General features: G+C 70.2%; 49 protein-coding genes and 3 pseudogenes. 20 read left to right on the plus strand and 32 right to left on the minus strand.

Features of this window, described 5'->3' with window-relative positions:
• A partial coding sequence (locus tag ACZ67Q_RS29760) for a G1 family glutamic endopeptidase (protein WP_471188342.1) occupies window positions 1-1,388 on the minus strand: 1,388 nt, incomplete at its 3' end.
• 1,292 nt (window positions 1,389-2,680) lie between these two features.
• On the minus strand, window positions 2,681-3,136 hold the full coding sequence (locus ACZ67Q_RS29765; protein WP_471188345.1) for a cupin domain-containing protein: 456 nt from the start codon (window positions 3,134-3,136) through the stop codon (window positions 2,681-2,683).
• A 341-nt stretch (window positions 3,137-3,477) separates the two neighbouring features.
• On the opposite strand from ACZ67Q_RS29765, the gene ACZ67Q_RS29770 reads away from it, so the two are divergent.
• Window positions 3,478-3,801: a hypothetical protein gene (locus ACZ67Q_RS29770; protein WP_471188348.1), complete on the plus strand. Its 324-nt coding sequence runs from the start codon at window positions 3,478-3,480 to the stop codon at window positions 3,799-3,801.
• Between the two features lie 101 nt (window positions 3,802-3,902).
• Here the strand turns inward: ACZ67Q_RS29770 and ACZ67Q_RS29775 are convergent, their stop codons facing one another.
• The 4 genes from ACZ67Q_RS29775 to ACZ67Q_RS29790 form a co-directional block, all read right to left on the minus strand.
• The gene (locus ACZ67Q_RS29775; protein WP_471188351.1) at window positions 3,903-4,733 is read right to left on the minus strand and encodes an MBL fold metallo-hydrolase; all 831 of its coding nucleotides are present in this window, start codon (window positions 4,731-4,733) and stop codon (window positions 3,903-3,905) included.
• Window positions 4,726-5,607 (minus strand): NAD-dependent epimerase/dehydratase family protein, encoded by an 882-nt coding sequence (locus tag ACZ67Q_RS29780; protein WP_471188353.1) that lies wholly within the window; start codon window positions 5,605-5,607, stop codon window positions 4,726-4,728. Before ACZ67Q_RS29780 ends, ACZ67Q_RS29775 begins: the two co-directional genes overlap by 8 nt.
• An 84-nt stretch (window positions 5,608-5,691) precedes the next feature.
• The gene (locus tag ACZ67Q_RS29785) at window positions 5,692-6,720 is read right to left on the minus strand and encodes an AraC-like ligand-binding domain-containing protein (protein ID WP_471188356.1); all 1,029 of its coding nucleotides are present in this window, start codon (window positions 6,718-6,720) and stop codon (window positions 5,692-5,694) included.
• A 34-nt stretch (window positions 6,721-6,754) separates the two neighbouring features.
• Entirely contained in the window at window positions 6,755-7,180 is a 426-nt protein-coding gene (locus ACZ67Q_RS29790) for a nuclear transport factor 2 family protein (protein ID WP_471188358.1), read from the minus strand.
• Window positions 7,181-7,216: 36 nt separating this feature from the next.
• Here ACZ67Q_RS29790 and ACZ67Q_RS29795 point away from each other — a divergent pair, with 36 nt between their 5' ends.
• A complete protein-coding gene (locus ACZ67Q_RS29795) occupies window positions 7,217-7,459 on the plus strand; it encodes a hypothetical protein (protein WP_471188361.1) in 243 nt (80 codons plus the stop codon).
• Between the two features lie 457 nt (window positions 7,460-7,916).
• On the opposite strand, the gene ACZ67Q_RS29800 is transcribed toward ACZ67Q_RS29795, so the two are convergent.
• Window positions 7,917-8,228 (minus strand): WhiB family transcriptional regulator, encoded by a 312-nt coding sequence (locus tag ACZ67Q_RS29800; protein WP_471188363.1) that lies wholly within the window; start codon window positions 8,226-8,228, stop codon window positions 7,917-7,919.
• 696 nt (window positions 8,229-8,924) lie between these two features.
• Window positions 8,925-9,440, minus strand: a complete 516-nt coding sequence (locus ACZ67Q_RS29805; RefSeq protein ID WP_471188365.1) for a hypothetical protein — start codon at window positions 9,438-9,440, stop codon at window positions 8,925-8,927.
• A gap of 373 nt (window positions 9,441-9,813) precedes the next feature.
• Between ACZ67Q_RS29805 and ACZ67Q_RS29810 the strand changes: the two genes are divergently transcribed.
• Window positions 9,814-10,053 (plus strand): hypothetical protein, encoded by a 240-nt coding sequence (locus tag ACZ67Q_RS29810; RefSeq protein WP_471188367.1) that lies wholly within the window; start codon window positions 9,814-9,816, stop codon window positions 10,051-10,053.
• A 57-nt stretch (window positions 10,054-10,110) separates the two neighbouring features.
• On the opposite strand, the gene ACZ67Q_RS29815 is transcribed toward ACZ67Q_RS29810, so the two are convergent.
• Window positions 10,111-10,596, minus strand: a complete 486-nt coding sequence (locus ACZ67Q_RS29815) for a hypothetical protein (RefSeq protein ID WP_471188369.1) — start codon at window positions 10,594-10,596, stop codon at window positions 10,111-10,113.
• A 263-nt stretch (window positions 10,597-10,859) separates the two neighbouring features.
• Here ACZ67Q_RS29815 and ligA point away from each other — a divergent pair, with 263 nt between their 5' ends.
• Together ligA and ACZ67Q_RS29825 are read left to right on the plus strand one after the other, a co-directional pair.
• Complete coding sequence (gene ligA / locus ACZ67Q_RS29820) at window positions 10,860-12,971, plus strand: NAD-dependent DNA ligase LigA (protein WP_471188372.1); 2,112 nt, start codon at window positions 10,860-10,862, stop codon at window positions 12,969-12,971.
• 75 nt (window positions 12,972-13,046) lie between these two features.
• Window positions 13,047-13,568, plus strand: coding sequence for an SMI1/KNR4 family protein (locus ACZ67Q_RS29825; RefSeq protein WP_471188374.1), 522 nt, complete (start codon window positions 13,047-13,049; stop codon window positions 13,566-13,568).
• Window positions 13,569-13,704: 136 nt separating this feature from the next.
• On the opposite strand, the gene ACZ67Q_RS29830 is transcribed toward ACZ67Q_RS29825, so the two are convergent.
• Window positions 13,705-14,142: a hypothetical protein gene (locus ACZ67Q_RS29830; RefSeq protein ID WP_471188377.1), complete on the minus strand. Its 438-nt coding sequence runs from the start codon at window positions 14,140-14,142 to the stop codon at window positions 13,705-13,707.
• A gap of 71 nt (window positions 14,143-14,213) precedes the next feature.
• Between ACZ67Q_RS29830 and ACZ67Q_RS29835 the strand changes: the two genes are divergently transcribed.
• From ACZ67Q_RS29835 to ACZ67Q_RS29845, 3 genes are all read left to right on the plus strand, one after another.
• Entirely contained in the window at window positions 14,214-14,936 is a 723-nt protein-coding gene (locus ACZ67Q_RS29835) for a helix-turn-helix transcriptional regulator (protein WP_471188379.1), read from the plus strand.
• 67 nt (window positions 14,937-15,003) lie between these two features.
• Window positions 15,004-15,672 (plus strand): GTP cyclohydrolase I FolE, encoded by a 669-nt coding sequence (gene folE / locus ACZ67Q_RS29840; RefSeq protein WP_471188381.1) that lies wholly within the window; start codon window positions 15,004-15,006, stop codon window positions 15,670-15,672.
• Between the two features lie 188 nt (window positions 15,673-15,860).
• A complete protein-coding gene (locus tag ACZ67Q_RS29845) occupies window positions 15,861-16,499 on the plus strand; it encodes an NADPH-dependent F420 reductase (RefSeq protein ID WP_471188384.1) in 639 nt (212 codons plus the stop codon).
• 123 nt (window positions 16,500-16,622) lie between these two features.
• Here the strand turns inward: ACZ67Q_RS29845 and ACZ67Q_RS29850 are convergent, their stop codons facing one another.
• Window positions 16,623-18,845 (minus strand): helix-turn-helix domain-containing protein, encoded by a 2,223-nt coding sequence (locus ACZ67Q_RS29850; RefSeq protein WP_471188386.1) that lies wholly within the window; start codon window positions 18,843-18,845, stop codon window positions 16,623-16,625.
• Between the two features lie 316 nt (window positions 18,846-19,161).
• Between ACZ67Q_RS29850 and ACZ67Q_RS29855 the strand changes: the two genes are divergently transcribed.
• Window positions 19,162-20,199, plus strand: a complete 1,038-nt coding sequence (locus ACZ67Q_RS29855; protein ID WP_471188388.1) for a C40 family peptidase — start codon at window positions 19,162-19,164, stop codon at window positions 20,197-20,199.
• Between the two features lie 194 nt (window positions 20,200-20,393).
• On the opposite strand, the gene ACZ67Q_RS29860 is transcribed toward ACZ67Q_RS29855, so the two are convergent.
• Window positions 20,394-21,236, minus strand: a complete 843-nt coding sequence (locus ACZ67Q_RS29860) for a hypothetical protein (RefSeq protein ID WP_471188391.1) — start codon at window positions 21,234-21,236, stop codon at window positions 20,394-20,396.
• Between the two features lie 338 nt (window positions 21,237-21,574).
• On the minus strand, window positions 21,575-22,414 hold the full coding sequence (locus tag ACZ67Q_RS29865) for a patatin-like phospholipase family protein (protein WP_471188394.1): 840 nt from the start codon (window positions 22,412-22,414) through the stop codon (window positions 21,575-21,577).
• Window positions 22,415-22,551: 137 nt separating this feature from the next.
• On the opposite strand from ACZ67Q_RS29865, the gene ACZ67Q_RS29870 reads away from it, so the two are divergent.
• Window positions 22,552-23,208: a TetR/AcrR family transcriptional regulator gene (locus tag ACZ67Q_RS29870; RefSeq protein ID WP_471188397.1), complete on the plus strand. Its 657-nt coding sequence runs from the start codon at window positions 22,552-22,554 to the stop codon at window positions 23,206-23,208.
• A gap of 288 nt (window positions 23,209-23,496) precedes the next feature.
• Here ACZ67Q_RS29870 and ACZ67Q_RS29875 read toward each other — a convergent pair whose 3' ends face one another.
• Together ACZ67Q_RS29875 and ACZ67Q_RS29880 are read right to left on the minus strand one after the other, a co-directional pair.
• Window positions 23,497-23,667 carry a hydrophobic protein gene (locus ACZ67Q_RS29875; protein WP_121790737.1) on the minus strand — a complete coding sequence of 57 codons (171 nt, stop codon included), beginning with the start codon at window positions 23,665-23,667 and terminating at the stop codon, window positions 23,497-23,499.
• Between the two features lie 693 nt (window positions 23,668-24,360).
• On the minus strand, window positions 24,361-24,603 hold the full coding sequence (locus ACZ67Q_RS29880; RefSeq protein ID WP_471188400.1) for a hypothetical protein: 243 nt from the start codon (window positions 24,601-24,603) through the stop codon (window positions 24,361-24,363).
• A 226-nt stretch (window positions 24,604-24,829) separates the two neighbouring features.
• Between ACZ67Q_RS29880 and ACZ67Q_RS29885 the strand changes: the two genes are divergently transcribed.
• Window positions 24,830-25,504: a GAF domain-containing protein gene (locus tag ACZ67Q_RS29885; RefSeq protein ID WP_471188631.1), complete on the plus strand. Its 675-nt coding sequence runs from the start codon at window positions 24,830-24,832 to the stop codon at window positions 25,502-25,504.
• 71 nt (window positions 25,505-25,575) lie between these two features.
• Here the strand turns inward: ACZ67Q_RS29885 and ACZ67Q_RS29890 are convergent.
• The 5 genes and pseudogenes from ACZ67Q_RS29890 to ACZ67Q_RS29910 all read right to left on the minus strand — a co-directional run.
• A pseudogene (locus ACZ67Q_RS29890) lies at window positions 25,576-26,307 on the minus strand (alpha/beta hydrolase); the annotation flags it as partial.
• A 162-nt stretch (window positions 26,308-26,469) separates the two neighbouring features.
• Complete coding sequence (locus tag ACZ67Q_RS29895; RefSeq protein ID WP_471188402.1) at window positions 26,470-26,880, minus strand: hypothetical protein; 411 nt, start codon at window positions 26,878-26,880, stop codon at window positions 26,470-26,472.
• Window positions 26,881-26,962: 82 nt separating this feature from the next.
• Window positions 26,963-27,538: a hypothetical protein gene (locus ACZ67Q_RS29900; RefSeq protein WP_471188405.1), complete on the minus strand. Its 576-nt coding sequence runs from the start codon at window positions 27,536-27,538 to the stop codon at window positions 26,963-26,965.
• Window positions 27,539-27,836: 298 nt separating this feature from the next.
• Window positions 27,837-29,144, minus strand: coding sequence for an SUKH-4 family immunity protein (locus tag ACZ67Q_RS29905; protein WP_471188407.1), 1,308 nt, complete (start codon window positions 29,142-29,144; stop codon window positions 27,837-27,839).
• Window positions 29,145-29,289: 145 nt separating this feature from the next.
• Window positions 29,290-30,717: a non-reducing end alpha-L-arabinofuranosidase family hydrolase gene (locus ACZ67Q_RS29910; RefSeq protein ID WP_471188409.1), complete on the minus strand. Its 1,428-nt coding sequence runs from the start codon at window positions 30,715-30,717 to the stop codon at window positions 29,290-29,292.
• Window positions 30,718-31,433: 716 nt separating this feature from the next.
• On the opposite strand from ACZ67Q_RS29910, the gene ACZ67Q_RS29915 reads away from it, so the two are divergent.
• The 3 genes from ACZ67Q_RS29915 (at window position 31,434) to ACZ67Q_RS29925 (ending at window position 34,256) form a co-directional block, all read left to right on the plus strand.
• Window positions 31,434-32,864 carry an endo-1,4-beta-xylanase gene (locus tag ACZ67Q_RS29915; RefSeq protein ID WP_471188413.1) on the plus strand — a complete coding sequence of 477 codons (1,431 nt, stop codon included), beginning with the start codon at window positions 31,434-31,436 and terminating at the stop codon, window positions 32,862-32,864.
• A gap of 616 nt (window positions 32,865-33,480) precedes the next feature.
• The gene (locus ACZ67Q_RS29920; protein WP_471188416.1) at window positions 33,481-33,732 is read left to right on the plus strand and encodes a hypothetical protein; all 252 of its coding nucleotides are present in this window, start codon (window positions 33,481-33,483) and stop codon (window positions 33,730-33,732) included.
• A gap of 2 nt (window positions 33,733-33,734) precedes the next feature.
• Window positions 33,735-34,256 carry a hypothetical protein gene (locus tag ACZ67Q_RS29925; protein WP_471188418.1) on the plus strand — a complete coding sequence of 174 codons (522 nt, stop codon included), beginning with the start codon at window positions 33,735-33,737 and terminating at the stop codon, window positions 34,254-34,256.
• A gap of 73 nt (window positions 34,257-34,329) precedes the next feature.
• On the opposite strand, the pseudogene ACZ67Q_RS29930 reads toward ACZ67Q_RS29925, so the two are convergent.
• The 3 genes and pseudogenes from ACZ67Q_RS29930 to ACZ67Q_RS29940 form a co-directional block, all read right to left on the minus strand.
• Window positions 34,330-35,100, minus strand: a pseudogene (locus ACZ67Q_RS29930) (class I SAM-dependent methyltransferase).
• A 41-nt stretch (window positions 35,101-35,141) separates the two neighbouring features.
• On the minus strand, window positions 35,142-35,603 hold the full coding sequence (locus tag ACZ67Q_RS29935) for a hypothetical protein (RefSeq protein WP_471188421.1): 462 nt from the start codon (window positions 35,601-35,603) through the stop codon (window positions 35,142-35,144).
• Window positions 35,604-35,652: 49 nt separating this feature from the next.
• The gene (locus ACZ67Q_RS29940; protein WP_471188425.1) at window positions 35,653-36,363 is read right to left on the minus strand and encodes a 3-keto-5-aminohexanoate cleavage protein; all 711 of its coding nucleotides are present in this window, start codon (window positions 36,361-36,363) and stop codon (window positions 35,653-35,655) included.
• Window positions 36,364-36,563: 200 nt separating this feature from the next.
• Between ACZ67Q_RS29940 and ACZ67Q_RS29945 the strand changes: the two genes are divergently transcribed.
• Window positions 36,564-36,953 (plus strand): peptidoglycan-binding domain-containing protein, encoded by a 390-nt coding sequence (locus ACZ67Q_RS29945; protein ID WP_471188427.1) that lies wholly within the window; start codon window positions 36,564-36,566, stop codon window positions 36,951-36,953.
• A 714-nt stretch (window positions 36,954-37,667) separates the two neighbouring features.
• Here ACZ67Q_RS29945 and ACZ67Q_RS29950 read toward each other — a convergent pair.
• Window positions 37,668-38,699, minus strand: a complete 1,032-nt coding sequence (locus ACZ67Q_RS29950) for a medium chain dehydrogenase/reductase family protein (protein WP_471188429.1) — start codon at window positions 38,697-38,699, stop codon at window positions 37,668-37,670.
• A 174-nt stretch (window positions 38,700-38,873) separates the two neighbouring features.
• Here ACZ67Q_RS29950 and ACZ67Q_RS29955 point away from each other — a divergent pair, with 174 nt between their 5' ends.
• Complete coding sequence (locus tag ACZ67Q_RS29955; protein WP_471188431.1) at window positions 38,874-39,539, plus strand: TetR/AcrR family transcriptional regulator; 666 nt, start codon at window positions 38,874-38,876, stop codon at window positions 39,537-39,539.
• Window positions 39,540-39,774: 235 nt separating this feature from the next.
• Here ACZ67Q_RS29955 and ACZ67Q_RS29960 read toward each other — a convergent pair whose 3' ends face one another.
• The 6 genes and pseudogenes from ACZ67Q_RS29960 to ACZ67Q_RS29985 all read right to left on the minus strand — a co-directional run bounded on the left by ACZ67Q_RS29960 (window position 39,775) and on the right by ACZ67Q_RS29985 (window position 50,138).
• The gene (locus ACZ67Q_RS29960) at window positions 39,775-40,440 is read right to left on the minus strand and encodes a DUF817 family protein (RefSeq protein ID WP_471188433.1); all 666 of its coding nucleotides are present in this window, start codon (window positions 40,438-40,440) and stop codon (window positions 39,775-39,777) included.
• Window positions 40,383-40,820 (minus strand): annotated as a pseudogene (locus tag ACZ67Q_RS29965) (hypothetical protein); the annotation flags it as partial. The pseudogene ACZ67Q_RS29965 and the gene ACZ67Q_RS29960, both read right to left, overlap by 58 nt.
• Window positions 40,821-41,099: 279 nt before the next feature.
• Window positions 41,100-41,606, minus strand: a complete 507-nt coding sequence (locus ACZ67Q_RS29970) for a hypothetical protein (RefSeq protein WP_471188436.1) — start codon at window positions 41,604-41,606, stop codon at window positions 41,100-41,102.
• A 9-nt stretch (window positions 41,607-41,615) separates the two neighbouring features.
• A complete protein-coding gene (locus ACZ67Q_RS29975; RefSeq protein ID WP_471188634.1) occupies window positions 41,616-47,792 on the minus strand; it encodes a DNRLRE domain-containing protein in 6,177 nt (2,058 codons plus the stop codon).
• 1,111 nt (window positions 47,793-48,903) lie between these two features.
• A complete protein-coding gene (locus ACZ67Q_RS29980) occupies window positions 48,904-49,803 on the minus strand; it encodes a YihY/virulence factor BrkB family protein (RefSeq protein ID WP_471188438.1) in 900 nt (299 codons plus the stop codon).
• 149 nt (window positions 49,804-49,952) lie between these two features.
• Window positions 49,953-50,138 (minus strand): CsbD family protein, encoded by a 186-nt coding sequence (locus ACZ67Q_RS29985; RefSeq protein WP_471188441.1) that lies wholly within the window; start codon window positions 50,136-50,138, stop codon window positions 49,953-49,955.
• 615 nt (window positions 50,139-50,753) lie between these two features.
• Between ACZ67Q_RS29985 and ACZ67Q_RS29990 the strand changes: the two genes are divergently transcribed.
• Together ACZ67Q_RS29990 and ACZ67Q_RS29995 are read left to right on the plus strand one after the other, a co-directional pair.
• Window positions 50,754-52,049 (plus strand): globin domain-containing protein, encoded by a 1,296-nt coding sequence (locus tag ACZ67Q_RS29990; RefSeq protein WP_471188443.1) that lies wholly within the window; start codon window positions 50,754-50,756, stop codon window positions 52,047-52,049.
• Window positions 52,046-52,717, plus strand: a complete 672-nt coding sequence (locus ACZ67Q_RS29995) for a pyridoxamine 5'-phosphate oxidase family protein (protein WP_471188445.1) — start codon at window positions 52,046-52,048, stop codon at window positions 52,715-52,717. Before ACZ67Q_RS29990 ends, ACZ67Q_RS29995 begins: the two co-directional genes overlap by 4 nt.
• A 269-nt stretch (window positions 52,718-52,986) precedes the next feature.
• Here ACZ67Q_RS29995 and ACZ67Q_RS30000 read toward each other — a convergent pair whose 3' ends face one another.
• Both ACZ67Q_RS30000 and ACZ67Q_RS30005 read right to left on the minus strand, forming a co-directional pair.
• The gene (locus ACZ67Q_RS30000) at window positions 52,987-53,277 is read right to left on the minus strand and encodes a hypothetical protein (RefSeq protein ID WP_471188448.1); all 291 of its coding nucleotides are present in this window, start codon (window positions 53,275-53,277) and stop codon (window positions 52,987-52,989) included.
• Between the two features lie 165 nt (window positions 53,278-53,442).
• A complete protein-coding gene (locus tag ACZ67Q_RS30005) occupies window positions 53,443-54,612 on the minus strand; it encodes an MFS transporter (protein ID WP_471188450.1) in 1,170 nt (389 codons plus the stop codon).
• 324 nt (window positions 54,613-54,936) lie between these two features.
• Here ACZ67Q_RS30005 and ACZ67Q_RS30010 point away from each other — a divergent pair, with 324 nt between their 5' ends.
• Window positions 54,937-55,773: a helix-turn-helix domain-containing protein gene (locus ACZ67Q_RS30010; RefSeq protein ID WP_471188453.1), complete on the plus strand. Its 837-nt coding sequence runs from the start codon at window positions 54,937-54,939 to the stop codon at window positions 55,771-55,773.
• 368 nt (window positions 55,774-56,141) lie between these two features.
• On the plus strand, window positions 56,142-56,672 hold the full coding sequence (locus ACZ67Q_RS30015) for a hypothetical protein (RefSeq protein ID WP_471188455.1): 531 nt from the start codon (window positions 56,142-56,144) through the stop codon (window positions 56,670-56,672).
• The last annotated feature ends 50 nt before the right edge of the window (window positions 56,673-56,722 follow it).

Genomic DNA, 56,722 nt, shown 5'->3' on the forward strand with positions numbered 1-56,722 from the left:
TGACCGTTCTGCGGGTCACCCCACCCATCATGGTCGTTCCAATACGTCGTCCACACCCGGTTGTCGAACCCGATCACAAACACATCGAGATTCCCAGAAGCGCGCGAGACCGCCGCCAACTGCTGCGTCGTACGGTCGAACACCGCCCCACCCGGCAGCGGGAAGAAATGACCGTTCTGCGGGTCACCCCACCCATCATGGTCGTTCCAATACGTCGTCCACACCCGGTTGTCGAACCCGATCACAAACACATCGAGATTCCCAGGGGCACGCGAGACCGCCGCCAACTGCTGCGTCGTATGGTCGAACACCGCCCCACCCGGCAGCGGGAACCACTCTCTGCTCCATCCGTCGTGGTCGTTCCAGTACGTGGTCCACACGCGGTTGTCGAACCCGATCACGAACAGATCGAGGTTTCCGGGGGCGCGGGAGACCGCCGCGATCTGCTGCTTGGTGTGATCGAACACCGCCGATCCGGGCAGTGGGAAGAAGCCCGCGTCCACGTAATTCACTGTGAGCGAGTCGGTTGCCAGCGTGACGCTCGTCAAAGACCTTCCGAACGATGTGATGTTGGTGGTGTCACCAGCGCTGGGATCAGCGGCGACGGTCCCGCTCGGATCTGAGCCGAAGGCCGTCGAGAAGTTGACCGGGCTGAATCTGGGCAGGGACGTGCCGGGCTCGCCCGTGTTCGGCGCCTCGACGATCCACTCCAGGCTGTTGCCGCTGAAGGACGCGCCGGGCGGAGCGGCGAGTTGGATGTTGAAGTAACGCCCCCGATCGACATTGCCGAACATCACGTAGCCTTGACCATTCTGGTAGGCCACTCTTGCGAACACCTCATCGCCGGGTTCGATGGGCATGTTCTCGATGTTCGTCTGGTAGATGTAGCCGGGCGACCCGTTGGTCTTCGGTGCGAACCACTCGTACCAAGCGACATAAGTTGCCGAGCCGTTACCGTCGACAGATTGCTGCACGCCTGCCTGGAGGACGTCGTTGGAGCCGTACGTGCCGTCGATGCCCACCCACGAGGAAGAGTCCCAGCCGCCGTCGGTCCCGGCCGGGGTCGAGGGAATGGTCACCGTCGGTACCCGCCATATAGCCACGGCGGTGTCCCACGTCCCTGCGATGGTGCTGCCGGCCCAATTGTTCGTAGTGTATGCGGTGTCCGCGACCCGCTCGCGCGGCGACAACTCATGCGTAACGCCCTCCTGTGGCGCGAGGCGCGGCACTATGCGCGCGTCATCCGGCCAGTCCCGGTCGAGCAGGCGCCGACGCATCGCGGCGACGCGCGTGTCTGCGCTGTCCAGCTGCCCGAGCAATTCGCTCGCGATGGCTTCCCCGCGGTTCAGCGGCTTGTCCGCGTGCTCCGGGAAACTTTGGATCGCCATTACTCCTGGAAGGTTCGTCTCTGCGAGCCTGTAGGAACTACCGACGGCTTGGGACATGGTTTCCTCCAAGAGCGGAGCCAGGGTCCATCAGGGGTGGTACGGCAGGATGATGAGCGCGGACCATCGAGTGCAGAGGTTTCCGCTGCATACCCGCGCCGGCCCAGGGGGTGCCGGATTACACAGCACGGCGTGTACGGGCCTTGCCGTCAGTTTGCGCCCCTGCAGTCGCCTCTACCTCACCAGCATCGGAGGCGGCGGAAGGGCTTGTCACAAGAAGCCGGTCGCCTGCTGCGACCGTAATGATCGTACGCAGTCTGGTCGCGGGAAGAGGTTTCATTTTGTACCGCCCTCCCTCACCTGAGCGGTGTGGCCGGTACGCTATTCCCGCCACTTCAATTGTCCCGCCGGCATGACTCCTCCGCGACTTGTACGCTGCCGGAGACACCGGTTGACCAGGCAATATTCAACCACCCGAACTCAACGGCCGCGGCTGCACTCCAGCACACGGTCGCTCGCCAGGAGGTCCCTTTCTCCTGCAAGGCCGGTAAGTATGCGCCGGATGGCCGGTACGTCTACCACGATGGATACGCCGGCCCCTGCTGAGGGCACGATCCAGCGGCACTGGCCGGCACACCCCGCCGCGCCCCGGCACACCTGCGGCGACCGCCTGAGCAGCTGCCGGATCGGCGATCCTCGCGTGCAGCAAGGCCGTCAGGACTGCGGCGTAACCACCTACCACGACGTCCTCACTGCCCAGGCATATGAAGTTCAGGACGCCGGCGGCGGGGCCGCTGCTTCGGACGGGTGATGGGCCTGCTGGACGGAAGGGCCGCCCTGATCACCGGGGGGACCGACATCCGGCCGATCCGGCAATGCCTCAGCGGTTGTTCGCAGATTGGTGCCACCGGTAGTGGCGGGCGACGCGCACGCGGTCGCAGCACGCCGCGCCCCCGCGCGTCGGTCGGCGAGCACAGAGGAGGCTGTTGCCTGGACTTCGACGGCTGAGGTATCGAAGCGAGAGTCCCGCTGCAGTTCGCATCATCGCCACCGTTGGCGACGCGCAGACGCCCACCGACGGACGACTACGCGGCGCATCGACGAAGTCCTCGGTACCGAGCAGCGCGCCAGCAGCTCGCTGACGGATCTGTCCGTACTACGAGGGAACAGGGATCCACGACGCCAACGCGGCCGAAGTCGCCGGGGGCCGGGAAACGTCGAGGGGACCCACGTAGCGCTTCGCATGTACGGCTCAACGAGCGGCTTGCAAGAGCCTGGTGACAGCGGTCAGGCGGTCAGTCATCGCCACTGTGAAGTGTGAAATCGGACCATGTGAATCCGGGCGCCACCACACAGGTGGCCAGGACCGCTACACCTCCCTCCAGCTCAGCGCGCTGCCAGCGGCCCGCGGGCACAGTGGTCCACAGAGTCTGGCCCGCCGCATGGTCCGGCCCCAGAACACTTCGTACGCCGTCATCGTCGTCAGGGTGCGCTGCATGGGTGAGCAGCAGAGGGCTACCGCTGTGCCACAGCCACAGTTCGTCACTGGCGACCCGGTGCCAACGGGAGCGCTCACCTGGAGCCAGCAGGTAGTGGATCGCGGTGGCGGCCGGGCGCGGTCCCCGGGCGGTGGCCAACTCCTCACCCGCCGTCCACAGCCGGCGGTACCAGCCACCTTCGGGGTGTGGTTCCAATCCGAGCTCGCCAGCCAACAGCGGCTTGTCGGGCTCACGCGTGCTCTCGCCACCCACGGTCTTCTCCTCTCCTTGCAACCGAGTACCCGCCCGTCAGGGACGGGACAGCACCGAGGCGGTCGTCGCTGCGGCGGACCAGCAGCGCCCGCGCGATTCCGGCACTGCTTCGATCCGGGCTCCGCCTTCGAGGACCTTCCCCGCCAGGCCTGGTGCGCACGAAGGCATGGAGCTCCGCCCGTTCCTGTGCTGTGGACGAGGGCGTGGGACTGGTTCGGGCGGGTGACGTAGATCGTGGCAGGGGCCTGCGACCATCAGGCATGGCACCGCGAACGCATGGAGCAGCGGCGCCCCGGGCACCCGACTCGCCAGGTCAGCCACGTCGAGAGCCAGGAGACCCGATGATCCGCAATGCCGTGACCTGCGACCGTGAGAACTGCCTCGCTCTGTACCTGGCGCCCGAGGAGCCGCAAAACGCTCAGTTCGAGGACGTGATCCGGCAAGCCGGGTGGGCCGTGCGGCCGGCGGCCGCGGTCCTGCCCGACCACCACGCCGGGCCCGACACACTCGCGCATCTCTGCCCCGCCTGCGCGGCCGGGCGCGGCCCCGTCCTCGAACGCGGAAAATGCCCCACCTGCGCCGGTTCGACCGAAGACCTGGACGCCGGGTCCACCTGCCACTACTGCCGGAAGGTCGCCCCTCACCTGGCCGACGAATGGTGCTGACCCAGGCGCTGTGCGAACCGCCCGGCCGCGAGCAGGTGTCCCATCCAGCGCCTGATGGTGGTGCACGAGGTGCTCATGATGTCAGGGGTGATCGGAGGTGGTCATGAGTCGCTCTGTGGCGCCAGCCCCTCTTCGAAGCGCAGGTAGCGGTCGACCGACCGTGCCAGGATCTCGTTGCCGTCGGCGGTGACGACGCGGTCCCACCAGGCGCCGTAGATCCGGTCGAAGCGGTACCCGGCCAGCAGTTTGCCGGCGGCGCGGACGGCGTCGGGGCGCTCGGGGATGTGGTTGGCGTAGCTGTACATGATGGTGACCCAGCGGCGGTCCGGGCAGACGTTGACGACATCGCCGGTGAACAGTGCGCCCGGGCCCGCCTTCCAGTGCATGACGGTGCTGCCCGGGAAGTGCACGCCCGGGTTGATCAGTGTCAGCTCGTCGGTCAGCCGGTGCGTCAGCCCGCTCCAGAAGTGCAGGGCGGGGTCGGGGCGGCCGACCCAGCGGCGGTCCCCCTCGTGGAGGTATACGGGGGCGTCGAAGGCGTGCGCCCAGTCGACCATGGCGGAGTAGAAGTGGGGGTGGCTGACGGCGATCGCGGTGATGCCGCCCAGCTGCCGTACTTCGCGGATCATCGCGTCGTCGAGGTAGGGCACGCAGTCCCACAGCACGTTGCCGGCGGCCGTGCGCAGCAGCAGGGCGCGCTGGCCGATGGCGAACTCGGGGGTGCATCCGATCCCGAGGACGTCCGGGCCCTGCTCCTCGAAGCGGCCCTGGTGGCCGTCGGCGCGTAGTTCGGCGATGCTGGTCCACTGCTGGCCGTCGTGTCCGACGTACTGGCGCTCGTCCAGGCAGACCGGGCAGTCGGGGCGCGGGGCGGCGTACTGCGTGCCGCAGGTGCGGCAGACGGGCAGCGTCGAACCGTTGAGGTCAGCCACGGTCGCCCCCGGTCGGCTCGGTCAGCTCGGTCAGAACGTGCGGGCGGCTGGGCCGCCAGCCGAGTTCGGTGACAGCACGCTGGCCGGACACCACCTGGTTCAGGCCCAGGGCCTCGGCGAACGGGCCGCCCACGGCCTCGGCAGCCTGCTCCAGCGGCCAGGGCTCTGCCCGGCCGTTGCCGCCCGCGGCGACGTCGGCGGCCGCGGCCAGCGCCGCGACCGGCACCGCCTCGTGCGCCACGCCGTGCAGCACGCTGCCCGCATCGGCCTTGGTCACTGCCAGCACGAACAGTTCGGCGAGGTCGTCCACGTGCACCATCGGCCAGCGGGTCGCCGCCGAGCCGACGTAACGGCCGGCGCCGTGCTCGCGCGCCCAGCCGGTCATCAGCCCCGGAATGCCGCCGCCCCGGCCGTACACGATGCCGGGCCGCACGACGACGGCTCGCACGTCGTCGCCGCCCGCGGCCAGCACCCGCTGCTCGATCCGCGGGCGGTAGCCGACGATGGCGATCGCGTTCGTAGACGCGTCCTCGTCGACCGCCGTGTCGCCGGTGGCGCCGAGCACCCACACACCGCTGGTGTACACGAAGGCCCGTCCGGTGCCGCGCAGCCGCTCGATCAGCGCGTCCACGGACGCCGCGTCCACCGCCTCGTCGCCGGTCGGCGTGGCAAGGTTCACCACAGCGTCGATGTCGTCGGTGACGGCCGCCCGCAACGAGGCGGGGTCGGCCAGATCGCCCGTGAGTGCCGTCGCCCCGGCGGGCAGTCGGCTCGTGTCCTTCACGAGATGGACCACCTGGTGGCCCTCCGCCTCGAGCCGCCGCACCACGGCCGACCCGATGTAGCCGGTGGAACCCAGCACGAGTACCTTCACGCCCACTCCCCTTTGATCCTCGACGAGTTCGATCCTCGACAAGCTGAAGCGGGTGCTTGCCCGCCTCACCGACGACAAGAGAATCTACGGCCGCCTGGTCAGCGACGGTCGTCGAAGCGTGCAGGATCCGTCGACTCCGCGTGCAGAGCCGGGGCCCAGCGCGTGGCGGCGGTACTCCGCGGGGGTGAGGCCATAGGCCTGGCGGAAGGCGCGGCCGAAGACGGTGGCGTTGGACAGACCCCAGCGGACGGCGATCTCCTGGACGGGTATCGCGCACAGCTCCGGCCGGGCCAAGTCGGCGCGGCAGCGCTCGAGTCGGCGGGTACGGATGAGGGCGGCGACGCCCTCGGGCTCGTCCCGGAACAGGGCGTAGAGGCTTCGCAGCGAGATCTTGTGGTGGTCGGCGACAGCTCGGGGGGTGAGTTCCGGGTCACCCAGGTTGCGTTCGATGAAGACCTTGGCCCGCTCCAGTAGAGCACGGGCGCGGATCTCGGGTGGAGCGCCCTCGATGGTGCCGAGCTGCTCGGACAGGTAGGCCGTGGCCATGTCGAGAGCCACCCGCCCGAGCGTCGGAAGTTCTTCGCTCCGGCAGTCCGGGCCGTTGTCGCGCAGGCTCGTCAGGAAGTCGGCCAACACGGCGCCGAGGCCGGTCCGGGGAAGCCGGCGGGCGACGAGGTGGTCGGCGCGCCCGGTTCTCAGGGGCAGCTCCGTTCTCGGGATCTGGAGAACGATCACGCGGATCGGTCCGCCGTCGCGGTCGGTGTCGCACTCCAACGGGGCCGAGGTGTTGGTGACGATGAAGCCGTCGGCGACCAGGCCGGAGTCCCGGCCGAGCTGGCAGGCCTTCATCGCGTTCCCCTGGACCAGCGCGAGTTGGTACTGCTCGGGGTCGCCCCGCCTGATGTGCGCCGGGGTACGGCGCGACCACACCGGCGAGAACTCGAGCGTCGAGATCGTGAGCGCGCCCAGCTCGATCGCCCCGATGGCGGCGTGGAAGTCGCCCGCCCGATCGGTGTTGATCGCCACGGGCATCAGGTCCGTGGACACCGTCTCGGTGAACCAGTCGAACCTGTCGGCCACCGGCACCTCACGGCCGGACGCACGTATCCACATTCGATCCCCCTGAACTCACGGACATGTTGATGACTCATCCGGTGCGGTCTTCGTGAACTCTGACGTTAATGGGCCTGAAGGTCTCCTGCTCGCCCAGTAGGGCTGGCCCGCCGTCTGCGGTATCACCGTCTGCGGTACGCCGGCCAGCGTGGCCGTCGTCGCGGTGCCCACGCCCTTTGCTGTCCGCGGGTCGCGGTCCCGGTCCTGGTGCGTGGCTCGTGGTCTTGCCGTAACCGAGGGACTCGACGATCAGCCCATCACGTACGAGCACGAGAGTCACGCCGCGGATGGAGTCGCCCGGTCCGTCGCCGAAGCGGTACCGCCAGCGGACCGTCGCCCGTTCACCGGTGATGACCACGGCCTCCGGGTCGAACCGGCCCGTGCGGTCCTCGGCGACGAGCCTGACGACGGCACGTATGTCCTCCTGCGGAACGGGGACACCGGCGACCAGCGGCTTCATGAAGGTTCTCCCCCTGTGGGCGTGCGGGCTCCCGGGATGACGATCACCTGGGCACCCGGCAGCGGTTTCGGCCCGCACCTGGTGATCACAGGCGAGATCGTCCACCCCTTCCCGTCGCACGTCACCCGCTACTGGTCCACGTCGTCCCCCCTGCGCTTCGTTCCCCTCCCCGACATGGGGACCCTCCCCTTCGCCCTGGTGTGGCGCAGGGACGCCGAGAATGACCTCATCCGTGCCCTGGCCCAGACGGTCCGCGATCTCGGCGCCGTGCGGTCGTGACGACGGCCGCGCTGTTCCTTGGCGGGGACCCGTGCCATGGCACAGGGGTCGCCGAACGACTGGTTCGGTTGACCGAGGACACCGGACACCGTACCGAGGCCCGACTCCGCAAGCGACGCGAGAGCATGTGGCTACGGCTTGCCGCCATCCCGAGTTCGAAGATCACCAGCCGACCTGCGCCGGTGACGCGGGAGGCGGTCGCAGTGACCTCCGGGGCCGGTGGTCGACGCAGGAGGACCGGCTCCTCCCGCGGCGGGTCACGGGCGTTCAGCCGGGCTGCCACGGCCCCGTGGGGAGACCCCGGACAAGGCGTCGGCGACGAGCCTCGTCCGCCGGGGCTCCTGCGCGGTCGTCCTGCGATCTGCGGACGGCACGGCCTGCGTTCCTCTGGCGGGGAGGTGCCGGTGCCGCCAGGAGCACTCGGCGAGCGACGTGCCGGCATGACTCCTGTGCCGGGTCAACCGGCCTGGGCGGTGGGCAGGCGACCCGACCGGGGTTGTTGTTCGAACTCGGTGCGGGCCGTCTCCAGCAGGCGCCGCCACGAGGTGACAGTCGGTCTTCGGCGTAGCAGCGCTCGCCGTTCGCGTTCGGTCATCCCGCCCCAGACACCGTGATCGATGCGGGCGTCCAGTGCGTAGGCGAGGCACTCGGTGCGCACGGGGCAGCCCGTGCACAGTGCCTTGGCCCTGTGCTGCGCCGCTCCGTCGGCGAACAACTCGTCAGGATCGGCGTCCTTGCACGCCGCGCGCTCATTCCAACCGCTGTCCATGATCACAACCATGCCCGCCCACTCCCCTTGTACGCCCCGCGCTCTCCGCACCGCGGAGCACCAGTGACGGGAAGGTACGCCGTGATCGCATATGACATAAGAGCGGGCCGGCACCAGGCCACCTTTTCGAGTGACAACCCTTGCCGCACAGGACGCGGCGTACTAGGGCCTGTTTCCAGAAGTGGATCAAGGTCCGTCGTGATCCACTCGTGGGGCGTGGAGATCCGACGAGCAGGCAATGGGCCAGGCTGGAACGGCTGTTGCCCGTAGGCAAGAAGCCGGGGCGGCCTCCGGTCTGGTCCAAGCAGCAGCTGATCAACGGCATACGCCGGCGGACGCGGACCGGCGCGCCCTGACGTGACGTCCCTGCACGCTACGGCGAGTGGGAGACCGTCCGCGGCCTCTTTCGCCGCCGGCAGCGCGACGGCACCTGGAGTCGGATCCTCGCCCAGCCGCAGGCCGAGGCCGACGCGAAGGGTCTGACCGCCTGGGACGTGAGCGTGGACTCCACGGTTGCGCAAGCGCATCAGCACGTTGCTGGGGCCCGCAAAAGGGAGTTCTGCAGCGGGACAAACCCGGCACAGTCGCGCCACCGGGCGGTGGCCACGAGGTACGACAAGCCGGCCGTCCGCTACGAGGCCATGGGGCCACGAGGCCACAGTCACCATCGCCGGCATCAACGAGTGGTTGTGATCGCTACGACGATCCGCGACTTGCTGGATCGGAGTGCGACCCTCCGACCCAGAAGGTCAGCGCCTTCCGTCCGCCTCCCAGCGACCGCCGCATCGCATTGACCAGTCGCACCTGCGCCAGAGCCACCTCCGCGCTGGCCTCCCGGAACTCCTCTTCGCCGAGTGGCGTACGGACCGGATCGGCCTCCCGCGCGACGCGGTCCAAAAAGCGGTCGACCGCCTGCCCAAAGCTGTCGACCTCCCCCGCAATCTCTGCGGGAGCGATCAAGCTGACCCGCGTCAGTACGGCGCTCCACTCGGCCCAGTCGTAGTCCCAGCCGCGATGGTCGGCGTGTGCTCGCTTGATCACCATGGTGAACCTGGCGTAGTGGCTCAGGAGTTCTTGGTAAGCCACCAGCTGCTGATCCCGCGACCACTGATGGTCCTGGCCCCGTCTGGTGACGATCCCGCCCACCAGCACTCCGACGGTCGCCGAGGCCGCTCCGGCAATGGTCGTGATCAGCGCTTCCAGCAAAGCCACCCCAGCCCCCGTGCCCAGCAACCTGCGTTCGATCCACCGGAACGTAGCACTGGTGCATCTTGGCGCGTCAGACCATGCGATGGCCTCGTCGCGGGCGATGACATCGGTGGCCGGCCGACGCTTTTGAAAGACGCCCTGGTGGAGGCGCGAGCGTACCGGCGGACCCCTTCGGCCCGTACGCTGCGATCATGGATGACCCCGTCTTCACCGCCCGCGAACTGGTCCGGGACCGGTTTCCCGCCGCCCGGGCGGCCTTCCTTGGGCCGCGGGGCCGCCGCCGCTCTCGGACCGTGAGCGTGACTACCAGCGCTATGTCCTGACCGACCTGCTCGATGACCTGAGAGGCTGCACGGACCCTGCGGAGCGGGTGTACTTGGTCTCGCACATGCTGCGGCGCGCCTCCGAACTGGTCCTCCTGGTCGGCGGCCACTGGCTCGGCGGAGGCAAATGGTTGTCGAGGCGGCTGGCTGCGGCCGACGCCGGGGTGCACCGCGCGTTGTCCGAAGCTGCCGCGCAGGCGATCGCCGGGGATGCGGAGACGTTCGCCGCGGCCGTGGCCGAGGTGTTGGACCTGGCCGGCGGCCCGCTGTGGGAGGGGTATGCCGTCCGATGAGTCGGTGGGGCGATCACGCCGGTGTGGTCGTCGGCAGCAGCTCCCCGCGCCCAGAGCTTACGATCCGGAGCGCAATCCCAGAGCACTGTGCTCCACCACACCCGCGGGAAGATCGCGCTTTCCCGAGGCCCTGGTGGTCAACTCGACCAGGCCGGCACGGAGTTCGGCGGCGGGCTCACCCAGGACGATCGCGCTGATGACCAACTCGATCATCAGACAGTCGTACTCGTCGTCCCTGCTCCGATAGCGCTCCCGATCGGCCTCGACCACAGCAGAGGCGATCCTCCTCCCACGGTCAGCCGCGGGTGCGAAGGACACCTCATAGACGCCGTGACCGGTCCAACTCCGGTGCATGAAAAGGACATCGCCTTCGACGAAGACATTCCACTTCTCATCCATGTCCCGGGCCCGATACCCGCGCTGGATCCGGTCCCAGTCCTCATCAGTCCAGACACGATCCGGCAACTGGGACAACGGCCGGGGCGTGCTGATCGGGTGGAGGCGCCGGAACGACTCTCGGGTGAGCGGGGCATCGGCAGTCATGACGCGATCCTACGGAAGCATTACCGTGTGGTGCTGCGGGACTGGCTGCCCACCGCGCTGGCCCTGGCCGCTGACAACGCTCGCCAGGTCGGTCTCCACGCCATCACGCCGACCCCGGACGGCGGAGGAGACCAGGTCCTCCCGGACGGCGACACCTTCCACGACAGTGTCGGCACTGCGCGCCCTCGCCCCCTCCCCCTCGCCGTCGTTCTTCCGTCCCGCTGCCTCGGGCGTTGTCAGTGGTGGCAGGCAGGATGACGGGTATGACAACACCTGCAGCTGTGATCACGGATGCCGCCGCTTACGCGCAGGCGGTCGAGGACGCGGTGAAGGCGTCGGCCGCCTACTACGCGGGTGGGACGTCTGCCCTGGACGATGACGCCTATGACCGGCTGGTGCGAGGCATCGCCGCGTGGGAGGCCGACCATCCTGATCAGGTGCTGCCCGACTCTCCGACGGGGAAGGTCGCCGGCGGCGCTGGGCAGGGCGACGTCCCGCACTCGGTGGCGATGCTGAGTCTGGACAACGTGTTCTCGCCGGAGGAGTTCACCGCCTGGACCGCCTCACTGGCCCGGCGCATCGGCCACGAGGTCGAGCGGTACAGCGTCGAGCCGAAGCTGGACGGGCTCGCGGTCGCCGCCCGCTACGTCGGCGGCCGTCTGAGACAGCTGATCACACGCGGCGACGGGACGGCCGGGGAGGACGTCTCGCACGCGATCGGCACGACAGAGGGCCTGCCGGACCGACTCGCCGAACCGGTCACCGTCGAGGTGCGCGGCGAAGTCCTCATGACCACGACGCAGTTCGAGCACGCCAACGAGGTGCGCACGGCGCACGGCGGGCAGCCGTTCGCCAACCCGCGCGGCGCCGCGGCGGGCACCCTGCGCGCCAAGGAACGCGCCTACACGGTGCCGATGACGTTCTTCGGCTACGGCCTGCTGCCCCTGCCCGACACCGAGACGGCGCTCGCCGCGCGGCTGGGCGAACTCGCCCACAGCGACCTCATGGTTCAGGCCGCCGCCTACGGGGTGAACACCACCGCCACCACCGCGGTACCCGGCGCCACCGCCGACACCGCCGAGCAGGTGCTGGCCCGGGTGCAGGAGATCGCCGCACTGCGGGCCGAGCTGCCGTTCGGGATCGACGGGATCGTCATCAAGGCCGACCTGGCCGCCGACCAGCAGACGGCGGGATCGGGTTCACGCGCTCCGCGCTGGGCGATCGCCTACAAGCTGCCGGCCGTCGAGAAGATCACCCAGCTGCTCGCAGTGGAGTGGAACGTGGGCCGCACCGGCATCATCGCCCCGCGTGCCGTCCTGGAACCGGTCGAGATCGACGGCGCCACCATCACCTATGCCACCCTCCACAACCCGGCCGACATCACCCGCCGCGACCTGCGCCTGGGCGACCACGTCATGGTGCACCGGGCCGGCGACGTCATCCCCCGTATCGAAGCGCCCGTCGCCCACCTGCGCACCGGCAACGAACAGCCCATCGCCTTCCCCGAGGCGTGTCCGCGCTGCGGGGCCGGCATCGACACCAGCGAGCAGCGCTGGCGCTGCGAGAACGGCCGCAACTGCCACCTGGTGGCCGCCCTGTCCTACGCGGCCGGCCGCGACCAGCTCGACATCGAGGGCCTCGGTCACACACGCGTCGTCCAGCTCGTCGACGCCGGCCTCGTCGCCGATCTCGCCGACCTGTTCACCCTGACCCGCGAGCAGCTGATGAGCCTGGAGCGGATGGGCGCAACCAGCACCGACAACCTCCTTGCCGCCATCACCGCGGCCAAGGGCCAGCCGCTGTCGCGGGTGCTGTGCGCGCTCGGGGTCCGCGGCACCGGCCGCTCCATGTCCCGCCGTATCGCCCGGCACTTCGCGACCATGGACAACATCCGCGCCGCGGACGCGGACGCGATGCAGCAGGTCGAGGGGATCGGCTCCGAGAAGGCGCCCTCGATCGTCGCCGAGCTCGCGGAACTCGCCCCGCTGATCGACAAACTCGCCGCGGCCGGGGTGAACATGACAGAACCCGGCGCCACCCCACCCACCTCGTCCGGCGGCGACCACGACGAGGACGTGGAGCGTGCGGGTGGGCCGCTGGCCGGGATGACCGTGGTCGTCACCGGCGCGATGACCGGCCCCCTGGGGAAGCTCAGCCGCAACCAGATGAACGAGCTCATCGAACAGGCCGGCGGCCGCTCCTCCTCCAGCGTCTCCAAGAAGACCGCCCTCGTCGTCGCGGGAGACGGCGCGGGGTCCAAGCGAGCCAAGGCCGAAGATCTCGGTATCCGTCTGGCCACCCCGGACGAATTCGCCACCCTGGTCGCCGACTACCTCGACCAGAGCTGTCCGGCTGATCATGCACCTGAGCTCTGATATCGAACTGTCCTCGTCCAGTGTCGTGCCCATGCCTCATGCAGTGTCGTGTGTCGATGAACCGAGGGGGACGACATGACCGAGGACGAACTGCTCGCGGTGATCAGGAAGCAGACGCCCGCCGGCAATCTCGCACCGGTCGCCGCGCCCACCGTGATCGCCGCCGTCGAGGCGGAGGTCGGTCATCCGATGCCGCCGTTCCTGCGCAGGCTCTACACCGAGGTCTCCGACGGCGGTTTCGGCATCGACGGCTGGGAGTGCGCCTCACTGAGCCCGCTTCCCGACCACTGTTTCTGCGACGGCGAGGACATCCTCGAGCTCTACCGCAGTTTCACCGCCGCCGAAGACCCGGACGAGGAGACCGTTCCGCCAGGCATCGTTCCGATCATGGACCGCGGCTGCGCGATGTGGACCCTTGTCGACTTCCGCACGCCCGACGGCCGCATCTGGGTCTGGGACGGGAACGAGTGCTGCCGCAGGCTCTTTCCCACCACCCTCACGTCTGTTCGCGACTACTTCGCGGAGGGCATCGCGGGCCGCCTGGACGGCCCCAGCCCACTGGACAGCCAGTTGGTACGGGAGCCCTGCCGGCACTGAGGATGGGGCGGGCCGGTGTCTCGAACTCCGGGCGTGCGCGCCATGCTCCGCGACGTGCCGCGCCGCGGCGATGGCCCGCCGGCTCCCGGTCGGGCCGCACCGCGGCGGACCTGGCGGTCAGGGCTCCTGTACGGCTTCAGTCCGCTCGCCGCGTGCCGTGGTAGTGCTGGGCGAGTCGGGCGAGGGCGACCGCGGCGAGCAGCAGCCCGAAATCGCGCAGCGCGATGTCGTAGTAGTCCGGGATGGTCAGCAGGTTGACGATGATGCCGGCCAGCCATCCGGCCACCAGCCAGCCTCCGAACCGGGGTGCGACGGCCACGGCGATGCCGGCCACGATCTCGATGACACCGACGGCGTACATGGCGGCTTGGGCGCTGCCCGGAACGATGCCGTTGATCCACGGAGCGAGGTAGGCGGGCCAGTCGACCAGCAGATTGGCGAACTTGTCCAGCCCGAACAGGATCGGCGCCACAGTGAACCCGGTGCGCAGGATGACAAACGCCTGGTAGCCGGGATCGGTGAGCACAGCCCGCCGACGGGCGGCGGAGGTAGGGGTTGCGGTTGCGGACGACATTGTCGGCTCCCTCCGTGGACTGTATCGACAACTTTTACTGACTATAGAAGCGCAGAATGCTTCTTTAATCAATGGCTATGGGTTTTACACTGGGGTGTGTGGACAGCCCGCAGGAAGCACCTCATCCCGTCTCCGCCGTCGCTGCTCTGGACGAGCCGACCCGCAGGAGGCTCTACGAACACGTCGTGCGTCAGCCGAGCCCGGTCAGCCGGGACGAAGCGGCCGAGGCCCTTGGCCTGGCCCGGCAGACCGCGGCCTTCCACCTGGACCGCCTGGCTGCGGAATCACTGCTGGACGTCGTCTACGAACGGCGTAGTGGACGTACGGGGCCGGGAGCGGGCAGGCCGGCCAAGCTCTACAAGCGCTCCACCAAGCAGGTCACCGTCAGCCTGCCGGAGCGCCACTACGAACTGGCCGGTCGGCTCCTCGCGCAGGCCCTGGAGGAATCGGAGGCAACCGGCGAGCCGGTGCGCAGCGTGCTGCACCGCAAGGCCCACGAACTGGGCACGCAGCTGGCCGGCCGGCACCGCACGGGCGTGTTCGACCTGCTGGAGCGCTACGGATTCGAGCCCCGCCATGACGGCGATGCCGTCGTACTGGGCAACTGTCCCTTCCACGCCCTGGCCCGCGAACACACCCAGACCGTGTGCGGCATGAACCTCCACCTGCTCGAGGGCGTGATCCAAGGGCTCGACGAGGGCGGCTTCCAAGCGCGCCTCGCGCCCAGCCAGGGGCACTGCTGCGTCCGCCTCGAGCCGTCCTGCCACTCGCCCGCGGCACCGGACCCTTCCTGATGGCACCAGCCACTTCCTGATGCCCACCGCCGCCTGCAAGGCGTCCCCCGCACCAAAGGAGTACTTCATGGACCTCGCTGCACCCGTCACCCCTGACACGCCCACCGGTTCCGCTCGCATCCCCACACCTGAGACGTCGATACCCTCCAGAGCCCCGCTGCGCGTCGTGCACGACACCGGCGGCATCGACCTGGGCGAGGCCGAACGCGCCGCCGCCCGGTTCCTGCAAGCGCTCGGCCTCGACACCGATACCGAGAGCCTGCAGGGCACCCCCGGCCGCATGGCCCGCGCCTACGCCGAACTGTTCAGCCCCCGCCCCTTCGACCTGACGACCTTCCCCAACGACGAGGGCTACGACGAACTCGTGCTGGCACGCAGCATCCCGGTCCGCTCGGTGTGCGAACACCACCTGCTGCCCTTTGTCGGCACCGCTCACGTCGGTTACCTGCCCGGACACCGCATCCTCGGTCTGTCCAAACTGGCCCGCGTCGTCGAGTACTTCGCCTACCGCCCCCAGGTCCAGGAACGCCTGACGAAACAGGTGGCCGACTGGCTGCAGGCCCATCTGGAGCCCAAGGGCGTCGGGGTCGTGATCGAAGCCGAACACACGTGCATGACCCTCCGCGGCGTCCAGGCCACCGGCTCGAGCACCCTCACCTCGACGCTGCTGGGCACACTTCGCCACGACGCCCGCACCCGAGCCGAGTTCCTCTCCCTCACCGGCCTGACCACCTGACGCTGTCGGACGCAAGGGTGACGCGGGGACCTCCGGCGCATACAAGCGGCGTATCCAGGGATAGGCATGCAGCTGCGCCAGGCGGTGACGGGATGGGCCATGCGGGCCTCGGCCCGACCTCTGCTCGCCGCCCGGACGGACGGCCCGGGGCACTGCCGCTCACCTCAGCCCGATCGGAAGGCAGCAACGTGCAGATCAACATCGTGGGTCCCGGCTCCATGGGCCGAGCGATCGCCGCCCGCGCACTCGCGGGCGGCCACAGCGTGTGCCTCGTCCACCCCGACCCCGACCGCGGCCGAGCGGCAGCCGCCGAGCTCGAGCTGCGCTTCCCGGACGGCGAGACCGACTCGGCCACTGCGGCTCAGGCAGCCGACATGACCGTGCTGGCCCTGCCCTACGCCGCAACGCTGGAAGTCGCCGGAACCGCCCGTGCCACGCTCTCCGGACAGGTCGTGGTGGACATCTGCAATCCAGTCGACTTCGCCACCATGGACTCGCGGGTCACGCCCGCCGACACCTCGGCGGGCGAGCAGGTCCAGCAGATCCTCGGCCCGGACGCGAAGGTCGTCAAGGCGTTCAACACCGTGTTCGCCGGGCTGCTCACGACGGGTGAAGGCCACGGCTTCCCGCTCGACGTACTGATCGCCGGCGACGACTCCCCCGCCAAGGCCAAGGTCGCGGAGCTGATCTCCTCCGGCGCGATGCGGCCCCTGGACGTCGGTCCACTGCGCCGCGCCCGGGAGCTCGAGGCGTTGGGTTTCCTGCACATCTCCGTCCAGCAGCCCTTGGAGCTGAACTGGCAGAGCGCCGTCAAGATCCTCCCCTGAGCGAGCCGGACGGGCCGGTGCGCCGGCTCCTCCCCGGTCAGCCGAAAGCCGGACGGAGGCCGGGCGGGTCGCCGCACAGATCGGCCGGCGTCCCGACCGGCCGCGCCGGGGGCCGCCAAGGCTTCACGCCCGCGTCGTCAGGCGCGCCACCGCCGCGTCGTAGCGTGCGGGCAGTCCCGCGTCCGCCGACACCCGCAGCAGTACGCCGAGCGCCCGTACCGCGCCGTCGTCGTAGCCGGAAGTCTCCCCCTGCCGGGCGGCCAGCTCGAGTTGCTCGATGCCCTCGGCCTCGTACCCGAGGCCCAGCAGCGCCTCTCCCTTGACCATGAGCAGCAGGATCCGGGGCACGTCGGCCGTGCCCGATCGATCCTCGAAAGCCAGGGCCTCGGTCGCCGTGTCGAGGGCCTGGCGCCATTTTCCGGCGTCGGCCCGATGGCGGGCGAGGTGCTGCATGGCCAGTCTCTCGATGGTGCGGTCGTCGGCCTTGCGCGCCAACTCCACGGCCCGCTCGCATCCTTGCGCGGCCTCGTCGAGGCCGCCGAGTGCCGCTTGTGCGACGCCGAGAACGATCAGGGCGTTGGCCTCGGCCACCGCGTCGCCCGCCCGCGATGCGAGCCGGGACGCGGCCCCCAGGTGAGTCAGCGCCTCGGCGATGCGCCCTTCCTCGATCAGCACCCAGCCGAGCACGTTCAAAACCCGTGACTCGCCGTGCTGATCGGCATCGGCCCGTGCCGCCTCCAGTGCGGTCTCCAGGAGCGGCACCCAGCCGTCCCGCACGCGCCACACGATCAGCGGCCACAGCGTCAGGACGGTCCGCCAGGTCCGCTCGTGCAGTCCGGCGGCGTGCGCCGCGGCCACCGCCAGCGTCAGGTCGTCCCTCTCGGCCGCGTACCAGGCCACGGCGGCGGACCGATCAGCGAACTCCCGCACGGCGGCAGGCGGCAGGTGGTCCGCCGGCAGGGGGAAGCAGTCCTCGTTGCCGGGCTCGGCGGCCGCCACGGCCGCGAGGCCCGTGGCGATGTAGTGGTCGAGCACGCGCTTGAGTCCATCGGGCCCGGCGTCGAGGCTGCGTGCGTAGAGCCGCACGAGATCGTGCATCGTCCAGCGGCCGGACGCCGTCTCCGTGACGAGGTGCGCGACGGCCAGCCGCTCCAGGGAGGTCTCGGCGGTCGACGGGTCCGTATCCGCCAGGGCGGCCGCCGCGTACCGGTCGATGTGCGTACCTGGGTGGCAGCCCAGGTACGCGAACTGGCGGGAGACCTGCCACGGGAGCTGTTGCAGGGTCACGCGCAGTGCCGCGCGTACGCCGGTGTCCTCGACGTCCAGCAGACTCAGCCGGCGCGTCTCGTCGGACAGCTCGGTGGCCATCGCGCCCAGCGACCATCCGGGCCGTTGCGCCAGCCGGGCGGCTGCCACCCGCAGCGCGAGGGGCAGCCCGCCGCACAGCTCGGCCAGCCGTCGCGCAGCCACCGGCTCCGCGTGCACCCGTTCCGGGCCGAGTACTTCGGCGAGGAGCATGACGCCGTCCTGCGGCCCGAGTACGTCCACGGCAACCGGCCTGGCGGTGTCGGTGACGATCAGCCCCGGCAGCCGGTGTCTGCTGGTGACGACGGTGACACAGCGGCGGCCGCCTGGAAGGAGCGGCCTGACCTGCTCGGAGTCCCGCGCGTTGTCGAGTACCACGAGGAGCCGGCGGTCGGCAGCGAGCGACCGGAACAGCGCGGCCGCGCTGTTCGCCGTCTCCGGTATCCGGGCATGCGGCACACCGAGCGCGAGCAGGAACTCGCGCAGCACCTCCATGAGGGCAGGCTCGCCCGTGTCGCCGAAGCCCCGCAGGTCGGCGTAGAGCCGCCCGTCGGGGAATTCGGCGAAGCCGTGGTGGGCCCAGTGCAGCACGAGGGCCGTCTTGCCGACTCCGGCGGGGCCGACGACCAGACAGACGGGCGCCTCGCCTACGGCGGCTCGGGACAGAGCGTCGAGCTCCGCCGCCCGCCCGTGAAAGCCGCGCGGAGCGCGAGGCAGCAGATCGGGCGCACCGGTCTGCGCAACAGCGTTCTCTGCGGCGGAAGGTGGCGGGACCTCGTTCGTGGGGGCCCGGCGGGGACGGCCGAGGCTCGCGGTGTACTCCAGCTCCCGGGCACCGGCCACGTCCAGGCCCAGGGCTGCGGCCAACGCCTGCACGGTGCGGCGCTGCGGCCCACGGGAGCGTCCGCGCTCCATGTCGGACAGAGCCCGCACACTCACCCCCGAGGCATGTGCCAGCTCCTCCTGGCTCAGTCCGGCCCCCGTCCGCAGGCGGCGCAGAAGCGCGCCGAAGCCGCCGCCGGCCGGTGTACCGGTGCCCATGTCTGGATGTCCCCTGGTCAGTGCGGGCCAGCCTGAACGCCGTACCTCTCGCAAAAGTATGCATGTCACTGCTTCCGCAGGTGAAACGCACTGTTCCCTTCTGCGCGGGGTTGGCCGGCAGCGGCACCGGCCCAGGCCGAAACGCCGGTGATCCCCCACGAGCTACTTCTGCCGGTAGTTCCGCATGGTCCACGTCCACAAGCCCGTGGTCCACTGTGCCGGAGGACGCCGGTTCCTCCCCTCCCTTTTGCAGGCCCACCCCTCGACCAGGCCATCGGCGCTTGTGCCGCCGGCTGAAGGAACAGGAGTCGATTCCGTGCCCTCCCATCGTCGAGCCAAGCAGCCGAGCCGCGCACGAGTGAGCGTGCTGACCACCGCAGCCGCCGCTGCCGTCGCGCTCAGCGCGAACGCCGCCGAGGCCACGCCCGGTCAGAGGCTCGGCAAGGACGAGGTGAAGGCGAAGGTCGACCAGCTCTACGAGCAGGCCGAGCAGGCCACCGAGAAGTACAACGGGGCACGCGAGAAGCAGGAGAAGCTCCAGAAGGAGATCTCCACCATCCAGGACCGCGTCGCCCGCGGCCGGCAAGACCTGAACTCGCTGCGCGAGGGCCTGGGTTCACTCGCCTCGGCCCAGTACCGTGCCGGAGGCATCGATCCCTCGGTGCAGCTCCTGCTCTCCTCCGACCCGGACGGCTTCCTCGACAAGGCGACCAGGTTCGACCAGTTGAGCAGCCAGCAGGTCGAGGCACTGAAGAAGGTCCAGGACAAACAGCGCGAACTCGCCCAGGAGCGCGCCGAGGCCACCGAGAAGCTCAAGGACCTGGCCTCCACCCGCACCGAGCTGGGCAACAAGAAGAAGGAGATCCAGAGCAAGCTCGCCGAGGCGCAGAAGCTGCTCAACACCCTGACCGCCAAGGACAAGGCGGCCCTCGACGCCGAGCAGCAGCGCGCCGGCCGCTCCTCCGCCGAGCGCGTGCGGCTCGGCCACCACGCTCCCGCGTCCGGCCGGGCCGGCGCCGCGTTCTCGGCCGCCCAGAGCCAGATCGGCAAGCCCTACATCCGGGGTGGCACCGGCCCCTCCTCCTACGACTGCTCTGGTCTGACCTCCTGGGCCTACGCCCAGGCCGACGTCTTCATACCGCGCACCTCCGAGGCCCAGTCGGGCATCGGAACCCGCCTGACGAGGAGCCAGCTCCAGGTCGGTGACCTGGTCTTCTTCTTCAACGACCTGCATCACGTGGGCCTGTACGCGGGCAACGGCCAGATCCTGCACGCCCCTCGCACCGGCACAGTCGTCCGGTACGAGTCGATGGACACCATCGGCGGACCGTTCATGTTCGGGGTCCGCGTCTGACCTGACATGGGTCCAAGAACTCCTGACGAGATGAGCTCCTGGCCGGTTGGATCGCACTGGGCTGATGGACCGCGGGGTGATGTGGGTCGCCGTTCAGCTCTGCCGACCAGCGCAGATGACCGTGGCGAGTGGGCGTCTCTACTGGGCGCCCTTGCCGGCCTCGGGCTCGCCGCCCGGTCCGCATCGGCACGGCGTCAGTAGCCGGGGTACGTGCCTTGGAAGGCGCCGATGGTCGTGGCGACGACACTTGCTTCGGCGACGATTCCCAGGAGGAGGAGCCCCACGGCAAGGGCGGCGTCCCCGGCAGTGTGAAGCCGCGAGTAGCAGACGGTCACGGTGTGTGGCTTGTCCGGGTGGTAGGCAACCTGGACCGTCGTGACGCTGCTCTTGTGGTACACGCTGCGGCTCACCCCGTGCAGGTCCGTGTAGACGTATGTCCCGAACCTGCCGCCCAGGATGCGCGTGTCCTCGGCTCTCTCCGCCTCGACAGTGATGCCGTGGCGGGGCAGGTACGACTGGCGGTACGCGCCCTTCGCCACCCCGGCGCCGAACGCGATGGTCCCCGCGCCGAACGGACCGACCAGCAGGGTCTGGAGCGCGATGGTCCACTCTCCGTGGATCCCGACGGCCAGTGCGAGGGCAAGGAAGACGAGGCCGACGGTGAGTGCCCAGATCTTGTCCCTGCGCTTTCGCCGCTCTCGCAGGGACTCGGTCAAGGCGCTGGTGGTCACCAGGGTTGAGCCGTCAACCGGCTCGGCTGCCTCGGTGCGCACGGGCAGGGTCGCGTTGACGGCGTCGGCGAACAGGGTGGCAGCGGCCTCGCTCACGTCTTCGACGCGGTGCACGGCCGGCACCGTCCCGGCCGGGTGGGTGAGCTCGACGGTGACGGCGCGCCCCTCGGGGTGAACGCGCCCGATCGCCAACAGTGGGATCCGCGTCTCCTCGGTCGTCCGGCGCAGTACCAGCGCATCGCCCTCGAATCGGAGCACGGTGCCGTGGGAGCCGCGCAGGACTGGTATGGGCGATGTGATCGACATGTGCCTGATCGTATGGGCCGTACGGGCATGACCGGGAGAGCCCGGAGACATGAGGCAGCCGGCCGCGGGGCGTGCGTGTTGTCCTGGCGCCCCCAGCTGGCCGCATGCCTCTCAGGACTCCGGGCGGAGTGAGTTCAGCCGCCTCCAACAGACAGTGCGCATCCGAGGGGTTGTCTCCGGTCAGCGTGACGGCGAGCGGGATACCGGTGGCATCGGTGATCAGGTGGCGCTTGCTGCCCGTCCAAGATCATTTCATGGGGAGTTCCAAGTGGAGCGGCGGCGTTCGCCCGGTACCACGCACAGGCCGAGGCTCCACCGTCTCGTGCGGTTTGGCGCGGTCACCCCTGCCAGACGTCGGCGACCGAGGCGGCCAGCGCACTGGCTTGGGTGTGGCCCGCGCGTGCGGCAGCCGACCGGCGGGTGTCGTCCGCCATGTTCCGGCCCATCACGCTGCGCGCGGCGCGATCGGGGGACAGCAGGATGACACGCGCGCCCTCGGCGGACAGTTCCGCGGCCTGCTGCGGGGCGCTCGGGTGCGGCCCGACCGCACGGGGGACCGGCGCGATCGCCAGTACCCGGCCGTACCCGCGTGCGAGCTGGAGGTTGGCGGTCGAACGGCTGCCGCCGTCCATCCAGCGCCGGCCCGCCACGGTGACCGGGGGCCACACGATGGGTACGGCACAGCTCGCCGCCGCCGCTTCGAGAAGCGTCACTCCGGAGTGCGAGTCGAATATCTCGCTCTGCCCGCTCCGCGCGTCGACCGCGGCGATCCGCAGCTCCCGTTCGGGCCACTCGCGTACATCGCCGAGGAGCGCGCCGATCGTGTCGAAGACGTCCGACTCCGGGACGGTGCGGGCACGCAGTGCTGCCCGCGCGAGGCGTTCGATGGACCGCTGGGGATCGCGGGAGCCGAGAGCCGCCCAGAGGAAGCTCGCCGTCTGGCGCGCTGTCACCGGCAGGCGGACCGCGTCTGCTCCGGAGAGCTGGCGCTCGTAGAGATCCTCGGCGGGGACGCCGGACCGCAGCCGCGATCCGAAGACGGCACCCGCGGACGTGCCGATGACGACGTCGGCGCTGCCGAGATCGATCCCGGCCTCGGTGAGCCCGGCGAGCACCCCGGTCAGCCAGGCCCCGCCCACCGGTCCGCCGCCGCCGAGCACGAGTGCGCTGCCGGACATGCTTCCGCCCTCCCCGTATGCGACCGCGGACGGCCCGCCCGCGGAAACCAAAGCGGGGAGCTATCCCCGCTTCGCTCGAACGATAGCATCCGCATCGGGGACCACTCCCCGGTACGGCGCAATAAGAGGGAGACGTGATGGGCGACCGTTCGCCGGCAGGGCGCCGCGACGCGCTGCGCAACCGGAAGCTGCTGGCAGACACAGCCCGCGAAGTCTTCGCCGAACAAGGCCTGAACGCCCCGCTCGATGTCATCGCCCGCCGGGCGGGCGTGGGCAACGCCACCCTGTACCGCCACTTCCCGACCCGCGCCGCACTGGTCGACGAAGTCTTCCGGGACGCGCTCACGGAGACCACAGCCGCCGGCGAACGGGCGCGAACCGCCCACGACGCATGGACGGGACTGACCCAGTACCTGCAGACCGTGTTCGCGAGCCTGGCCGCGGACCGCGGCACCAACGACCTCATGACCACGAACCTCAAAGGCGTCGCTTCCCTGGAGGCGATCCACGCCCACAACCGGGAAACCATCGACGAGCTGCGCCGGCGCGGACAGGAACAGGGCACCATCCGCCCGGACCTCACCACCGAGGACCTGCTCTTCACCCTGGCAGCGCTGGGCCGGGCGGTACCCGCGCTCACCACGGTCGCCCCGGATGCCTGGGTCCGCCCCCTCGCCCTGCTCCTCGACGGCCTGCGCGCCCATCCGACCGCGCCCCCTCTGCCCGCACCGGTTCTCAGTTCCGACCAGCTCGGGAAGGTGCTGCTCAACATGGGTTCACCCAAGCCAGGCTGAGAGGCTCCCCACGCCACCGGCGGACACGGCCCACGGGCCCGGCCTTCAGGGGCGGCCGGCGCAGCGGATCGGGCCGTGCGCAGCGGCCCCGCAGACAGGAGGAGCAGGGTTCCACTGCTGGGTCTGCGGGGCCGGTGCATGGCTCACGTATCCCGTGGTGCGTCCGATACGCCCGATCCCTCCCAACTGCCCAGTGGGGCGGCTTCTTACGCGAGTGGGGCCCGGCCGTATCCGGCCGAGCCCCATCACCTCACGCGCGTGGCGCACTCCTCGCGCCGGGCGTTTCCTCTACCAGCGGTACCAGCGGCCCTTGCGGCCCGCGCCGTCCGCGGAACGGACGACGAAGCCCAGCAGCCACACGATCAGCACGATCACCGCGATCCACCAGAGCGCCTTCAGCGCGAAACCCGCACCGAAGAGGATCAGAGCCAGCAGCAGAACCAGAAGCAGGGGAACCATTGTTATCAACCTCCTGGCCAACGAATGCCCTTATCTCAGCCCTACAAGCACACAAAATGCGAGTTACTTCCACGCGGTGCGGGGCATATGCAGGCGGGGCGCTATGCAGGGTTCCCCGTGTCCCGCCCGGCACGCACCACAGCCCGGCAACGCGACCCGCTCGGGCGGTGGGTGCACCAGCGGCGCAAGACACTGCACACCGACGAACTCGCCCTCGCCGCAAGGAGCTGCCGGCCGCGCCAGAGGCCGGGATGGTGTGAGAGCAGGGCGAGGAAGCATGGGACGCAAAGCTCGCCCCGCTCAACTGCCCGCCGTCCAGGAGCCGTTGGTGAGGCTGCGGCTCATGGGCGGGACGCGGCCACCGGCTGGGCGCCACGCCGCTGACCGGCACGGTGTCCTCGGCCGTGGTCGCCGTCAGCCGGCCCTCAGCCGCGGCGACGCCATCGCCGCCGTGGACACTGCCACGTACCGGACGACGGCGCGCTGCGCCACCGGCGCCGGTACCGCCCCGCTGCGCATGGCCCTGGGGGACGGGGCCGCCCTCTGGTTCGCCTGCGGCGACCAGGGGGAGAGCAACCTCGGCTCGCTCACCTTGGGCGCCCGGCCCCGGGCGGGCGGCCGGCCACCCGTCCGCCCCGTGCAGAAGTGCGCCCCGTCGGCCGCGAGAGCCGGCGAGGCGCGGCGGCGTCGCGGTCAGAAGCAGGTGCTCGGGGACGCCACCCACGACGACGTGTACGTACCGTTGGTGAACCATATGCGGGTGTAGTAACAGTTCCCCGCAGCGCCCAGGTCCGTCGGATCCTTGAAGTCCTGGGGCACGTAGTCGTAGGTGGTCGGGGAGACCACACCGCCGGTGACCGGCGCGTCGAAGTAGATCGGTTCCCGCGACAGGTACCACGGCTTCCAGCCGACCTGCAGCCAGATGCGAACATCCACGGCAGGGGCTGATGACCGATCGTGTCGGCAGATGATCCGGCTACGGTATGGGCGTATTGTCCGTGTGTATGGGATGTGACCGGTGCAGTCGGGGCCGTGCCACATTGCGGCGGTCGCCCAGTCGCGATCACCGGGGGGCATCCGGCGTTCGCCGGTACGTTCGCGGCATTCCGCCGGCTGCTGCGCACGCGAGCGCGTGGATCATACGGGATCGGCGTTCGGGAGGGTGAGGCATGTCCGAGGCGGCCGCCGACGCGCTCTCCCTCCGAACCCGGCCCCTGGCCCGTCGGCGCTGGGTTCCGTCCTGGCCCGGTGCGCGCGGGAAACCGGTGCGTACGCGGGCGCCCTCTATCTTCCGTCGCTCGACAGTCAGGTGCTGCAACTGGCGATGCTGAGCGGGATCTCCCAGAGGATCGCGTCGCCGTGGGCGCGGGTTCCGGCGGAGGCTGCGACGCCGGTGAGCGACGCCGTCCGCGACCGGCGGCTGGTGTGGGTCAGCGGCCAGGAGGAACTGGCGCGCCGCTACCCTCAGCTGGCGCTCGTGCTCCCGCACCCCTTCGCGATGGCCGCCGCGCCGATCATGTCCGGTGCCCGGGTGTGGGGCAGCCTGGTGCTGCACTGGTCCAGCTCACACCCTCCTTCGTTGAGCGCACAGGAGCAAAGGGCGATCGCGGCTTCCTGTGATCGGCTCGGTGCGGTCATGCAGCAGGCCGCCGCCGACGGGCATCCGGTACTGGCCGGGCCCGAGCCGCACATCATTTCTCTGGGCGATCACGGTGACGACATCGAGGTATCCGCCGCTGTGGGCCTGTCGAGTTCGGTGGGCCGTCGAATGATCGAGCGCAGGGCGCTGATCACGACCGGCCATGCGGCCGAGTCGGGGTCGATCACGTCGAAGTGACTGCCGCCCGGGACCTCGTCGACGGTCACGCCGATGGTGGTGGCGTAGTTGCGGACCATGGTGAGGGGCAGGGCCTCGTCCGCCGTCCCGTGGACGAGTACCGTGCGGCCCGCGGGGGCGCCGAGGGCCGCTGGGTCGGCGGCGGCGTAGCGCTCGGGTACTGCGGCGGCGTTGCCACCGAGGAAGTCGGCGACGGCGCCGCGGCCGCTGCCGAGGGCGTCGGCGGCCGCGAGGTCGGCGGTGGGGGCGAGGGCGAGGACGCCGCGAATCGCGGGAGGGGTGTCGGTCCGGCCGGGGGACCCGATCGGGAGTCGATGTCGTGTCGCCGCCCAGAGCGCCAGATGCCCGCCGGCCGAGTGACCGGCGTATGCGACGCAGTCGGCGTCGATCTGTCCGGGCGCGGCGGTCGCGGCCAGTGACGGCAGTAGGTCGACGGCGCGGGCGGTGTCGATGAGTGTGGTCGGCCAGCCCCCTCCGGCGCCCACCCGGCGGTACTCGACGCTGGCGACCGCGCACCCGGACTCCCGTGCCAGAGCGCGGGCGAACGGCTCGATGTGCCGTCGATCGTGCTTGGTGCGCCAGAATCCGCCGTGGAACAGCAGAAGCAGGGGCACGGGCGCCTCTGCGTCCTCCTGTGCCGGGAGGAACAAATCAGCGACCTGGTCCGGAAGCTCGCCGTAGCGGAGCGGGACAGATGACACGCAACACCCCTCGATCGATACCTCGTTTCGAGGTATCGAGGGTACCCCTGCCCGGGGAGGACCGGTAGGGGCATCGGGGGCTCGAGCGTCGGGGCTCCGCACCCGCAAGGCCGTATGTCGGCTGGGGACTTGAGTTGCAATGAGGTGAGTGGGGGGCGATGTGCGCCCCGTGAGCCGTCACCGATCGGGGACTTGACGGATGTCCTTGGCCTGGCCACTCTCACGGTCGTCGCCGGCGCAAACCCGGCCCCCGGCCGTGCCGGGCTACTGGTACACCCGCCACCGGCGTTCCGCCTCGGCGCGAGCCACCTCGGCGTCGTACCGGCTCGCGTCGAAGTGGAGCTCCGGCGGAGGGTAGGGCGCAGGGGTGTGCGCCGCCCACGGAACTTCCCGGTCAGACCACTGAACGATCTCCCCGAACCGCTGGACAACCACGCTCAGGAAGCCGCAGCAGCCACCGATGCAGTCCGGTTCCCCCAGTTCGAGACGGCGCGCCTCGCCGGTGGCCCGGAGGGGGCTGCGGCGCCCGGCCGGCAGCGCATCCGTCGCGTACGGTCCCCGGCCACCTTTCCCGACCGCTGTTTCGACGATGTCCTCGTCGTTGACCCAGAACCGCACCTGGGCGGCAAACCGGGGTCCCGGCGGCAGCACCTTGATCTCCAGACGATCGAACATCGGGCCACCCCAGGGGCTGGGCCGCACCCGCCAACCCCGGCCCGAGCGGCAGCGATTGCTCGGTCTCGCGGCGTGATCCTGGCTACCGCTTCCCGTACATGCCGCGGAAGGAACGCGCGAACCCGGCCAGGTTCCGGGGGCAGGCCCACACCTCCAGCGTCACGCCGCCCTCGAACCACGACCCGGCCGCCTCGTCGTCGGGCCGGAGCTCCTCGTCGGCCGGGTCCGGGGCGGCGTTCCCTGCGGATCGGGCCAGCATCTCCAGCACCTCCGTAAGGTTGTCCAGTTCGTCGTCGAGCGCCATGTCGTCACACGGGTGCGCCCCATGGCCACACGGCGCGCGTCCCAGCACTCGTTCGGCCTCGGCCATCGTCTCCAGGACCTGGGCCTCGGCCGCCGCGTCCGCGTGTGCGCAGTAGGGGCCCGTCAGCACCAGCCCGAGGGCCCACAGCGCGGTGTCCGGTCCACCGGCCGCCACGCTCGCCCGGAGATTGCGGGCGCACTCCACCACCCTGGCCCGTGTGTCACCGAGGTGGTAGCCCTGCCGGATCTCATCCCACTCTCCGATGAGTTCCTCCCACTCCGCCGGGGTGCTGGGCGGCGCGGCCCGGAGCGGCTCGTCGTCGTACCGGTCCTCGACCGTCTTCCTCGTGACCATGATCAGAGGATGACAGACCCCGCGGGCGCCCGGCGGCGCGAGGGTGTGCCAAGGCCGAGGCTGTGTCCGGCCGTCGGCCCGCCCGGACAGGCGGCGCGGTCGGCCCGTCCGGCGCTCCGGTCGGCTCCCCCACGGTTCGTCTGCCGGAGCCGGCTTCCGGGCCCGGCCGTGTGCTGGTGGGCACCTCACGATCGTGGAGTCCACCGGCAACGGCTCGGTACGCGCCCCCTGCGTGTCCGTCAACGGAACACACCCCGACCGACGACCGGCTGATCCGAACGGAACCGCCCGGTAGCCGCTAGAAGCCGTCCGCCCCCAGCTCCGTGATGCCGGCGTAGAGCCAGCTCCACACCGTGCCCGTCGCGGTGTTCTGGTCGGACAGGTCCGGGGCCAGTTCCGCCAGCTCCGCCAGGAACAGCTCCGTGACCTCCTCCTGGCCGCCCTCCGCCGGGTACGGGTGCCAGCAGGCGTTGCGGTAGCGGTCGACGGCCTCCAGGACGCGGGTGAAGACGTCGAGGTCCGGGGCGAGCGGCACCAGCACGTCGTGAGTGGGTCCCGTCAGGCGACTCCAGATGTGCACCGTGCCGTCGTGACGGTGGAGGTACAGCTCGCCGTACTCGGTGTCACCGAAGGCGATCAGGTCGGCCGCGGCCACACCGTCGGGCAGCCCCTTGTCCGCGAGGGCGCCCGGAGCTGGGGGGCGCATGGCGTCGACCGGGTGGGTCTCGTACTGGGCGCTGTGGCAGTTCCACCAGGCGGGCAGGCCGATGTCCCGCAGAAACCGCCTGCTCCCCGCGTGGGTGAGCCCTTCGGGCAGCTCACTCTCGGGGACGCGCACCACGTGCTGCGCCCCGAAGACCTCGTCGACCCGGGCCGCGGTGAGCGGACCTGTCGGCCGCCGCACGGCAGGGGCCGGTCCCGGCGGCGGTTCCTCCGCTGACGTGGGGTCGAGGCCCGCGTCGCGCGGCCAGTCCCGCAGCGCCTCGGTGTGCGTCTCCACGACCGCTATGCCGTGCACGCTCTCGACGAGATGGCGGGTCCGCTCCCCGTCGGCGGCGAAGGCCACGGCGCCCTCCCACTCCTCCGGCAGGAACAGATCGAGGTCGCACAACTCCGGTGCGTCATCGGCTCCGATCGCGGCCGGCGCGCCGGTCAGTGCCGTCTCGTCCACGGCCGTCACCCGGCGACCGGTCGCGGCGTCGAGCCAGAGCGGGCCGCGCTGGTCGGTCACCTCGACGAGTTCGCGCTCCCCGTCACGGCAACGGCGCACCTGGAAGTAGTCGCCGTTCAAGCTCGGTCGGGACGGGAACCAGTGGACCGGCCGCCACCACGCCCACACCGTCCGCCACGGCATGCCGGGACCGGCCGCCGCGATCCGGTCGGCGTAGTCGTGATGACCGGTCGCCTTCGCCGCGAAGTGCAGCCAGGAGGCGAACTCGGCGGGCGTCACCTCCGCACCGCCGAAGATCGCCTCGGCCTGCAGGAAGACCTCGCCCCCGACGCCGCGGGCACGGTCGCCGTCGGCGAGGTGGTCGCGCAGGAGCGCACGGTCGGCGGTCAGCAGCCGGGCGGGATCGGCCAGTACGTCATCAAGATTGTTTTTCATGCGGGCATGCTGCCAGCCACCACCGGCAGTCCGGCGCGGTGCCTGAGTCGTACGTCCGCAGCTGAGGGGAACCCCGGCCGCCGAACGGCCGGGGTTCCCCGGGATCATGAGCGTCGGTCAGCAGGTGGAAGGGCTTGCGGGGAGGTCAGCGGCGCAGGGTGAGGACACCCGGCCGCCATGGCAGCTGGTCGTAGGGGCCGCTCGCGGTGGGGGACTTGCCCTGGTAGAGGAACTGCAGGTTGCAGGGGTCGATGGTCATGGTCTGGTCGGGGTTGTTGCGGACCAGGTCACCGTGGCTGATGTCGTTGGTCCAGGTGGCACCGCTGTTGGCCTTGCCCGCGAAGGGGTTGCTCTCGCTCGCGGCCTGCGGGGTCCACGAGCCGCTCAGGCTGGAGGCCGTGAAGGAGCGGAAGTAGCGCTGCTCATTGGCACCCCGAGCCTCAACGATCATGAGGTACTGGTTCTGGCCCTGGACCTTGTAGACCTGCGGCGCCTCGAACAGGTTCTTCGTCGTGTCGCTCATGACCGTCGTGTACGACGAGCCGAAGTTGCCCGGGAAGTTCCCGATCGGCATGCTCGCCCGGTAGATCTTGCCGTTGTCACCGGCGAAGAACAGGTACATGTTCTGGCCGTCGCCGATCAGGGTCTGGTCGATCGGGCCGGTGCCGGAGTCGGGAAGGCTCCCGGTGAACAGCGGCTGCGGCGAGGACCAGCCGTTGGGGTTGGTGGGATCGCTCGAGGTGCGGTAGACGAAGGGCGACGCACCCCACTGGTAGGCCAGCACCCAGATGTTCTTGGGCGCGAAGTAGAACAGCGTGGGCGCCACCGCGGCCTGGCTCATCCCGGTCTGGCCGGCCGACGCCATGTCCGACCAGTTCGTGAAGGGGCTGAACATCATCGAGCCGTACGACGATCCCGACACGTTCGACGCGTAGACCAGGTGCTTGCCGTTGTAGACGACGTCGGTGAAGTCCTTCAGCGCCGCCCACCCGTTGGCCGGCTGCGCCAGGGCACCCGTCGACGTCCACCCGTACGTCGACGGAAGGGAACACGTGCCCGGCGGGGTCTGCGTCCCGGTCAGGCCGGTCCACTTCTGGCCGCTGCCGCCGTTGCACGTCCCGATCTGCACCGCCGTACCGTTGGCCGTACCGGAGCCCTGGGCTTCCAGACACAGCCCGGACTCCGCTCCGACGACCGTGCCGTCGGAGTTCACCTGCCACTGCTGGTTCGCACCACCCGAGCAGGACCAGATCTGCACCCGGGTACCCGGCGCGGTGGCGTGACCGGGAACGTCCAGGCACTTGTTGCCGTACACGGTCAACTGATGGCCGTCCGTCAGCGTCCACTGCTGATTGGTCCCACCCCAGCAGTCGTAGAGCTGCAGGTACGTGCCGTTGTCCTGAGCGGCACCCGGCACATCGAGACACCGGTTCGAACCGACGCCGCGCAGGGCGCCGCTGGTGGCCGCCTGAGCCGGGGTGACGGCCAGCATCGCCGCCAACGCGGCCAGGACCGCGACCGCGGCGGCGAGCACGGCAGACGTATGCCTGCGGCTGAAACTTCCTCTGGGCATGGGGACTTCCTCAACCTTGAGTGGGCGATTCCGGCTGTTCCGCTGTTTGGCGAGGTCATGACATGCATATGCATGCGGTGCGACCCCTGCGGCTTTGCGTTCTGAGGAGGTGCCATCGGAGCTGCTGGGCACAGGAGCGACGCATTGCATGTTCGGTATGGCGAACGCAAGTCGAAGTGTCGAGCAACTGAATGATAGGCAACCCATGAAGGGCGTCAACAGCTCGCGCATGATTCGCCGTCAACTCCGAAATATGTAAGTCACCTTCGCGCGAAACGGCACACACCGACCTCCATGGTCCTGGCGTACGGGACCACGCGACCAAACCCCTTTCCCCGGCCCCACGACTGACAGGCTGCGGACCGCGAGAACGCCGTCCCACTGCACCACCGGTACCGAATGTTTCGATGCAACGAGTGAAACTTTATTCGCAGCGAGTATTGACGATGCGTCATCACACCTCAATCATTTCTGCCTGAGCAACCGGCCACAGGTCGATATCTCGAACCAGCACGGGTCTTGGGCAGCCCGTGCCGCACGGCAGATTCATGCACCACACGCACTACAGATCCGCGCACCAGCACACCGAGGTGTCCGGTCATTCCCTGCTGCCCGGACTCCGGCCCGCCCCGTCCGTTCGCCTGCCGCACGGCAGCGGAGGACGCAGAACCCCTGCGCTTCAGTCCTTCCGTGATTTCCCCCTTGGAGGCACAGTGATGGGCTCGTACGCCCTTCCCAGGCCCGTGGTCCGCCGACGGATCCGCGGCCCGCTGTTGACACTGGTCACCGGCGTCCTCGTCGCCGCCGCCGCACTGGTCGCACCGCCGACCGCACAGGCCGCCGAGAGCACTCTCGGCGCCGCGGCGGCGCAGAGCGGCCGCTACTTCGGAACCGCCATCGCTTCGGGCAGACTGGGTGACTCGACGTACACGTCGATCGCGGCCCGTGAGTTCAACATGGTGACGGCCGAGAACGAGATGAAGATCGACGCCACCGAACCGCAGCGCGGCCAGTTCAACTTCACCGCCGGTGACCGCGTCTACAACTGGGCGGTGCAGAACGGCAAGCAGGTGCGGGGCCACACCCTGGCCTGGCACTCCCAGCAGCCCGGCTGGATGCAGAGCCTCAGCGGCAGCCAGCTGCGCCAGGCGATGATCGACCACATCAACGGCGTGATGGGCCACTACAAGGGCAAGATCGCGCAGTGGGACGTCGTGAACGAGGCCTTCGCCGACGGCAGTTCGGGAGCCCGCCGCGACTCCAACCTGCAACGCACCGGCAACGACTGGATCGAGGTCGCCTTCCGCACCGCGCGCGCCGCCGACCCGGCCGCCAAGCTCTGCTACAACGACTACAACATCGAGGACTGGACCTGGGCCAAGACTCAGGGCGTGTACGCCATGGTCCGGGACTTCAAGCAGCGCGGTGTGCCGATCGACTGCGTCGGCTTCCAGTCGCACTTCAACAGCGGCAGCCCCTACAACAGCAACTTCCGCACCACCCTGCAGAACTTCGCCGCGCTCGGCGTCGACGTGGCCATCACCGAACTCGACATCCAGGGCGCCCCGTCCTCGACCTACGCCGCCGTGACCAACGACTGCCTGGCCGTCGCGCGCTGCCTCGGCATCACCGTCTGGGGGGTACGCGACACCGACTCCTGGCGCTCGGGTGACACGCCGCTGCTGTTCAACGGCGACGGCAGCAAGAAGCCGGCCTACACCGCCGTCCTCAACGCACTCAACGGCGGCTCCACCACGCCCCCTGCGGATTCCGGACAGATCAAGGGTGTCGGTTCGGGCCGTTGCCTGGACGTGCCCAGCGCCAGTACCACCGACGGCACCCAGCTTCAGCTGTGGGACTGCCACAGCGGCACCAACCAGCAGTGGACGTACAGCGGCGCCGGCGAACTGAGGGTCTACGGCAACAAGTGTCTGGACGCCGCGGGCACCGGCAACGGCGCCAAGGTGCAGATCTACTCCTGCTGGGGCGGCGACAACCAGAAGTGGCGCCTCAACTCCGACGGATCCATCGTCGGTGTCCAGTCCGGTCTCTGCCTCGACGCGGTCGCTGGCGGAACCGCCAACGGCACCCTGATCCAGCTCTACGCCTGCTCGAACGGCAGCAACCAGCACTGGACCCGCACCTGACCTCACCTGCCACGAACGAAGGCTCGCATCGATGACGTTCTATGGTGCGGTCTCTCCCGCCCCGCGAGGCAGACGTCGTTGATGGTTCCGGGTCGCCGCCGCCCTGGCGGCGACCCTCGCCGTCGGCATGCCCACCAGGGCGCACCCATGGGCCCTCGGGACGTCAGGGCGGGATGGCCGCTCTTGCCTGAGGTAGTGGACACGGCGGTCCTGACGTCTTCAGGCTCCGGGGGCGAGCCGGAGGAGGGACAGCGGGAGCAGCGTTCACGTTCAGCACCGACAGCGGCGCCCCGCTGCTGCACATCGAGGCCGACGCCTCCGCGACGGAGGCCGTGCTGCCGGCGTCGGCGGCGGCGGACAGTGCGCTGGAGAGCGGTGAGGAGCCGGGACCGGTCACCGAGGTGCCCGATGAGCCGATCGCGCTCGACGCGGACGGCCTGCCGGTCGAGCAGACGGCACCGGTCACCGCCGGCTCCGCCGCGTCGTCCTCGGTGCGCGTCCAGCGCGCCACGGCGGCCGCAAGCACGACCGCGCCTGGTGGCAGCAGTACTGCTTCTTCGGTCAGATCAAGAACAAGAGCCACACCTGGACGGGCGCGGAGGACTTCCGCCGCCACATGCTCGGGTACCGCGGCACGCAGCACCTCTCGGCCGCCTACGCCAAGCCCGGGGACCTCGTACTGTTCATGTGGAAGAAGGAACGGGGGTACAACCAGGTGGCCACCGTGGAGCGCAACCGGCACGGCCTGCAGCTGATCCAGCACGGCTCCTCCGACCGGACCAGCCTGGCCGCCGCCATCATGCGGTACAAGGGCAGGGCCAACTACATCGAGCGGGTCATCGTGCTGCGCCCGAAGGCGAGGAACTGAGCATGGCACGCGGGACGCGGGTCGCCGGCATCGCCGCGGCGGCCGTTCTGGGCGGCCTCCTCACGGGCTGCGCCTCGGGCGGCGCACATGACTACCAAGCCGATTACAGCAACCACCGGCCGCTGCACGTCGTCGGCTACCCCTCCACGGGAAGCCTGGAGACCGTACAGAAGGCCGTGTGGCGGCTCGCGGACGGCGACACCGAGGGACTGGCCGCACTGGGCGTCGACGACCAGGACGCCGACGCGACGGCCCGCAACTGGGTCCGGTCGTTCGGCACGGCGGCCAAGGGCGAGGTGACGGCGGACTTCTACGACGAGGGATCCGTACGGCAGGTAGTCGTGCTGTACTTCGCCAAAACCGGCCAGGTGAAGGAGATCGAGGCCCGCATCGGCGAGGACGACGCCTGGGGGCTGACCCTCGCCGAACCCGACCCCGCCGAGGCGTCCGCCGGGCCGCAATGGGCACCGGCGAAGCCGGGTGCCACCGGCTCCCGCACGTCGGGCACGCAGCCGGGCGACTGACACGCCCGCTCAGTGGTGAGGGCCGCATCCCCGGCGCGGCTCCGGGATGCGGCCCTTGCTCGTCCGACTCGGGCTACTTTCCTTCGGCCGCGGCGCGGAAGACGTACGCCGTCATGGGGGCGGTGACCGGCCCCGGGCCCAGACGTGCCGTCATCTCCTCGACCACAGTTGCCCGGACAGCGGGTCCGTCGCCGCGCTCCTCAACGGCCGCGCGCACCGGTGTCCCGGTGAGGTACCCGGTGGCGAGGTCGGCGGTCGACGCGGCCCGCCCCTGGAGCGTCAGCTCCTGCTCCTCCTCGACGGCGAACCCGGCGGCCTCCAGATCAGCGACCACCACAGCGGGGTCGGCGTATCCATGCGGAACCGTCGGGAAGAACCGCGGTGGATCGACCGGGAAAGCCCGCTCCAGCCCTGCCTGCAACGCGACTTCAAAAGTGTGCGTCGCGAGCGGGCCCCAGGTGTTGAACAAGAACCGGCCGCCCGGGGCCAGCATCCGCCGGACCTCGGTGAAGGCCGCGACCCGGTCGGGAAAGAACATCACACCGAACTGGCACACCACCAGGTCGAAGCCTCCGTCCGGGAACGGCAGCCGCTGCGCGTCGGCCTGCCGTCACACCGCGCCCGGGGCGCGGGCGGACCCGTGAGCGACCATGGCCTCGTTCAGGTCGGTAGCCGTCACTTCGGCCGACGCAACCTTGGCGAGCAGGTTCGATGTCAACGCACCCGTCCCCGCCGCCAGCTCGAGGATTCGCCGGGGGTGGAGCGCGGCCGCCCTCGCCGTCAGGTCCTCGGCGAAGGGCCGGAAGACCACCGGCACGAGGTACTGCTCGTAGGCCGCCGGCATGGACTCCGACCACAACTGGTCGGCATTGATTTCCGTCACCCTCACGAGGGTAGTGACGAGCCCGGAGCGCCTCTGCCCCGCCGCGCCGCCACACTCTTCGGGGCCGCGAGGCCGGTCGCCTCGGCCCGAGCTGCGGCTGCCGCCTCCAGCAGGGACCAACCGTCGATCTCCACCACGCCTCGCCCCTCCGGCCGCCACCCCGCGGTCAACGCCGCGTCGAGCAGGGCCCGGGCAGCGCCGGGTTCGTGGAGGTTCAGGGAGGCACCGCGGACATACCCCACGTCTCCCGAGCCCAGGGGAGCCCCGCCCGGGACGTACTTGCCCGGGCCCTCGGTGAAGACGATGCGCAGGGTGCCGCCAGTGCCGGCCGGCTGCGGGTGCAGCGTGAGGGTCTCGCGGCATGACCGGCCACTGTCCGCCCCGCTGTGGCTGTGACGGAGCGTCCACAGATAGGCGCGCCCGTCGGCGATCAGCCGACGGGGCCTCTTCGGATGACGGGGCACGGAGCCCAGGGTACGCGGCTTGAACCACAAGCCCCTGGCGGTGGCCAGGTCAGGCAATGATCTCGCGTGCTGCGCGGACGAGGGCGGCGTTGCCCGGGGCGGGGGCGCCGTCGGGGAGGTGGAGCACGTCTTCCAGGCCGATACGGGCATCCAAGCGGCGGGATGCGGCAAGTCGCAGGACGGGCCACGCGGTGGTGCCTTCGCCGTGCAGGAGAATCGGCGTGGCAGCCGGTTCGAGTTCGTCCAGCAGAGCGGCTGCGGCGTGGAGCGCGTCCTGCGGGGCGGGCTCGGTGATCTCGGCCAGGACGCGCAGGACTCGGCTGGAGCCGGGCCAGTTCACGAACCGTTGTGCTGCGGAAGTACCGGAGTAGATGCCGGCTTCGATGCCGATCCCCCGCTCCAGCAGGGCCGCGGCGACATCGGTGGCGCCGTCCTCGTGCCAGTTCACCGAAGCGTGGTCGGGCAACACGGTCCAGGACCGGACCTGGGCGGCCCGGGCATGGGGGTCTGCCGTGGCCCATGCACCGGTGGTGACCCCGACCGCGATACCTGGGACAGCAACCCGCACCGCGCTCACAGCGGCGGCGACGGCGGCGGCTTCCAGTGTGTCCCGACCGTCGCGGTCCTTGGGGTGCAGATGGACGTCCTCGGCGCCGGCGGCCACCGCCTCGCGGGCCGCCACCGCCAACTCGTCGGCGGTCACCGGCAGATGGGCACACTCGGCACGGCTTCGAGCACCGTTGAGACAAACCTGCAGCATGGTGTCATTGTCGCCGGCACCCTGGCCGGCACACTCATATGGCTCGACACGTGGTCGACAAGACGCCACCCCGTGCGCGGCGTGGCGGATTGAATCGACTTCGAACTGATGAACAAGATTGGACTGTTCGAATCGGGGGTGACGTCCAACGACGTCACCGAGCTTCCCTTCATGGGAGCTCGGAATGGAAAGAGACAGCCATGCTCAGGCGCATCATGACTCAGGCCGGACTCGTCGTCGCCGCGGGTGCACTCCTCACAGGCACCACCATCGGCACGGCTCAAGCCAACACCAGCGCCGGCAACATCGGTTACGCATACGCCAACAACACCCACGCCGTTTGGTGTGTGCAGCAGCTGACCAACTCGTACGCGAAGTGGGTGGGTGGGCGTGCCCTGATCGACCAGGACGGTGTCTGGGGACCCAAGACCTACGATCAGGTCCGCTGGTTCCAGAGCCACTGGCCCGCGCTTCTCGACGCGGACGGCGTCGTCGGCCCGAAGACCGGCAACGTCCTGCTCTACGCGAGCGGCGACACCGTCTACGGGGGTGATGGCTACTGTGCGACGTACATCCCGACCACCACGTGAAGCTCCCGAAGCCTGAAGTTCTGCACGCCGCCTCAGCGCCTCGAGGCACAGCGCGGCGCGTGCCCGCCGGTACTCCCGCTCGGTTCGGCCGTCTCCGTGCCGAGCCGAGCGGCCGGCCAACTCCCCGCGGCGCGGCTTGCCCCACCCGCACTCCGTCTCCCGGCAGCTGAGTAGGCGTACTCATGCCAGGGGCGAACAGGCGACGGAGGATGAGCCCATGCAGCCTTCCGCCTGTCACCCCCGGCACAGCTCGACACAGCAACGGCCGGGAACGCCACGTGTACCCCGTAGCTGGTACTTCGCTCCCAGCGCCTCGCTGGGTCTGGCCTTTCTGTGTGCGGGATACGCAGCGGCTCAGTGGTGGGAGGCCATCACCGGGCGAGCCCGTGCGGGTGTGCAGAACCGCTTCCTTCATGGCGTCGACGCGGTGATCTTCCTGCTCAAGGATTCGTTCGGAGACGGCAACAGCCCGCCTGAGCACCCTCATCACACGGTGGCGGCGGCGCCGCACCACCTGGATGTGGGCCTGCCCTTGGTTCTTGCCGCCGTTCTGGCTGCCGCAGGGCTTCTCGGCTTGGCATGCTTGGCGGCGATGCAGCGGAGCCGCCAAGGACGCCACGTGCCTCGATGGAGGGCTGACCGTCCGTAGCACCGTGTGCGCAGCGCGGCCGGCGCGGCGATGGCGGCGGGGACGAGCCTCATGCGTGCACGACGTCAGGCGTGCAGCACGACCTTTCCGACGACGGTGCCGGACTCGGCCAGCCGCATCGCCTCGGCGGCCCGGGTGAGCGGCAGTTCCGCGGCGATCTGAGCGGTGATCTCGCCCCGAGCGAGCGCCTCGAACACCTCGGTGAGGTCGGTGCGCAGCCGGGCCCGGAAACGGCTGGGGCCGAGGGCGCGGCCGGCCCAGACGTTGAAGAAGTACGCGCGGCGGCGGTTGGGCAGTGCGTTCCACAGCCAGACGCGGGCCAGGAGTTTGAGGACGGGCCACTGCTTGGAGCCCTCGTCGTCGCGGGTGGAGGCGCTGCCGTAGGAGACGAGCGTGCCGCCGGGCGCGAGGAGGTGCCAGGAGTCGACGATGCTGCGGCCGCCGACGTGGTCGAAGACGGCGTCCACGCCGTCGGGGGCGAGTTCGCGGACGCGGGCCGGGATGTTCTCGGTGCGGTAGTCGACGGGGGTCACTCCTCGCTCCCGCAGGGCGGCGTGGTGGCGCGCGGAAGCGGTACCGATCACCTGCGCTCCCGCGGCCTGGGCGAGCTGGACCAGGACCGAGCCGACTCCCCCGTTGGCGCCGTGCACCAGGACGGTCTGCCCGGCGCGCACGCGGGCCTTGCGGTGCAGCATCTGCCAGGCCGTGATGCCGTTGATCACCACGGTCTCCGCCTGCGCAGCGCCGATCCCGTCGGGGACCGGCACCACGTCGGCGGCGTCCACGACCACGTGGGTGGCCCAGCCGCCGACCTTGAGCAGCGCGGCAACTCGCGTGCCCGCGAGGCCGGGAGCGACGCCGTCGCCCGTCGCCATGACGATGCCTACCAGGTCGTAGCCCGGGACGAACGGGAAGGGCGGCTGGTCGTAGTACCGGCCGCGGCGCATCTGCTGCTCGGCGAAGGAGACACCGGTCGCCTCCATGCGGACGACGACCTGGCCCGGGCCGGCAGTCGGGACGGCTCCCTGGCGCACCTGGAGCCCCTCCGGCTCGACCTTGCCCGGCAGCACGACCTTGGTCATTTCCCCAGCGTTCATCAGAGCCTCCATCGACTTCCCGCCCAGTTAGCGGCTAGCGCGTTCGTTAGAAGTTATAACTCCATGGAAGAGTGATGGTCAAGAGCTTTCGTAATAGGGTCTAACCAGAGCGCACGCCGAGCAGCTCACCCGGCTCCCAGGCAGCCGGTGCTCCAGGAGGGAAGGGACGATCACATGACAGTCGCCGGCAAGGAGACTCCCCGCGAGCGCTACCGCGCCCAGGTCAGGGCCGAGATCAAGGAGCGCGCCCGGGAACAGATCGCCGCCGCCGGGGCACCGGGGCTGTCCCTGAACGCCATCGCCAAGCAGATGGGCATGAGCGGCCCCGCGCTCTACCGGTACTTCGCCAGCCGGGACGAGCTGATCACCGAACTGATCCGGGACGCCTACCGCAGCCTCTCGGACACCGTCCGCACCGCCGCCGCGTCAGGCGCCGATCTGGCCGGCCTCGGGCACGCACTGCGCACCTGGGCACTGGACGACCCCCAGCGCTACTTCCTCATCTACGGCACACCGGTCCCCGGCTACCACGCACCCGACGACGTCACCGAGATCGCCTCCGAGATCATGCAAACCCTCCTGGACGCCGCCCAGCCGGCCGGCAACACCGGGGCCACTGCGGACGACGGCGCCCCCGACGCCCGCCTGGAGGCCCACCTCGCCCAGCACCGGCAATGGGCGGCCGGCCACCCCGCGCCCCCGGCCGTACTGCGCCGCGCACTGCGCTTCTGGACCCGCCTGCACGGCATCCTGTCCCTGGAACTGGCAGGCCACTTCACCGGCATGGGCCTGGAGCCGGCCGAGCTGTATGACAGCGAACTGCGCCACCTGAGTCAGTAGGCCCCCCGGTGGCCGGGGCAGCGCCGAGATGCTGAACGGCGAGCCGGGCCGCAGCCGGGCCGGCGATTTCCGGGAGTCGCAACGCCCTGAGCGATGGCAGGCCGGCGGTCCTCGTCCGGAACCGGCCGGACGAGAGACAGGGCGCGCCGGAGGGTATCGCGTTCAGGGTGGCGTGACCTCCCCTGCGGTGCTGCCTTGCCCCGTGCGCCTGTTGCCGCCAGGAAGCGGTGGCCGGTCAGCTGGTCTTGAGGGAATCGGGCGCCGGCGCCGGGCGGGCAGCCGTGAGGTGCTCGACGAGGACGAACGTCACGCTGATCAACAGCGACCAGGCGCCGAACTTGGCCAGGGGCACCGGCCGCCGGCCGCCGAGCTGCTGCGGGTAGCTCCAGGCACCCGGGTAGGTGGCCGTGTTCTCCGCGACCCACAGGAAGAAGCCGATCAGGACGAAGGAGACGGCCAGCGGCATCCGGTGGCGATACGGGCCGACGCTGAACCCCACCCAGGTTCCGGCGCAGCCCTCGCGGTCCCGCGGAGCCTCACCCAGGCGGCTCAGGGCGCTGACGGCCCGGAACGTCGCCCACGGGCAGTCGGTCCCGTCACCCGCCTGGAAGGTGAACCCGCCGGCCGGGCTCTGCTGGTCCTTGAGCCAGTTCAGCAGCTCCTCACGGTCCCACGGCAGCGGACCGCGTCCGCCCGTGGCCGAGCTCCAGGCGGTGACGGCGCAGTAGCAGGCTCGCGCGCCGGAGGTGCCGTCCTTGGCGTGGGCGGGGCTGCAGGCCAGTCGACGGCGACGCGCACCGAGCCGGTGCTGCCGTTCTTCATGCCCACGGCCATGGGCAGGCCACTGGCCAGTTGCCGGTGGACCTGGCTCTCCACGGTCCGTGCGCCGATGGCGCCCCACGAGACCAGGTCGGCCAGGTAGGCCGGCGCCGCCGGGCTCAGCCACTCCGTGGAGATGGGCAGCCCCGTCTCGGCGATCTCCAGCATGAGCGCCCGTGCGGTGCGCAGTCCCCCGTTCAGGTCGAGGCCGCGTGCGCGCGGTGTCGCCCGCCTACGCCGTTCGGCGGTAACCGCTGCGTCACGGAGCCGGTTCGTTCCCTGGCCGGCAGGTGGAGACTCTGCATCGTTCCTCAATTCATCCTGTTTCAGCGCATACATGGACGTCGGTAACGAATGATTCGGGCGGGACCTCGGCTCCCCCGGGTGTGCTCCGCAGGAAGGCCGACCGCATCGGTGACGGTGGCCCCGCCGTGTGCGCGATCGTCCGGGGAGCACACGCATCACCGTGCCCGATGCGAGAGAGCGCTCGCCACCTGTGCCGTATGCAGCAAGTTGTTGTGCGCCTTGCTGCACGCCGGAGAACCGCGCGCCGGGCGGCGTCGGCAACGGGAGACCACCGCCTACCTGACACAGCAGGTGCCCGGTACCCGCCTGATCGGCAGGGCACCGGGCACCTGTGTCACTCGGCCGCGGTCTTCACTCAACCGCGGTCTTCACTCGACCACGGATTTCAGCCAACCGCGGCCTTCCGCTCGGCCGCGCCTTCGCCCGGCCGTTCTTTCACTTGCTCTTTCGCGGCGCCGGCTGGGGCTTGCAGGTCCACTCCTCATCGATCAGTTCGATCACGGACTGGTCGTATCGGGAGGGGTTCCAACCGTCGTCGAGGAACAGTGCGGTCACCACGTCCACGGGGCTGTCCAGGACGTCGGGCGAGCAGGTGTCCGCCGGCGCGCCGCGGCGCGTCAGGAGATTCTGCGCGGCCCTCATGTCCCGTACGCCGATGCGGTACGTGGCCTCGACGGTGACCACCTGGGGCTTCTTTCCCTTCGCGGCGCTGTCCGGGGCGGGTTCTTCCTTCTCCGCCCGGACCGCGAACGGGTTGCCCCAGCGGGTTTCCGCGAAGCAGGCGTCCGCGTATCTCTGCACCGCGTGCGTCAGCCCGTTGACCGCGGACATCACGGCCACCGAGTCGTCCGGGCCGCTGTGCAGTTGGAGTGCGTGCGACCGCACCGCATCCGCCACGGCGTCGGCGAGGGAGAGCAGGTCGTCCGCCGTCTCTTCAGCCATTGCTCGGGTCTACCATCCGTAGTGCTCCGTGTGGGAGATCTCGCCCCACTTGTTGTAGTAGTCGACGTGCACGTGGTTGCCCTTCCGGCACGGCCCCCGGAACCGGCAGCGGCCACCTCGTTTGGCGTCCTCGCGGGCCCTCGACTCGGCCTCCTTGCGCGACTTGTAGCGCTTTCCGCCGTTCGACTTGTTCTTCTTCGCCTTGAAGAAGTGCCAGTGCCAGTGCCAGTGCCAGCTCACGTGCCAGCTGACGTGGACCGGGTGCTTGTAGAGCCAGTATGCCCCGCCCACCGCGGCCGCACCGAGCAGGTAGACGCCGTAGCCCTCGGCCACGCAGCCGTCCCAGAAGCAGCGTCCGTCGAGGTCGGTGCCGTTGACCGGGTCCTGCGCGACGTAGTCGTAGGCGTTCGCCGAACCGCCAGGAACGGGGTCGACCGAGAGGAAGCGGCCCGTTGCGGAGTTGTAGAGGCGGACTCCCATGAGGGTGAGGCCGGTCGGGGTCTCACTGGAGCGCTGCTCCGCGCCGAGCCATCCGTAGCGGGTGGCGGGCTGGCCGGCGCGCGGGTTGCCGTACTCGTCGTAGTCGAGGACGGTCGGCGCGACGGAGGTGTCGGCGGGCAGCATCAGGGCCGTGTCACCGTGCAGGTCGGCCAGTTGCAGGACCGTGCCGCCGCTGTCGGTGGTGGTGGCGGCCAGGTTGCCGTCGAGTCCGTCGACGTTGCGGGTCACGGCTCCCGTGGAGGTGTCCTCCACCACCCAGCGCGGATCGTCCGAGTCGGAGTCGTAGTGGTTGAGCTTGGAGGCGGTCTGCGTCCAGGTGCCCGCGTTGTCGGTCTCCGTCGTCCAGCTGCGCACGCGCAGCGCGGAGTCCAGGGCCCAGGTCTGGCGCTGGGTGCCGGCCGTCTGCTGGCGGACGAGGTCGTTGGTGTAGTAGCCGATCGTCGAGCCGGGCAGGGCGGTGGTGCGGCCGAACGCGTCGTAGGTGTAACCGCTGTTCACCAGCCGGTCGGCGCTGTCGTAGGTGTTCGTCGTGGTGGTGGCTCCGCTGGTGGTGCAGTCCGTACCGACGGCGGCGGCGGAGGTGGCCAGCGTCTTGCGGTTGGTGTTCTTGTCGAAGGTGTAGGCGCGGGTGGTGCAGACCGCGTCGGGCGTGGTGTCCTGCACCTGGGTCAGGCGTCCGGCCTTGTCGTAGGCGTAGGACTGCGAGGACGTGACGCCGGGCGTGCCGGTGTGGGTGGCCCGCTGTCCGTGGACGGTGGTGGTGACGCTGTCGGACAGCAGGACGGTGCCGTCGCTGTCACGGGTGTAGGTGCGGCTGGTGGCGGTTCCGTCCGGGTCCTGCTCCTCGGCCATGGTGTAACCGCCCGGCAGTCCTTCGGTGGCCAGGTCTCCGTCGGCGTCGTAGCGGGCCGTGAAGGTGCCGGCGACCGAGTCGGTCATCGACGTGGTCAGGCCGCGCGGGTCGGCGGTGGTGTCGTAGGTGTAGGTGGTGGTCGACGGCACGCTGTCGGTGACCTTGACGGGCCGGTCCAGCGCGTCGTACTGCGTGCTCGTGAGCCCGCCGTCCGCGTCCGTGTAGGACATCAGGCGGCCGAGCTGGTCGTACGCCTTGGTGATGGTGCCGCCGGCGGTGGACGTCTGCTTGACGGCCTGGCCGGTCGCGCTGTCGTAGCTGGTGGTCACCGCCGGGACCGCGGTGCCGAGGCCCCCGGTGATGGTGACGGTGGTCGGCCGGCCCGCGTTGTCGTAGGCCGTGGTGGTGGTGCGGGTGGTGCTGCCCGACGTTTCCGTGACGGTGGTGGGGTTGCCCCACCGGTCGTACTGGGTGGTCTTGGTGGGCAGCGTGGCCGGGTTGGAGCCGCCGCCGGTGATGGCCGCGGCCGGACCGGTCTGGCAGACCGCGTCCGCCCACTCCGGTCGCCCGCCACAGGTGCCGGTCCCGTCACCGGTGTAGTAGCTGGTGACCGTGGTGCCGGCGTCCGTCCCGCTGGAGGCGGGCTGGCTGGTCGAGACGATGCGGCCCTGGTCGTCGTAGCCGGTGCTGGTGGTCAGTGCCAGGCCGCCCGGGTCCTTCGTGACGGAGGTGGGCAGGCCCTTGGCCCAGTCGTACGTCGTCGACGTCACGCGCGCATCGGCCTGCAGGTCGGGCCACGAGCGCGGCTGCGCGCCGACGGTCTGCCGGGTGACCTGGTTCTTCACGGTGGCCGTGCCGTCGGTCGGCCGGCCGGTGTCGTACTCCTTGACGGTGTGCTGCCGGGCCGTGATCTGACTGCCGGCCGGGGCGAGGGTGGTGGTGCCGCTGGTGAGGTCCGCCGCCAGGGTGATCCGGTGCAGCGGTCCGTAGCTGTCGGTCTCCCGCTGGCCGTCGGCGCTGTACACCGAGGTGGTGGACAGCAACTGGGCGCGCTCGGCGGAGGCCAGGGCGTTGATGCCGAGGGCGGTCAGCTGGTCCTGCTGGGCCTGGGTGGCGCCCAGGGCGAGTTCGCGGTTGGCCGCGCTCAGCGAGCGGACGGTGTTGCCGAACTGGTCGTACTCGGCCACCGAGATGTGGTGCCCGGGTGTGACGGTGTCGACCTCGCGTCCGGAGGCGTCCAGGTAGTGGATGCCGGCCCGGGTGTAGTCGCCGGCGGTCAGGGCGGTCCCGTCCTGGGAGGCGGGTACCTGGTCGGCGGGGAAGACGGCGGTGGCGTCGGTGGGCAGGTCACTCTGCCCCCAGCCGGCCACCGCGCTCGCGCCGAGGTTCTCCGGGGCCGCGGCGCCGGTCAGCGGAACACCGTAGACGACGGTGGTGGTGGCGGTGCCGTTGGTCTGGCTCGCGCTGCCCGGGGCGAGCGTGGGACGGGACGCCGTGAGCAGCATGCCGGCACCGGCCGCCGGGTTGGAGCCCGCCTGGCCGTAGGTGAAGGTCCACGGCAGCTGTCCGGGCGGGGTGAGCGTGGTGACGCGTCCGGCGCTGTCGTAGGCGTAGGTGGTCTTCAGCGCGGGGCTGATGCGCGGGTCCCACTGTTCGCGCAGCCGGCCGGCGTCGTCGTAGGCGTACTGGGCCACGGCGACGGCGGTGGCGGCGGAGGCACCGGGAGCGGTCGACCACAGCTTGATCTGGGACACCTGGCCCGCCACGTCCCCGAAGGAGGTCGCGGTGGCGGTGGTGGTCGTCGGGTAGACGAACTCCAGCACCCGGCAGCCCTTGACCGACGGGTCGCTGTCACACGTGGCCAGCGTGGTGGCCGTGGTGGAGGCGATGATCCGCTTGGGGCGCGCCAGGGTCTTGCCGCCGACCGTGACGGCTTCGGAAACCACCTTGGTGGTGGAGTTGGCCAGGCCGTCGGCCAGCGAGCTGCTCACCGTCCACGTGGTCGCCGAGGAGTTCACCTTGGAGAAGGTGGTCACCGTGCCGTCGGTGTCGGACAGGGTGAAGTCGCCCGAGGTGAAGGACCCCTTCAGGGTGAGGTCTTCCGAGCCGGGTTCGGGCACCCAGCCGGTCTTCGCCGCGTTGGCGGTGAAGGTGATCGTGTCGCCGTCCGCGGTGGCCACGTTCAGCGAGGTGGCGGAAGTCTTCACGATCTGCGTGTAGTCGGATTCGACCGCCTCGGCGACCGTGCCGGGCAGCCACTCCTTGCCGAAGATGGCCGCCTGGCCCTCCTGGGCGGCACCGGCCTGGGGGGTGCGGGAGGATGCGGTGCGGGTCACCGTCATGCCGAAGAAGGAGGCGTCGGTGCCGGAGAGCGTGTAGTCACCGGTGAGCAGGTTCACCGAACCGGGCCCGACGCTCTCGGTGGCCGCGCCGTCGGCGGCGCGGTCGACGACCACGCTGATCGGGTCGGAGGAGGTGGCCGCGTTGTTCGGGCCGGTGAAGTCCGCGCGTACCTGCACGGTGCCGTCCGGAGTCACCGTGGAGGTGGCGTTCCACGTCAGTTTCGGGCTCTTGCCCGCGGTCAGGGCCAGCGGCCAAGCGGTGAGCGGCTGCCCGGCGTCGGTGACGTCGCCGGCCGGGATCGGGGTCCAGGAGTCGGCGTCACCTCGCCGCCAGGAGAAGGTGACCTTGTCGTATTTCGCTGCGTCGGCTTCCGCGGCCAGCGGGACGCGGGCGGCTGTGCGGGTGCCGTCGTCGGGGGAGGTGACGCCACCCGGGCCGACGTGGAAGCTGTAGGAGAGGGCCTCGGACTTGTTGTCCGCCTTGTCGGTCGCGCGCACCTGCAGGGTGTTGGTCCCGGCCCTGGCCGGGGTGACGGAGAACGTCACCGGGGTGGTGCCGGAGGTCGCGACCTTGGTCCAGGTGGTGCCGTCCAGCGACCACTCGATGCCGTTCTGGTCACCGGCCGGCGGGGTGACGGTGAACTGGCCGGGCTGGCCGGCACCCTTCACCCACTGGTCGCTCGGGTAGTCGGTGGAGGTCACCGAGGTCGGCGCGGAGGGGGCGGAGGTGTCGACGGTGAAGGTGGTCCAGTCGGACCAGCCCAGGTTGTAACTGGTGCCGTCGTACGGCGTGGTGCGGAACTTGTACGTCTTGCCGTTGGCCAGCAGACCGGAGGGAACCGTCACCGACGCCGCCTGTCCGGCCGGGACGAACGCCGAGGACAGGTTGGAGCCGACCTGAGTGCCGGTCGCATTGTCGGCGATCTGGAAGAAGCCCTGCACCTTGTCGTTGTTCGGGTCCGCGAAGGTGTCCCGCAACGTCGGCGTGAGGGTGTTGACGTACCAGGTGCCGCTGGAGTCCTTGAAGAACGGCGAGCCGGCCTGCCGGTCGGTGCCCGTGCGCGGCCGGTAGTTGTAAGTGACGACCAGCTTGGGCGGATTGGACGCCGCGTTCGCGGAGTTCACCCGCTTCCACGGCAGGCTCGTCGACTCGTCCGACGCCCGCAGACCCATGTTCGAGGTGGCGTTCTTCGCCGACGCCCACGTCTGCGCCAGGCTCGTCGCGTCCGCGGTGATCCAGCCGTCCGGCTGCGCCGAGCAGCCCGGGTTGCCGGTGGTCGCCGTCGACGTGGCGAACTTCTGGTTCCACGTCGGCTGCGACGTCCAGCGCGAGGACGTGGTGGGCTTGGAGGTGTCCCACACCTCCCACGGATACGCCTTGCAGTCGGTGTTGCCCGAGTGGAAGTTCCACAGCGACAAGGTCGCCTTGGACACCAGGGCGTCGGAGAAGGGGGCGGTGTTCCACGTGATGAACGAGCGGGCCGTGCGCGGCGTGCCGTCGGCGTTCTTGGTGCCCGGGTTGCCCAGGTCGAGTTCGGTGTCCGCGGACCAGTCGACGGTCTCGCCCTGCTGCACGTACGTGTCGAAGACGTTGCTCAGCGCCGTGGTGGAGGGGTCCACCGTGACCGGGAACTTCGTTGCCGCGTCGGCGAGGAAGCCTGCATCCGGGGTGAAGACGAGGTCGACGTCGGAGCCGTGCTGGACGACCTTCAGGCCGACCTTCGCCCGGTGGGTGTGCTCACCGGAGACCTTGTCGACGCTCGCGTCCCACATCACCGGGGCGGGCATCACCGCACGCTGCTTGCCGGTCCTGGCGTCGGTGAACACCACACTGCCGTCGGCCTGCTGCCTGGCCTTCAGGCCCTTGGCCTTGAGCGGCATGGTGTACGAGTAACCGCCGGCGGCGGGGCGCTGCTTGATGGTGACGTACTGCTCGAAGCCGGTACGCGTGGCTTCCACCACGACGTCCGCGCCGGGCACGGCGTCCCGGTAGGTCGCCTTCGGACCGTCCAGGACGGGCGCGGGCAGGCCACCCTTCCACTGCAGCTCCACCTGCTCCTGCCCCTGGCCCAGGGTGACCAGGGTGCGCGCCGCGGCCGTGCCGGCCGCCTTGAGCGAGGCGGGCCGGTTACCGCCCCGGCCGCCGAGGACCAGGCCCCTGGGGTGGGCCGCGGGGGCGATGGTTCCGTCGGCGCGGGCCGCCAGGTCCAGGTCCACGTCGACCCACTTGCCGCCGCGCCGGAACCGCACCGGACCGGCCGCGACCTCCGTGGTCAGCGACCCGTTCGGATTGACCCACGTCGTGGACGTCTCCGTACGCTCCGACAGGGCCTCGACCCGCTTGCCCGACAACCGGGCCGCCACCCGCGCCGACGGCAGGTCGGCCGCCTGGGTCGCCCAGTGCTTCGCTCCGGTCGTCACGGCCGAGGCCTCGAAGTGGGCGGATGCGGCGAAGGCCGTCTCGCTGCCCTCGAGGACCGCTATGGACAGCGCAAAGGCCAGTGAACCGGCCAGTGGCGCCGCCACTTTCCCGAAAAGCCCCCGCCGTCCTGTGGGCGACGACGGGGGAAGGTGCTGACGCACGCTCAACCTCCTGTGAAGATCCTTTGATGGACCGGGGGTGAGCATAAGTTGTGAACACGACAAGGTCGGGGCGCCAGAATGGTAAGGCTGTGGCCAATTGGTGCGTTCTCCCACACGGCTGTGCCACACCTTGGTCAGAAGTTTGCTCCGCCGTTGGAGAGTTCTCACCCGCGCCGACGACGGTGGACTGACCAGCGCGTCGATCCGCTCGACCGTCCCTGCGCAGAGGCGCGGGAGCCGACACGGCGTGCGCGCCTGCGACCGCTCTGCGTGTTTTCCGGCAGTGTGGTCCAGGGTGCACCGCGTTCACCTTGATAGGGGTGAGTTCGACGTGTTACCCGTCTTTATCCTGACGGCCATTCGGCTTTTCGACACGACAGAAGAACCAGCAAGCACACCGCAAATGGGCGACGGCGACGGCCCTCGCATATCCGGGTCGGCACAGCTTGTTCGGGCATCACGACGGACGAGGCGCTCCGACGACACGGCGCCAGGCCAACAGGCCAGGTGCGGTCGGCTGCGGGAGGTGAGAGCGCAGCGGCAACCACCTTCCCTTTTCGGAGGGCCGCCGGCATCGCCTCGAACGGACCGCCGAGTCCGTATCGGCGCCGGCTGGTGATCCGGCTTCGGTGTCAGGGCGTCAGGTCGAGGACGCGGACCGGTTCACCTACCCACCGGTCGGGGGCCGTGCGGCGAGCCGGTCGCGGGCTTCCTCGGGAATGCGGACATTGGCGTCAGGCATCAGCGGGCTCCTCCACACGGACCGGGTACGGGTACGTACCCGTACTATCGCCGTGCGTCGAATGTAGTCAGGAACCCGCGGCGTGCACTGGTGCACAGACATCCTGGGCGGCCGGCTGCCGGGTCTGACCGTCGTCGCCTTCACCATCTGGGCCTTCGAGGTGTGGCCTGACCAAGCCGGTCAGGGCCGCACCCCGATGAGTGACTGGAACCAGGGCTCGCCGACGGCAGCTCTGAGCCGTGAGTCGTGTGGGCTCTTCCGAGGGACCGGCGACGATCAGGTGGGAGCCTGTGTGCTCGGACGCACGGAGGCGGTGTGCGCTGTCGACCGGCCCGGGGCGAGTTGCGCCAGCTCCACGTTGAACTGAGCGCCGAACAAGAGGGCCAGGTTGGACAGCCACAGCCAGATGAGGAAGACCACCACGCCGGCCAACGAGCCGTACAGACGGTAGTAGGTGCCTATGTGGGAGGCGTAGACGGTGAAGCCCAGGGAGACGGTCAGCAGGAGGACGATCGCCAGACCGCCCCCCGGTGCCATTCTCCGTATGGGTCGCGATGAGGCGGGACCCGAGCGGTAGAGCACCAGGACGAGGGCGACCGCCATCGCGGCCAGAACCGGCCAGCGCAGCGCGTCCCAGGCGGTTTGGGGCACGCTGCCCAGGTCGAGTGCCCGGCCCAGGCGTCTGGCCAGGCTGCCGCTCACCAGCAGGGTGAGCGTCGTGACGACCAGCAGACCGATCAGCACGATCGCGGTGATGATGATGCGCGGGGCGGTGCGCCACACCGGCCGGTGCGCGCTGGAGCGGTGCATCGCGTGCAGGGCCCTGCGGAAGACGCTCAAGTAGCTGCAGCCCGACCACAGCGCCCCTGCGATGCCGAAGGAGAGCAGCATCCATGCGGCGGACGATTGCGCTGCCATCTGCTGTAGAGCGCTGTGCAAGAGCCCACGAGAGGCGGCCGGGACGACCCCCGTCACCCGGTCGATCACCTCCGGGGCCGTCGTGGGCATGGTCAGCCCCAGCACCGAAAGGATCACCAACAGCACGGGGAACAGAGCAAGGACGGCGTAATAGGTCAGAGCGGCGGCCCAGTCCGTGACGTCATCGTTCCAGATGGCCACCGGCGTGCGGCGAAGCGCCGCCCACCACCCGCGCCTGCGGTTCTCAGCCTCATCCATGACCACGTACACCCCCGGTGAACTTGACGAGCACCCCTGAGCCGCTGCACCGGCACGGCACCGCGCGGATCGGCCGCCGAACCGGCACGGTGCACGAAGAACGGGCCGCAGCCCCATGAGCCATGACCCGTCTTCGTTCAGGATGCGCCTCAGCGCCCGAAAATGTCCTTCGCCGCGTCCTTGGCCTTTTCTCCGGCCTGCTTGATGTCCCCCTTGGCCTGGTCGGCCTTGCCTTCCGCCTCCAGGCGCTCGTTGCCGACCGCCTGACCGACCGCCTCCTTGGCCTTGCCCTTGATCTTGCCGACGGCATTGTCTGCCTTGTCCCCGGAGCTCATCGAAACCGTCCTCCAAGCCACGCGCCCATCGCGTTCCCCGCACCACTACCCCCGCCGCCTCAAGTGATGTCCGATCGGCGCCCGGACCACCCACGCGGCCTCGCCGGTGAAACTCCGGAGATAGCCTCACCCCTGGGACACGGTCGGGTTCGCGGACACCGCGACCTCTTCGGGGTCGGAGAGGACGTCGAGGAGGACAGGGCCGCCGGTCGTGAAGGCCCGGCGGACCGCGACCTGGAGACGCAGAACCTACCGGCGGGTACCCCTTCGAGGACCTCCCCGCTCAAAGGCCGACGTCCGCGACCGCTAGGGTGACGGGCGCCCGGCGGCCGTCCGTCCCGGGTGGCCGGCCTGTCCGCGGAGAAGCTTTCGCCCGAGCGGCGCTTCTTGGCGGCTTCGGCCCAACGCCCGACGACGAAGTCGCCTTGTTCCTGTCGAGCGTTCCGACGTGGCGAGAGAAAGGTAAGTGCGTTTCATGGACAGCGCTTCCCGGCGCACTGGTGGCAGGCATGTCGCACCGATGCCACATCACGGTGAAGTCCGTTCCGGGCACGGCAGTGCCACTCCGGCAGCGGAACAGGCCTGGGAGCGGCAGTGAGGGGCAGAGAGGGGTACATGCACCACACCTGGAACGCGGACACACCGCCCGGACCTGAGGATGGATGGAGCGGGGCCGTCGCAACCCACCCGACTCCCGCGCCGCTCCCCGGTCACATCGCGCCCGGCCACCACCCTGTCAGCGCTGACGACGTCGCCCTGGTGCGGGCCAGCCTCGCGGTGGTCGCACCCCACGTAGACGAGTTGGCCGCGCACTTCTACGCCATTCTCTTCACACGCTACCCACAGGTCAGGAGCTTGTTCCCCGCCGAACTCGATGTCCAGCGGGAACGTCTCGTACGCGCTCTTCTGCGCATCGTGGAGCTGGTCGACGACCCCGGAAACCTCATCGCGTTCTGCTCTCGTCTGGGGCGCGGCCACCGCAAGTTCGGCACACACAGCGCTCATTACCCGGCTGTCGGCGAATGCCTGCTGCAAGCCCTCTCCCACTACGCGGGGCCGGCCTGGAGCCCGGAGTTGGCGGCGGCATGGCAGCGCGCCTACACCGCTGCCGCGGACGTGATGATCCGCGCCGCCGAGGACGATGCGCAGCACCGGCCGGCCGTCTGGGACGCGCACATCGTCGAGCGCGTGCACCGCGGTCACGGGATAGCTGAGATCACGGTCCAGCCGCAGCTGCCGTATCCCTTTGTGGCGGGCCAGTACGTGAGCATCGAAACGCCCTGGGCTCCCAGGCTGTGGCGGCACTACTCCCCCGCGCACGCACCACGGCCGGACTCCCGGCTGACCTTCCACGTCCGTGCCGTTCCCGGCGGCAAGGTCAGCAACGCACTGGTCCACGACGCCCGTCCGGGAGACCCCATCAGGCTGGGCCCGCCGGAAGGTGACATGGTCCTGCATCCGACCGGTGGCCGCGACCTTCTCTTCGTCGCCGGCGGCACCGGCCTCGCCCCGATCCGCGCCCTGATCGAGCAGGCCGCCCGGGAGGGCGTCGGCAACGCCCAGGAAGTCAGTCTGTTCATCGGCGCCAGAACGGCGGACGAGCTGTACGGACTCGACGACATGCTGCGCATGTCCCAGCGCCACCACTGGCTCCGCGTCCGAGCCGCCGTCTCCCACCAGCGCATCGCGGGACTGGAGGGCACCCTTCCCGAGGTGCTGGCGGAGTTCGGTCCCTGGTACCGACACGAGGCGTACCTGTGCGGCCCACCCCAGATGCTCGGTGACGCCGTAAAGGCGCTGCGACGGCACGGCGTTCCGCCTCGTCACATCCATTACGACCCCTGGGACACGCCCGTCCTGACCGCCCCGCTCGGGCCGCCCCCGCGCGAAGAGGAGACCGACCAGCTGTGAACGGCCCCGAGACGACCGGCTCCTTCGGCGAACGACTGCTGCAGCAGCAACTCGGCACCACCGACCGGGCGGCCGGCTTCTACGACCGCCAGGTCCACCCCTACCTGACGGCCGCGATGCGGGAGTTCATAGCCCGGCAGAGCATGCTGTTCCTGGCGACCGCGGACTCCCGGGGAGCCTGCGACACCAGCTTCCGCTCCGGGCCGCCGGGATTCTGCGTATCCCTCGACGACCGCACGCTGGCCTATCCCGAGTACCGCGGCAACGGCGTCCTCGCCAGCGCCGGGAACATGACCGAGAACCCCCATCTCGGCATGCTGTTCATGGACTTCACCCATGACCACATAGGGCTGCATGTCAACGGCACCGTCCGGCTCTACACCGACCCCGAACTGCGCACCTGGTATCCCGATCTGCCGATCGACGCAGCGCCCGCTCGCCAACCCCACCTGTGGGTCCATCTCACGGTCGAGGAAGCCTACGTCCACTGCTCCAAGTACATCCCCCACCTGGAACCGGCACCACGCCCCCGCCCCACCACGGACCGGAACCGCCCCAAGGACAGTGCCTACTTCACTGAGCCCGGCCCTTCCCACGAGCCTGCGGTCATCAGCGACACCGAGACCGGCCCCAGCTCATGGCGGCGCCGTCTGAGGCTTCGACACTGACGCGGTCCGCGGCAGGGCGCCCAGGTGCCGGACCGGCCGCCCACGAGGAGGGCAGCACCCCTCAGGTCCACGCAGTTGACGGGATCGCCGGCGCAAGACTCGTACGGGTTGGCGTTTGCCGCCTTCGCAGGTGCGCCGGCCGGAACCGGGGCGATCGGCGCGGGGCGGCCAGGATTGGCCGCTCCGCCGATGACGGCGGCTTGTACCGTCGCGCTTCACCGGAGAAAGCCGGGCAGTCTCCCTCGTCCGACACCGCTGGTGCGGCTCCTTCACTCCGCGGGGTGGAGTTCCGCGTACAGCATGTCGATCAGCTCGCTCGCTTCAAAGGCGTGGCGGTCGCGTGGAATCTCGTAGTAGCCGCCGGGGGTGGCGATCACGTCGCGAGCCGACTCGTCGTATGGGCGGGGCACTTCATCGCCCTCGTGCGGCTCTTCCGAATCGGGGAGCTGCCACCACCACACCTTGTCCCGGATCTCGTTCTTCGACAGGGGTCCGGTCAGGATGATGTCCCGCCCCTGCACCTTCCCTGTGATCCTGATGGAGCTGGCGTCTGTAGCCATGCGCAGGTCTCCTTCCCCGTACGCAGGGTGCGGTGCGCCCCTGCCCAGCTCTCCTTCCACGATCCGCACCCGTCAATCGCGGGGCCCCGGATGCACGCCGGTGCCCTGCGACTGCGCCCGGCTTGCGGAACCCGGTCTGCGTGGCCGACGTGCTCGAACCGCCCCTCAGCGGTAGCGTGCCCGGCCCGCCGCCGCGGCCACCGTCAGGGGCACGGTCAGGAGCGCCGCCAGCCAGAACAGAAGCCGGTAGTCGTGCGCCCGGGCGGTGGAGGCCGCCAGCCAGGTGGCCATGGCGCTGCCCACGTAGAGGGCAACTCCGAACATGGCCACGCCTGTTGCGCGGGCCGCCGGGCACAGGGCCGTCGCCCACGACTGGATCGTGGAGTGCATGAAGGACCAGCCACCCCCGAGGAACAGGGCGACCACGACGAGCGCCCCGGTCGACTGGCTGTAGCCGGCGAGCAGGTACGCCAGAGCCATCTGCACCCCGCCGGCCGCGATCAGGCCCACCGGGGACCACCGTCCGACGAGTCGTTTCACCACCTGCGCCGCGGCCATGGAACCGATCCCGTACAGGGCCACGACCGCGCCGGCCAAGGTGGCGGGAACTCCGTGCGCTTCCAGGGCCGGTGCCAGGTAGGTCAGGAAGCCGAGGAGCACCGCCCCCTCCAGCATCGCGACCGCCATGACGTACCACTGCCACCGGGAGGACAGGACCACGCGGAAGGGCGCGAGCAGTGATCCGCGGCGGGCCCGCTCGGGCTCGGGCAGACGGCGCAGCGCCACCGCCAGGTACGCGGAGAGGACCCCGGGCAGCGCGAACACCAGCCGCCACGTGAGGTAGTGCGCCAGTGCTCCGGCGACACCCGTGGCCACGGCGGTGCCCAGCGCGAACGCCGTCATCAGCTCACTGAGGGGACGCTGCCGTGTCGCGGCGGGCACCGTGTCGCCCACATACGTGAGCGAGGCGGCGATGGATGCGGCGAAGAACGCGCCGGCCAGGGCGCGGGCCCCGATCAGCACGTGAGCGCCTGGAGCGAGAGCCGAGGCGAAGGCGGCCAGTGCCGCGCCGGTCAGCGACACCCGCATCGCCCCCACCCGGCCCCAGCGGTCGCCGGCCATCCCCCACACCGGCTGCATCAGCCCGTAGGCGAGGTAATAGCCGCTCGCGGCCAGCACCACGGTGGGCAGCGGTGCCCCGAGCCGCGGGCCGATGAGAAGCAGCATGGGCGCGATGCAGAAGCGGTCGAAGTTGCTGACGAATCCCGCGGTGCGCAACAGCCGCAGGGAGGACGCGGGCAAGGTTGCCACCGGTGTCGACGCGGTGGTGGTCACGGGCGGACGCTCCCTTCCGAGAGGGTTCGACGAGAACGGGTGACAGAGGACCGCTGCTGGGCGGAGGCGGTCCGTCACCAGTTCAGCACCGGGCCCCGCGGGGCGGAGGGCGTCGGCTATTACCATCACTCACCGTCTGCCGGTTCGGCATCGCGCCTGGTTGCGGCAGCATCACTGGAGGGCGCCCGCGTTCGGGCGGACGCCCGCTGTCCGGAGGAGAGGCACGATGACGCGCGGCAGGCCGTCACCCCTGGACACCTGGGCGCCGGCCCGTGCGGAGCGCGGTTCCTCGCCGGCCGGGGCCGGCCGCCGGCGTGGTGGACGGTGAGCGCCGTATCCCCGCCCTCGGGCGGGTCCCCCCGCCGTGAACTGGGGGCCTTCCTGCGGTCCCGCCGTGAACGGCTGACGCCGGGAGACGTGGGCCTGCCGGAGACCCGCGGCCGCCGGACCCCGGGGCTGCGGCGGACCGAGGTCGCGGAACTCGCCGGCATCAGCGTCTCCTGGTACACGTGGCTGGAACAGGGCCGGGTGCGGACCTCGGAGCAGGTGCTGCGCGCGGTGTCGCGGGTGCTGCGACTGGACGCCGCAGAAACCGCGCACGTCCTGTCGTTCGTGGAGGAGAGCGGGCCACCCGCCGACGCTCCCACCTGGGTGTCACGCAACCTGCTCAGTCTGGTGCAGGCCATGACACCGCACCCGGCCGTGGTCCTCGACCCGCATTGGGACCTGCTGGCATGGAACGCCGGGTACGCCGCGCTGCTGACCGATCCGGCGCGGCTGCACCCCAAGCAGCGCAACCTCCTCTGGCTGGTGTTCCGCTGGCCGCCGGCGCGCACCCTGCTCGCCGACTGGGAACACGAGGCTCGCGCCCTGCTCGGCCAGTTCCGGTCACGAGCCGCTCGCCGGCCGAACGATCCACGGTTCGCCGAACTGATCGCCGAACTGCTGGCGGACGGTGACGCGGCCCGCTGGTACGAGCGCCGGGAGACATCCGGGTTCCAGCCCTCGGTCCGTCGTTTCCACCATCGGGCCGTGGGCGAACTGCGCCTGCGGTACGTGAAGCTGGCCGCCGTGGACGAGCCCGGTCACCACTTCCTGGCCTACCTGCCCGACGACCGGGACTCCGAGGACGCCCTGCGCCGCCTGCAGGCAAACGGGTGAGTCCAAAAGGCCCCCCTCGCTTCGGGACACGGACCCGCGGGGCCCGGCTCGGAGGGGCGCCGCTCGGCGGGGCCCGGCTCGGCGTGCCGGCGGCGCGTTGCTCCCCGGCGCCCGGCTTCGCCGGAGTCGGCTGGGCTTGCGCTGCGACGGCTCGGCTCGGGAGCCTCGCACCACTGCGTCCGTCCGGGTGCGGGCTGACGCCGCAGTCTCAAAGGTGTCACCTGACGCGCAGTCTCAAAGGTGTCACCTGGCGGAGCGGCCCGCGCTATTCGGGTGGAACTGCCCTGACGCGTCCCCGTGGGGCGTGCGGTAACGGGCCGGGCGTCTTTCACTGGGAGTCTCACCACCGGTCCAGCACGGGAGAAGATGTGGCAGGACGCCTGAGGAAGACGAGCGCACGCTGCACCGCGGCTGTGCTGCTCGTGACCTGCGCCGTGGCCGGCATGACCAGCTGCTCCGACGACACGGGAGCACCGGCGACGGGCGGGAGCAAGGCGGCCTCAGCCGCCTCGTCGGTGGCGTCCGCGGCCTCCTCCGCCGTGGCCTCCGTGGCCTCCGAAGGCGCCTCGGCACTGGCTTCGGCCTCGGCCGAAGCCGGACGGCGCCTGGACGAGGTGAAGGGTGGGATCAACGCCAAGAACGACGTACGCCTCGGCGCGCCGACACCGGCCGACGACGGTCGAAGCACCGTAGCCGTTACCGTGCACAACACTGCGGACTCGGCGAAGTCGTTCGTGGTTCAGGTGAACCTCCGCGACCAGGCGGGCAATCTCCTGGACATCACGGTGGTGACGGTCGACGGCGTGCCCGCCGGAAAGGAGGGCACCGCCACCGCCCACAGCAATCGCAAGCTGTCCGGCCCCGTCAGCGCCGAAGTCGCCAGAGCCCTGCGGTACTAGGTGATCGCACGGTCCCCACGGCGAGCCTTCTGAAGGCCGCACGACGAGGC

The sequence above is a fragment of the Streptomyces sp. NPDC036813 genome (assembly GCF_055609245.1).

Bases quoted from the DNA above. Each gene is read 5' to 3' on its own strand.
- ACZ67Q_RS29770 (WP_471188348.1), top strand. From the start codon at position 3,478: ATGATCCGCAATGCCGTGACCTGCGACCGTGAGAACTGCCTCGCTCTG.
- ACZ67Q_RS29785 (WP_471188356.1), bottom strand. From the start codon at position 6,720: ATGTGGATACGTGCGTCCGGCCGTGAGGTGCCGGTGGCCGACAGGTTC.
- ACZ67Q_RS29790 (WP_471188358.1), bottom strand. From the start codon at position 7,180: ATGAAGCCGCTGGTCGCCGGTGTCCCCGTTCCGCAGGAGGACATACGT.
- ACZ67Q_RS29795 (WP_471188361.1), top strand. From the start codon at position 7,217: ATGACGATCACCTGGGCACCCGGCAGCGGTTTCGGCCCGCACCTGGTG.
- ACZ67Q_RS29800 (WP_471188363.1), bottom strand. From the start codon at position 8,228: ATGGACAGCGGTTGGAATGAGCGCGCGGCGTGCAAGGACGCCGATCCT.
- ACZ67Q_RS29815 (WP_471188369.1), bottom strand. From the start codon at position 10,596: ATGACTGCCGATGCCCCGCTCACCCGAGAGTCGTTCCGGCGCCTCCAC.
- ligA (WP_471188372.1), top strand. From the start codon at position 10,860: ATGACAACACCTGCAGCTGTGATCACGGATGCCGCCGCTTACGCGCAG.
- ACZ67Q_RS29825 (WP_471188374.1), top strand. From the start codon at position 13,047: ATGACCGAGGACGAACTGCTCGCGGTGATCAGGAAGCAGACGCCCGCC.
- ACZ67Q_RS29830 (WP_471188377.1), bottom strand. From the start codon at position 14,142: ATGTCGTCCGCAACCGCAACCCCTACCTCCGCCGCCCGTCGGCGGGCT.
- ACZ67Q_RS29835 (WP_471188379.1), top strand. From the start codon at position 14,214: ATGGCTATGGGTTTTACACTGGGGTGTGTGGACAGCCCGCAGGAAGCA.
- folE (WP_471188381.1), top strand. From the start codon at position 15,004: ATGGACCTCGCTGCACCCGTCACCCCTGACACGCCCACCGGTTCCGCT.
- ACZ67Q_RS29850 (WP_471188386.1), bottom strand. From the start codon at position 18,845: ATGGGCACCGGTACACCGGCCGGCGGCGGCTTCGGCGCGCTTCTGCGC.
- ACZ67Q_RS29860 (WP_471188391.1), bottom strand. From the start codon at position 21,236: ATGTCGATCACATCGCCCATACCAGTCCTGCGCGGCTCCCACGGCACC.
- ACZ67Q_RS29865 (WP_471188394.1), bottom strand. From the start codon at position 22,414: ATGTCCGGCAGCGCACTCGTGCTCGGCGGCGGCGGACCGGTGGGCGGG.
- ACZ67Q_RS29870 (WP_471188397.1), top strand. From the start codon at position 22,552: ATGGGCGACCGTTCGCCGGCAGGGCGCCGCGACGCGCTGCGCAACCGG.
- ACZ67Q_RS29875 (WP_121790737.1), bottom strand. From the start codon at position 23,667: ATGGTTCCCCTGCTTCTGGTTCTGCTGCTGGCTCTGATCCTCTTCGGT.
- ACZ67Q_RS29895 (WP_471188402.1), bottom strand. From the start codon at position 26,880: ATGTTCGATCGTCTGGAGATCAAGGTGCTGCCGCCGGGACCCCGGTTT.
- ACZ67Q_RS29900 (WP_471188405.1), bottom strand. From the start codon at position 27,538: ATGGTCACGAGGAAGACGGTCGAGGACCGGTACGACGACGAGCCGCTC.
- ACZ67Q_RS29905 (WP_471188407.1), bottom strand. From the start codon at position 29,144: ATGAAAAACAATCTTGATGACGTACTGGCCGATCCCGCCCGGCTGCTG.
- ACZ67Q_RS29910 (WP_471188409.1), bottom strand. From the start codon at position 30,717: ATGCCCAGAGGAAGTTTCAGCCGCAGGCATACGTCTGCCGTGCTCGCC.
- ACZ67Q_RS29915 (WP_471188413.1), top strand. From the start codon at position 31,434: ATGGGCTCGTACGCCCTTCCCAGGCCCGTGGTCCGCCGACGGATCCGC.
- ACZ67Q_RS29920 (WP_471188416.1), top strand. From the start codon at position 33,481: ATGCTCGGGTACCGCGGCACGCAGCACCTCTCGGCCGCCTACGCCAAG.
- ACZ67Q_RS29925 (WP_471188418.1), top strand. From the start codon at position 33,735: ATGGCACGCGGGACGCGGGTCGCCGGCATCGCCGCGGCGGCCGTTCTG.
- ACZ67Q_RS29940 (WP_471188425.1), bottom strand. From the start codon at position 36,363: ATGCTGCAGGTTTGTCTCAACGGTGCTCGAAGCCGTGCCGAGTGTGCC.
- ACZ67Q_RS29945 (WP_471188427.1), top strand. From the start codon at position 36,564: ATGCTCAGGCGCATCATGACTCAGGCCGGACTCGTCGTCGCCGCGGGT.
- ACZ67Q_RS29950 (WP_471188429.1), bottom strand. From the start codon at position 38,699: ATGAACGCTGGGGAAATGACCAAGGTCGTGCTGCCGGGCAAGGTCGAG.
- ACZ67Q_RS29955 (WP_471188431.1), top strand. From the start codon at position 38,874: ATGACAGTCGCCGGCAAGGAGACTCCCCGCGAGCGCTACCGCGCCCAG.
- ACZ67Q_RS29970 (WP_471188436.1), bottom strand. From the start codon at position 41,606: ATGGCTGAAGAGACGGCGGACGACCTGCTCTCCCTCGCCGACGCCGTG.
- ACZ67Q_RS29980 (WP_471188438.1), bottom strand. From the start codon at position 49,803: ATGGATGAGGCTGAGAACCGCAGGCGCGGGTGGTGGGCGGCGCTTCGC.
- ACZ67Q_RS29985 (WP_471188441.1), bottom strand. From the start codon at position 50,138: ATGAGCTCCGGGGACAAGGCAGACAATGCCGTCGGCAAGATCAAGGGC.
- ACZ67Q_RS29990 (WP_471188443.1), top strand. From the start codon at position 50,754: ATGCACCACACCTGGAACGCGGACACACCGCCCGGACCTGAGGATGGA.
- ACZ67Q_RS30000 (WP_471188448.1), bottom strand. From the start codon at position 53,277: ATGGCTACAGACGCCAGCTCCATCAGGATCACAGGGAAGGTGCAGGGG.